The 57,671-nt window shown below is 44.2% G+C and carries 54 protein-coding genes (2 of these 54 running past the window's edge); 39 read left to right on the forward strand and 15 right to left on the reverse strand.

Annotated features, from left to right (window positions below; all coding sequences use genetic code 11):
- The 4 genes from OM416_RS00540 to nspC all read left to right on the forward strand — a co-directional run.
- Window positions 1-627: the end of a cytochrome P450 family protein gene (locus tag OM416_RS00540; RefSeq protein WP_264926130.1), read on the forward strand. The gene continues 633 nt to the left of window position 1, outside the view; the window shows 627 of its 1,260 coding nt (coding positions 634-1,260); its start codon lies off the left edge, out of view; it ends in the stop codon at window positions 625-627.
- A gap of 164 nt (window positions 628-791) precedes the next feature.
- Window positions 792-1,250: a nucleoside deaminase gene (locus tag OM416_RS00545; protein ID WP_264928747.1), complete on the forward strand. Its 459-nt coding sequence runs from the start codon at window positions 792-794 to the stop codon at window positions 1,248-1,250.
- A gap of 546 nt (window positions 1,251-1,796) precedes the next feature.
- Complete coding sequence (locus OM416_RS00550) at window positions 1,797-3,035, forward strand: saccharopine dehydrogenase family protein (RefSeq protein ID WP_017688530.1); 1,239 nt, start codon at window positions 1,797-1,799, stop codon at window positions 3,033-3,035.
- 1 nt (window position 3,036) lies between these two features.
- Window positions 3,037-4,164 carry a carboxynorspermidine decarboxylase gene (nspC, locus tag OM416_RS00555; RefSeq protein WP_062834375.1) on the forward strand — a complete coding sequence of 376 codons (1,128 nt, stop codon included), beginning with the start codon at window positions 3,037-3,039 and terminating at the stop codon, window positions 4,162-4,164.
- A 196-nt stretch (window positions 4,165-4,360) separates the two neighbouring features.
- Here nspC and OM416_RS00560 read toward each other — a convergent pair whose 3' ends face one another.
- Window positions 4,361-5,134 carry an SDR family NAD(P)-dependent oxidoreductase gene (locus tag OM416_RS00560; protein WP_264926136.1) on the reverse strand — a complete coding sequence of 258 codons (774 nt, stop codon included), beginning with the start codon at window positions 5,132-5,134 and terminating at the stop codon, window positions 4,361-4,363.
- A 111-nt stretch (window positions 5,135-5,245) separates the two neighbouring features.
- On the opposite strand from OM416_RS00560, the gene OM416_RS00565 reads away from it, so the two are divergent.
- Window positions 5,246-5,602, forward strand: a complete 357-nt coding sequence (locus OM416_RS00565; protein WP_076331123.1) for a MerR family transcriptional regulator — start codon at window positions 5,246-5,248, stop codon at window positions 5,600-5,602.
- Between the two features lie 91 nt (window positions 5,603-5,693).
- A complete protein-coding gene (locus OM416_RS00570; protein WP_221819361.1) occupies window positions 5,694-6,566 on the forward strand; it encodes a YitT family protein in 873 nt (290 codons plus the stop codon).
- Between the two features lie 108 nt (window positions 6,567-6,674).
- On the opposite strand, the gene OM416_RS00575 is transcribed toward OM416_RS00570, so the two are convergent.
- A complete protein-coding gene (locus OM416_RS00575; RefSeq protein WP_264926141.1) occupies window positions 6,675-7,349 on the reverse strand; it encodes a cyclase family protein in 675 nt (224 codons plus the stop codon).
- Window positions 7,350-7,556: 207 nt separating this feature from the next.
- On the opposite strand from OM416_RS00575, the gene OM416_RS00580 reads away from it, so the two are divergent.
- The 3 genes from OM416_RS00580 (at window position 7,557) to OM416_RS00590 (ending at window position 10,527) form a co-directional block, all read left to right on the forward strand.
- Window positions 7,557-7,751 (forward strand): hypothetical protein, encoded by a 195-nt coding sequence (locus OM416_RS00580; protein WP_017688524.1) that lies wholly within the window; start codon window positions 7,557-7,559, stop codon window positions 7,749-7,751.
- A 183-nt stretch (window positions 7,752-7,934) separates the two neighbouring features.
- Window positions 7,935-9,905, forward strand: a complete 1,971-nt coding sequence (locus OM416_RS00585; protein ID WP_264926145.1) for an AraC family transcriptional regulator — start codon at window positions 7,935-7,937, stop codon at window positions 9,903-9,905.
- A 31-nt stretch (window positions 9,906-9,936) separates the two neighbouring features.
- Window positions 9,937-10,527 (forward strand): nitroreductase, encoded by a 591-nt coding sequence (locus tag OM416_RS00590; RefSeq protein ID WP_264926147.1) that lies wholly within the window; start codon window positions 9,937-9,939, stop codon window positions 10,525-10,527.
- A gap of 106 nt (window positions 10,528-10,633) precedes the next feature.
- Here OM416_RS00590 and OM416_RS00595 read toward each other — a convergent pair whose 3' ends face one another.
- Complete coding sequence (locus OM416_RS00595) at window positions 10,634-11,041, reverse strand: MerR family transcriptional regulator (RefSeq protein ID WP_264926148.1); 408 nt, start codon at window positions 11,039-11,041, stop codon at window positions 10,634-10,636.
- 150 nt (window positions 11,042-11,191) lie between these two features.
- Between OM416_RS00595 and OM416_RS00600 the strand changes: the two genes are divergently transcribed.
- From OM416_RS00600 to OM416_RS00610, 3 genes are all read left to right on the forward strand, one after another.
- Entirely contained in the window at window positions 11,192-12,046 is an 855-nt protein-coding gene (locus OM416_RS00600; protein WP_264926149.1) for an aldo/keto reductase, read from the forward strand.
- 257 nt (window positions 12,047-12,303) lie between these two features.
- Window positions 12,304-13,437: a serine hydrolase domain-containing protein gene (locus OM416_RS00605; RefSeq protein ID WP_264926150.1), complete on the forward strand. Its 1,134-nt coding sequence runs from the start codon at window positions 12,304-12,306 to the stop codon at window positions 13,435-13,437.
- A 295-nt stretch (window positions 13,438-13,732) separates the two neighbouring features.
- Window positions 13,733-14,872 carry a DUF4309 domain-containing protein gene (locus OM416_RS00610; RefSeq protein WP_264926151.1) on the forward strand — a complete coding sequence of 380 codons (1,140 nt, stop codon included), beginning with the start codon at window positions 13,733-13,735 and terminating at the stop codon, window positions 14,870-14,872.
- A gap of 100 nt (window positions 14,873-14,972) precedes the next feature.
- Here the strand turns inward: OM416_RS00610 and OM416_RS00615 are convergent, their stop codons facing one another.
- Window positions 14,973-15,941, reverse strand: a complete 969-nt coding sequence (locus OM416_RS00615; protein ID WP_264926152.1) for a DMT family transporter — start codon at window positions 15,939-15,941, stop codon at window positions 14,973-14,975.
- A gap of 160 nt (window positions 15,942-16,101) precedes the next feature.
- Window positions 16,102-16,662 (reverse strand): TetR/AcrR family transcriptional regulator, encoded by a 561-nt coding sequence (locus OM416_RS00620; protein WP_264928749.1) that lies wholly within the window; start codon window positions 16,660-16,662, stop codon window positions 16,102-16,104.
- Window positions 16,663-16,846: 184 nt separating this feature from the next.
- Between OM416_RS00620 and OM416_RS00625 the strand changes: the two genes are divergently transcribed.
- On the forward strand, window positions 16,847-17,260 hold the full coding sequence (locus tag OM416_RS00625) for a cupin domain-containing protein (protein ID WP_145147682.1): 414 nt from the start codon (window positions 16,847-16,849) through the stop codon (window positions 17,258-17,260).
- A 170-nt stretch (window positions 17,261-17,430) separates the two neighbouring features.
- On the opposite strand, the gene OM416_RS00630 is transcribed toward OM416_RS00625, so the two are convergent.
- A complete protein-coding gene (locus OM416_RS00630; protein ID WP_264928751.1) occupies window positions 17,431-18,291 on the reverse strand; it encodes an SDR family oxidoreductase in 861 nt (286 codons plus the stop codon).
- 188 nt (window positions 18,292-18,479) lie between these two features.
- Between OM416_RS00630 and OM416_RS00635 the strand changes: the two genes are divergently transcribed.
- Window positions 18,480-19,043, forward strand: coding sequence for a TetR/AcrR family transcriptional regulator (locus tag OM416_RS00635; RefSeq protein WP_264926153.1), 564 nt, complete (start codon window positions 18,480-18,482; stop codon window positions 19,041-19,043).
- Between the two features lie 96 nt (window positions 19,044-19,139).
- Here the strand turns inward: OM416_RS00635 and OM416_RS00640 are convergent, their stop codons facing one another.
- Complete coding sequence (locus OM416_RS00640; RefSeq protein ID WP_264926155.1) at window positions 19,140-20,012, reverse strand: helix-turn-helix domain-containing protein; 873 nt, start codon at window positions 20,010-20,012, stop codon at window positions 19,140-19,142.
- A gap of 99 nt (window positions 20,013-20,111) precedes the next feature.
- On the opposite strand from OM416_RS00640, the gene OM416_RS00645 reads away from it, so the two are divergent.
- Window positions 20,112-23,294 carry a sugar-binding domain-containing protein gene (locus OM416_RS00645; RefSeq protein ID WP_264926156.1) on the forward strand — a complete coding sequence of 1,061 codons (3,183 nt, stop codon included), beginning with the start codon at window positions 20,112-20,114 and terminating at the stop codon, window positions 23,292-23,294.
- 68 nt (window positions 23,295-23,362) lie between these two features.
- On the opposite strand, the gene OM416_RS00650 is transcribed toward OM416_RS00645, so the two are convergent.
- Window positions 23,363-23,932: a TetR/AcrR family transcriptional regulator gene (locus OM416_RS00650; RefSeq protein ID WP_264926157.1), complete on the reverse strand. Its 570-nt coding sequence runs from the start codon at window positions 23,930-23,932 to the stop codon at window positions 23,363-23,365.
- A 187-nt stretch (window positions 23,933-24,119) separates the two neighbouring features.
- Here OM416_RS00650 and OM416_RS00655 point away from each other — a divergent pair, with 187 nt between their 5' ends.
- From OM416_RS00655 to OM416_RS31865, 10 genes are all read left to right on the forward strand, one after another.
- The gene (locus tag OM416_RS00655) at window positions 24,120-24,554 is read left to right on the forward strand and encodes a nuclear transport factor 2 family protein (RefSeq protein WP_264926158.1); all 435 of its coding nucleotides are present in this window, start codon (window positions 24,120-24,122) and stop codon (window positions 24,552-24,554) included.
- A 248-nt stretch (window positions 24,555-24,802) separates the two neighbouring features.
- On the forward strand, window positions 24,803-25,780 hold the full coding sequence (locus tag OM416_RS00660; RefSeq protein ID WP_264926159.1) for a LacI family DNA-binding transcriptional regulator: 978 nt from the start codon (window positions 24,803-24,805) through the stop codon (window positions 25,778-25,780).
- A 4-nt stretch (window positions 25,781-25,784) separates the two neighbouring features.
- Window positions 25,785-26,663, forward strand: a complete 879-nt coding sequence (gene rbsK, locus OM416_RS00665) for a ribokinase (RefSeq protein WP_264926160.1) — start codon at window positions 25,785-25,787, stop codon at window positions 26,661-26,663.
- On the forward strand, window positions 26,663-27,064 hold the full coding sequence (rbsD, locus tag OM416_RS00670) for a D-ribose pyranase (protein ID WP_264926161.1): 402 nt from the start codon (window positions 26,663-26,665) through the stop codon (window positions 27,062-27,064). Before rbsK ends, rbsD begins: the two co-directional genes overlap by 1 nt.
- Window positions 27,065-27,079: 15 nt before the next feature.
- Window positions 27,080-28,561 (forward strand): sugar ABC transporter ATP-binding protein, encoded by a 1,482-nt coding sequence (locus OM416_RS00675; RefSeq protein ID WP_264926162.1) that lies wholly within the window; start codon window positions 27,080-27,082, stop codon window positions 28,559-28,561.
- A gap of 10 nt (window positions 28,562-28,571) precedes the next feature.
- A complete protein-coding gene (locus OM416_RS00680; protein WP_413775758.1) occupies window positions 28,572-29,534 on the forward strand; it encodes an ABC transporter permease subunit in 963 nt (320 codons plus the stop codon).
- A 14-nt stretch (window positions 29,535-29,548) separates the two neighbouring features.
- Window positions 29,549-30,481 carry a ribose ABC transporter substrate-binding protein RbsB gene (gene rbsB / locus OM416_RS00685; RefSeq protein WP_264926163.1) on the forward strand — a complete coding sequence of 311 codons (933 nt, stop codon included), beginning with the start codon at window positions 29,549-29,551 and terminating at the stop codon, window positions 30,479-30,481.
- Window positions 30,482-30,807: 326 nt separating this feature from the next.
- Window positions 30,808-31,551 carry a YggS family pyridoxal phosphate-dependent enzyme gene (locus OM416_RS00690; protein WP_264926164.1) on the forward strand — a complete coding sequence of 248 codons (744 nt, stop codon included), beginning with the start codon at window positions 30,808-30,810 and terminating at the stop codon, window positions 31,549-31,551.
- 19 nt (window positions 31,552-31,570) lie between these two features.
- Window positions 31,571-32,776 carry a benzoate/H(+) symporter BenE family transporter gene (locus tag OM416_RS00695; protein ID WP_264926165.1) on the forward strand — a complete coding sequence of 402 codons (1,206 nt, stop codon included), beginning with the start codon at window positions 31,571-31,573 and terminating at the stop codon, window positions 32,774-32,776.
- A gap of 193 nt (window positions 32,777-32,969) precedes the next feature.
- On the forward strand, window positions 32,970-33,164 hold the full coding sequence (locus OM416_RS31865) for a hypothetical protein (protein WP_413775738.1): 195 nt from the start codon (window positions 32,970-32,972) through the stop codon (window positions 33,162-33,164).
- A gap of 136 nt (window positions 33,165-33,300) precedes the next feature.
- Here the strand turns inward: OM416_RS31865 and OM416_RS00705 are convergent, their stop codons facing one another.
- Together OM416_RS00705 and OM416_RS00710 are read right to left on the reverse strand one after the other, a co-directional pair.
- On the reverse strand, window positions 33,301-33,921 hold the full coding sequence (locus tag OM416_RS00705) for an NAD(P)-dependent oxidoreductase (RefSeq protein WP_264926166.1): 621 nt from the start codon (window positions 33,919-33,921) through the stop codon (window positions 33,301-33,303).
- A gap of 45 nt (window positions 33,922-33,966) precedes the next feature.
- Entirely contained in the window at window positions 33,967-35,397 is a 1,431-nt protein-coding gene (locus OM416_RS00710; protein WP_264926167.1) for a PLP-dependent aminotransferase family protein, read from the reverse strand.
- Window positions 35,398-35,679: 282 nt separating this feature from the next.
- Here OM416_RS00710 and OM416_RS00715 point away from each other — a divergent pair, with 282 nt between their 5' ends.
- From OM416_RS00715 to OM416_RS00730, 4 genes are all read left to right on the forward strand, one after another.
- Window positions 35,680-37,785, forward strand: a complete 2,106-nt coding sequence (locus tag OM416_RS00715; RefSeq protein ID WP_264926168.1) for a serine hydrolase domain-containing protein — start codon at window positions 35,680-35,682, stop codon at window positions 37,783-37,785.
- Window positions 37,786-38,124: 339 nt separating this feature from the next.
- Window positions 38,125-39,570: an amino acid ABC transporter substrate-binding protein/permease gene (locus OM416_RS00720; protein ID WP_264926169.1), complete on the forward strand. Its 1,446-nt coding sequence runs from the start codon at window positions 38,125-38,127 to the stop codon at window positions 39,568-39,570.
- Window positions 39,563-40,291 carry an amino acid ABC transporter ATP-binding protein gene (locus tag OM416_RS00725; RefSeq protein ID WP_264926170.1) on the forward strand — a complete coding sequence of 243 codons (729 nt, stop codon included), beginning with the start codon at window positions 39,563-39,565 and terminating at the stop codon, window positions 40,289-40,291. Before OM416_RS00720 ends, OM416_RS00725 begins: the two co-directional genes overlap by 8 nt.
- A gap of 121 nt (window positions 40,292-40,412) precedes the next feature.
- Window positions 40,413-40,787 carry a hypothetical protein gene (locus tag OM416_RS00730; protein WP_264926171.1) on the forward strand — a complete coding sequence of 125 codons (375 nt, stop codon included), beginning with the start codon at window positions 40,413-40,415 and terminating at the stop codon, window positions 40,785-40,787.
- Between the two features lie 83 nt (window positions 40,788-40,870).
- On the opposite strand, the gene OM416_RS00735 is transcribed toward OM416_RS00730, so the two are convergent.
- The 3 genes from OM416_RS00735 to OM416_RS00745 all read right to left on the reverse strand — a co-directional run bounded on the left by OM416_RS00735 (window position 40,871) and on the right by OM416_RS00745 (window position 43,780).
- The gene (locus OM416_RS00735; protein WP_264926172.1) at window positions 40,871-42,151 is read right to left on the reverse strand and encodes a glycoside hydrolase family 27 protein; all 1,281 of its coding nucleotides are present in this window, start codon (window positions 42,149-42,151) and stop codon (window positions 40,871-40,873) included.
- A gap of 108 nt (window positions 42,152-42,259) precedes the next feature.
- The gene (locus tag OM416_RS00740; RefSeq protein ID WP_264926173.1) at window positions 42,260-43,141 is read right to left on the reverse strand and encodes an AraC family transcriptional regulator; all 882 of its coding nucleotides are present in this window, start codon (window positions 43,139-43,141) and stop codon (window positions 42,260-42,262) included.
- A 27-nt stretch (window positions 43,142-43,168) separates the two neighbouring features.
- Window positions 43,169-43,780, reverse strand: coding sequence for a TetR/AcrR family transcriptional regulator (locus OM416_RS00745; RefSeq protein ID WP_264926174.1), 612 nt, complete (start codon window positions 43,778-43,780; stop codon window positions 43,169-43,171).
- A gap of 138 nt (window positions 43,781-43,918) precedes the next feature.
- Between OM416_RS00745 and OM416_RS00750 the strand changes: the two genes are divergently transcribed.
- From OM416_RS00750 to OM416_RS00765, 4 genes are all read left to right on the forward strand, one after another.
- Complete coding sequence (locus OM416_RS00750; RefSeq protein ID WP_264926175.1) at window positions 43,919-44,680, forward strand: alpha/beta hydrolase; 762 nt, start codon at window positions 43,919-43,921, stop codon at window positions 44,678-44,680.
- Between the two features lie 184 nt (window positions 44,681-44,864).
- The gene (locus tag OM416_RS00755) at window positions 44,865-45,299 is read left to right on the forward strand and encodes a ribonuclease domain-containing protein (RefSeq protein ID WP_264926176.1); all 435 of its coding nucleotides are present in this window, start codon (window positions 44,865-44,867) and stop codon (window positions 45,297-45,299) included.
- Window positions 45,300-45,313: 14 nt separating this feature from the next.
- Complete coding sequence (locus tag OM416_RS00760; RefSeq protein ID WP_062834405.1) at window positions 45,314-45,589, forward strand: barstar family protein; 276 nt, start codon at window positions 45,314-45,316, stop codon at window positions 45,587-45,589.
- A gap of 276 nt (window positions 45,590-45,865) precedes the next feature.
- On the forward strand, window positions 45,866-47,560 hold the full coding sequence (locus OM416_RS00765; protein ID WP_264926177.1) for an ABC transporter substrate-binding protein: 1,695 nt from the start codon (window positions 45,866-45,868) through the stop codon (window positions 47,558-47,560).
- 123 nt (window positions 47,561-47,683) lie between these two features.
- Here the strand turns inward: OM416_RS00765 and OM416_RS00770 are convergent, their stop codons facing one another.
- Window positions 47,684-48,556, reverse strand: a complete 873-nt coding sequence (locus OM416_RS00770) for an AraC family transcriptional regulator (RefSeq protein ID WP_264926178.1) — start codon at window positions 48,554-48,556, stop codon at window positions 47,684-47,686.
- Between the two features lie 163 nt (window positions 48,557-48,719).
- On the opposite strand from OM416_RS00770, the gene OM416_RS31790 reads away from it, so the two are divergent.
- From OM416_RS31790 to OM416_RS00795, 6 genes are all read left to right on the forward strand, one after another.
- Window positions 48,720-49,604, forward strand: coding sequence for a family 43 glycosylhydrolase (locus tag OM416_RS31790; RefSeq protein ID WP_319951878.1), 885 nt, complete (start codon window positions 48,720-48,722; stop codon window positions 49,602-49,604).
- Between the two features lie 85 nt (window positions 49,605-49,689).
- Window positions 49,690-50,250: a carbohydrate-binding protein gene (locus OM416_RS31795; RefSeq protein ID WP_319951879.1), complete on the forward strand. Its 561-nt coding sequence runs from the start codon at window positions 49,690-49,692 to the stop codon at window positions 50,248-50,250.
- A gap of 7 nt (window positions 50,251-50,257) precedes the next feature.
- Window positions 50,258-51,799: a glycoside hydrolase 43 family protein gene (locus OM416_RS00780; protein ID WP_264926179.1), complete on the forward strand. Its 1,542-nt coding sequence runs from the start codon at window positions 50,258-50,260 to the stop codon at window positions 51,797-51,799.
- A 146-nt stretch (window positions 51,800-51,945) separates the two neighbouring features.
- Window positions 51,946-53,625 carry an extracellular solute-binding protein gene (locus OM416_RS00785; protein WP_264926180.1) on the forward strand — a complete coding sequence of 560 codons (1,680 nt, stop codon included), beginning with the start codon at window positions 51,946-51,948 and terminating at the stop codon, window positions 53,623-53,625.
- Between the two features lie 63 nt (window positions 53,626-53,688).
- The gene (locus OM416_RS00790) at window positions 53,689-55,455 is read left to right on the forward strand and encodes a sensor histidine kinase (RefSeq protein ID WP_319951880.1); all 1,767 of its coding nucleotides are present in this window, start codon (window positions 53,689-53,691) and stop codon (window positions 55,453-55,455) included.
- Window positions 55,440-57,065, forward strand: a complete 1,626-nt coding sequence (locus OM416_RS00795) for a response regulator (protein WP_264926182.1) — start codon at window positions 55,440-55,442, stop codon at window positions 57,063-57,065. Before OM416_RS00790 ends, OM416_RS00795 begins: the two co-directional genes overlap by 16 nt.
- Window positions 57,066-57,195: 130 nt before the next feature.
- Here OM416_RS00795 and OM416_RS00800 read toward each other — a convergent pair whose 3' ends face one another.
- Window positions 57,196-57,671, reverse strand: the 3' portion of a protein-coding gene (locus tag OM416_RS00800; RefSeq protein ID WP_264926183.1) for a helix-turn-helix domain-containing protein. It continues 292 nt past the right edge of the window; only the last 476 of its 768 coding nucleotides appear in the window; its start codon lies off the right edge, out of view — the gene reads right to left on this strand; its stop codon occupies window positions 57,196-57,198.

The following is a 57,671-nucleotide window of genomic DNA, read 5'->3' on the forward strand; positions in this document are numbered from 1 at the left end:
TACACCTCACAGCTTGTGGCGAATAAACGAGTAGAACCTTCAGATGACCTCATTAGTCAATTAATTGCGATTGAGGAGGAGGGAGATCGACTGAATGAAGATGAATTAATATCCATGATCACGTTATTGATATTTGCTGGACATGAGACAACTTCCAATCTGATTGCAACCGGTTCTTATCTTCTTCTGACCCATCCCGAACAACTGGAACAACTGAAACAAGATCTGAATCTTGTTCCTTCTGCGGTGGAGGAGTTGCTGCGATATAACGGACCCGCCACTTCTTCAGGTCCTCGTTATGCAACGCAAGACACGGAGCTGGATGGACAATCGATTCAAAAGGGAGATGTCGTAATTCCTCTTCTGAAATCAGCGAATCGGGACGAACAGCAATTCACTGATCCGGAAGAATTGCATATTGAACGCAAAATAAAACGGCACTTGGCCTTTGGACACGGCATCCATATGTGTCTCGGTGCTCCACTTGCTCGTGTGGAAGGGGACGTGGCATTTACTACGCTTTTACGTCGGCTACCTGATCTTCAACTCAGCGTTCCTCAGGAAGAGATTCATTGGCATTCCGCATTGTCATCACAGGGCTTGGCAGCATTGCCTGTGAAATTTTAATAGATTAACTTAGTGTGATTCACTGGAGTATGACGAATTTTCGTCATACTCTTTATTTGTAATGATGATAGAATGGTATGAACAAGAAGCATTTCAATGGAGTGAACATGCTTAATGTAAAAGATAAAGTTGAGTACATAATTTTTGTTGTGGAGGTAAACCTTATGAATAAAGATGAACTTTTCATGCATAAAGCCATTGAAATTGCTCTGCAAGCTCGCAAAGAAGGAAACGAACCATTCGGAGCCATTCTGGTGAAAAACGGAGAGGTCGTCATGATTGGGGAAAATAAAATCAACACTTTTTGTGACCCTACGCATCATGCAGAAATTGGCCTTATCCGAAAGTATTGTTCCGAACATCATGTGTTTGACCTGAGCGAATACACTCTGTATACGAGTTGTGAACCGTGTGTGATGTGTTCCGGTGCGATGGTTTGGTCGAATCTGGGGAGGCTGGTGTACAGTGTATCCCATGATCAATTAGCTGAAATTGCTGGTGGCAACATCATGATCGCGTGTGAAGAAGTATTCGACAAAAGTCCTCAAAAGCCTGAAGTAACAGGGGAATTACTTAACACAGAAGGCTTAAAAGTCTTCGAAGGATATCAATTTCATGCCTAGTCCTCATCCGGACAAAAAAAATATTTTTTAATTATTGCTTGATTTTTTTTTCAACGTCTGATAGTGTAAGACCTGTGATTTTGGGAAGTTAATTTATCAATATGAATTAGAGCTTTCCAGCAGATAATTTTGACCACTTCCACCAGGAAGTTAAGGCCATACGGACAGCCGGGTCAAATGCCGATTGGCAACTTACGTTGCTTTATTGATTGAGTTCAAAGCTCAAATTTTATAAGTTGGTTACTTTACAACCAGTGCAATTGCACATCAACTTGTGAAACGGTCAATAAGAGTGGTAAAGGCGAATTATTTGCTATATAGACTCTGATCCAATATTGATATACATGAAGGAGCTTTCCGCCAAAGGAGTTCTTGTGAACTTTTTTGGTCATGGAGACTTCACGTCTTTTTTATGATGTATATCGATAAGCAAGTGTGATGATGCGCGATTGCGGGCATTTTTCACCTTGCTTTTTTTGTTGTCTTGTTGTTGTCAGCGTATTAAACCAATTAAAAAAAATACATATTGGGATAGGAGAATGTAAAATGGGAAAAGCACTAATCATCGGCGCCGGCGGCGTTGCTTCCGTGGCAGTACACAAATGCGTTCAAAACAGCGAAGTTTTTGAGGAAATCTGCATCGCGAGTCGTACAAAATCCAAATGTGATGAACTCAAAGCCAAGCTGGACGGCGGAAAAACAAAAATTACAACAGCACAAGTTGATGCTGACAATGTTGACGAACTGATCGCTCTAATCAACGAAGTTAAACCTGATATCGTTATGAACCTTGCTTTGCCGTATCAAGATCTGACCATCATGGATGCTTGCCTTGCAACTAAAACAAATTACATGGACACAGCGAACTATGAGCCACATGATACAGCGAAGTTCGAATACAGCTGGCAATGGGATTACAAAGAGCGTTTTGAACAAGCAGGCATCACTGCATTGCTCGGTAGTGGATTTGACCCAGGCGTGACTGGCGTATTCTCCGCTTATGCCCTGAAGCACTACTTTGACGAAATTGAGTACATCGACATTCTGGACTGCAATGGCGGCGACCACGGCTATCCGTTCGCAACCAACTTCAACCCTGAGATCAACATTCGCGAAGTATCAGCGAACGGAAGATACTGGGAGAATGGTGAATGGATCGAAACGAAACCGATGGAAATCAAACGTGTCTACGACTTCAAAGAAGTTGGCGAGAAAGACATGTACCTGTTGTACCATGAGGAACTGGAATCTTTGGCGAAAAACATGCCAGGTCTGAAACGTATCCGTTTCTTCATGACATTTGGTCAAAGCTACCTGACTCACTTGAAAGCTCTTGAAAATGTAGGCATGACTTCAATTGAGCCTATCGAATATGAAGGCAAACAAATTATCCCACTGCAATTCCTGAAAGCAGTACTGCCTGATCCAGCATCTCTTGGACCACGTACTGTGGGTAAAACGAACATCGGTTGTATTTTCAAAGGCAAAAAAGATGGTCAAGACAAAACATATTATGTTTACAATATCTGTGATCACCAAGAGTGCTACAAAGAAGTGGGTTCCCAAGCGATCTCGTACACAACAGGCGTTCCAGCTATGATCGGTGCAGCAATGGTCATGACAGGAAAATGGAACAAACCAGGCGTATACAATGTAGAAGAGTTCAACCCAGATCCGTTCATGGAAGAGTTGAACAAATGGGGCCTTCCATGGGTAGAAGACTTCAACCCGGTACTCGTTGATGAGCTGCCAGAAGAAGTTAAAGAATCGGAGCTTGTTCGTTAAAATGCGGTTTGAGCAATTACCGACACCATGTTTTGTTGTTGACGAGGCGCTTATCGAGAAAAACCTGAAAATCCTGAACGGTGTTATGCAGCGTACAGGTGCCAAAATCGTACTGGCTCAAAAAGCATTCTCCATGACTGCGATGTATCCGCTGATTGGAGAATACCTGAGCGGTGCAACGGCGAGCGGTTTGTATGAAGCGCGTCTGGGCCATGAGGAAATGGGCAAAGAGAATCATGTCTTTGCTCCAGCATACCGCGCAGAAGAGATCGACGAGATTCTCTCCATCTGCGACCACATTATTTTCAATTCATTTTCGCAGCTTGCAAAATTCAAGGATAAGGCGCTTCAAGCTGGCCGTAAGGTGGGCTTGCGCGTCAACCCTGAATGCTCTACCCAAGAAGGACACGAGATCTACGATCCGTGTTCTCCGGGTTCGCGTTTTGGTGCGAAACTGGAGGATTTCGATGCAGACCTGTTGGAAGGCGTCTCCGGACTGCACTTCCACACGCTGTGTCAGCAAAACTCCGACGATCTGGAGACTACGCTGAATGCAGTGGTCGAGAAATTCGGACAATGGTTGCCGCAAATGGAATGGATCAACTTCGGCGGTGGACACCATATCACACGTGAAGATTATGATATTCCAAGGTTGGAAGCTTGCATCAAGCGTATGCAGAACGATTATGGTCTGGAAGTATATCTGGAGCCGGGAGAAGCTGTTGCGCTGAATGCGGGTTATCTGGTGACTTCTGTGCTGGACTTCCATAAGAACGGTATGGACATTGCCATTCTGGATACTTCAGCTACATGCCATATGCCGGATGTGCTGGAGATGCCATATCGTCCGCCGCTGATCGGTTCGGGAGAAGTGGGCGAGAAAGCCCATCTGTATCGTCTTGGTGGACAAACCTGTCTGTCTGGTGATGTGATTGGGGATTATTCATTCGATCAACCTTTGCAAGAAGGCGACCGTCTGGTATTCGAGGACATGGCGATCTACTCCATGGTGAAAACCAACACGTTTAACGGCATGCCGCTTCCAGCGATTGCAGTTAAACGAAAAGATGGCGATTGCGAAGTTGTCCGTGAATTCGGATATCAGGATTTCAAAATGAGGCTGGCATAATTACTTCATTATATAGTAAGCATTAATATAGAATTGATTATAAACATAAAAAGAAGGGAGCCTGGAGACAGGTTCCCTTTTTAACGTCCAATAATGTTTAACGATTAGATTAGAAGATGTTTATTAGCCAGGTTAGATGATGTCTAACCGTTTCCGGGGATTCGGTTTCGAGTTCAATTTCGAGTTCAGTTTCGGATTAATTTTGTGGTTTCGAGGCTGCTCGTGCAGCGTACGGAAAAATTGGTTCTCTTAGTTCAAAGTCATATGTTAGCCCATCCACAATGCCGACCACGCTCTCGCTGTCATACAATTCAAGTAAAAATCCAGCCATTTGTTCCGCCGTATGGAACTTCGGAACTCTGCCTTCATATTCAAACTCGTCTACATTAAAGGAATGTTTCGCGAATTCCGTCTCGGTTGCAGCCGGAGCGAGCACTTTGGCCTGCATTGCTGCGTTCTTGCCTTTTAACTCTTGCGCAAGTCCTTCGGTAAAGGCACTTACATAGAACTTGGTTGCGCAGTAGGTTACAGCATCGGCCACAATCGTATATCCTCCACCAGAGGAGATATTAATGATCTGTGTGCCATCGACATCTGCATAATCACGTACATACGGGGAAGAAAGAATCGTAAGAGCTTCTATATTAAGATGTAGCATCTGTTCAATCTTGGGCAGATGTTGTTCGCCAACGGAAGCGAAATTCCCGAATCCTGCGTTGTTAATCCATGTCTCAATGGAATAAGCCTGAAGACCTTCATAGAATTCATGCACATTAGCGGCAATGGACAGATCCACTGTACGAATGACAACATCCAGATCAGGATTGATTTCAGCTACTTTTGCTTTCAATTTGTCCAATTCATCGGTTCTGCGAGCTGCCAGGATCATATTTTTGCCACGAGCTGCAAAAGCTAAAGCCGCTTCATATCCAATGCCTGAACTGGCACCGGTAATCACTGTGTATTTCATGGAAACTCCTCCTGGATCTGATTTCATTTTTTATTGTGATGTGACCACGAGTTGATTATACTGATTAGAGCTTACTCTAAGTCAAGCAGGAAAATGGAGGGGAGGTTAACCATGCATACCATTGGTGAAGTGGCAGAATTACTCCATATTAGTGCGCATACGTTGCGTTATTATGAGAAGGAACAGATTGTGATTCCTCTCCGGGATGCCAGTGGAGACAGACGATACAACGAGTCACACCTGAAATGGCTACAATTTGTGATCAAATTAAAAGAGACTCAAATGCCCATTGCGATTATTAAGAAGTATGCATCCTTGTTTCAGGAAGGGGAGCATACGGCGGCAGATCGTTTGAAGCTTCTGGAGGAGCATAAAGAGTCGATCCAAAAACAGATGCACATCCTTAACACAGCCGATGAGATGCTTGAGCATAAAATTTCGTCGTATCGAACGCTCATCGGACAATGAAGTAACACACACAAATGACGATCTATTTGCCAAAACAGTGATTTTTATTATAGACTGTTTTTTATCGGTTGTTCATCAAGGGGGAAATGGAATGCATCAAATCAGAAAACAAAAGTCAAACAAGTTAAAGATCCTCTCCAAAGTATTATTGATTATCATTGGGGGATTTATAACGGCATATGGTCTGGAAGCCATATTGATCCCGAATAATGTCTCAGATGGTGGTGTCACAGGTCTGAGTATCGTAGGATCACAGTTGTTCGGATTACCACTAGGGATGCTCATCGGAATTATTAACATTCCATTTGTGTGGCTAGGGTACAAGCAAATCGGTAAAAGCTTCGCGTTATATTCAATCATCGGTATTGCTTCACTCGCGATCAGCACCAGTCTGATGCACCATGTTCCAACCATTATTGAAGGCGATACCTTGCTCGTTACGGTTGTCGGCGGGATTATCATCGGTTTCGGTATGGGACTTGCATTGCGTAATGGCGGGGCATTGGATGGCATAGATATGCTGGCTGTACTTCTTTCGCGAAAAGTACCTTTTGGAACCAGTGATCTCATTCTGTTCCTCAACATGTTTGTCTTTATTGTCGTTTCTACCGTTTTCGGTCTGCAAGGAGCGATCTTGTCAGGACTTGCGTATTTTATTGCTTCTAAAGTGATACATATTGTTGAAGAGGGCTTGAGCGGCTCCAAAACGTTTAAAATTATTACGAATCAACCTGAGATTATGGTTGAAACCATTCGGGACCGACTAGGTCGTGGAGCAACGTATACCGAGGCTTACGGAGGCTACTCTAACGAGCAATTCAAAGAAATCACTTGCGTGATTAACCGGATGGAAGAGAGTAAAATTAAAGATATCATTCATGAAATTGACCCGACTGCCTTTGTAGTCGTATACGATGTAGCTGAAGTAAGAGGCGGCAATTTCAAAAAGAAAGATATTCACTAATCACGTATTAGTAACTATAAAAACGCGCTGAGAGGATCTCTTAGCGCGTTTTTTTGTATTAGATATATTCTTTATGAGATCCCTCAATGCTATTTCCGGCTGCTCCAGCTAACATTTTTCACTGAAAATGGTACTGAAACTGCTGTCAACTCCTTCAATAAACAAAGGCACAGCATAAACATTGCCGATGTCTGACAAATCCTGATTTAAATTCATATCCTCAATAACCAGAATATATTTTCCATCCACACGATCTTTTCCCAGGATCTTCTGATGGAAAGCGATAGCTTCATCCTCATGAAGTGAAGAGCCCGCAGAGATCATATCCATGCCAATCGCTCGTAGCGAATCAAACACCATGAGGTAACTGGCAGCAGATGCGGCAAACCCAGGGTTATGATCACTATAACGAATAGGGTCTGAGGAACGTAGCTTCCCAAAACCTGTGCGTATGAGCAGCAAATCAGAGCCGGCAATTAGGTTCTCATATGGCGTTAAATCGGCTTTAGTGATCAATTCGTCATCACTTTTGGGAATGTCGAGGATCGAAGGATGATGGAAGATAAAATCGTCAATTGGAATCTCACTCAGTTTTTTCCCTTTGGGATTAAAGTGCCAAGGCCCATCAATATGAGTGCCGCTATGGTTAAGGGATGTGATGATAAATTGATTGTACTTAGCTCCTTTTTCTATACTGGACTGCTGTTGAATCTCAACAGGCGGATTATCTTTGTAAACTGGAGTATTCACGCTAAGAGGATAGGACAAGAGCAGTCGCTTCATTTACCGTACTCTCCTTTGTAATCCACGTTCATAGTTTCTAACAAACCCATCTAACATGTAGTGGCTCTTATATATTACACGATCAGATACAGTGCTTGAGCATATAATATGTAAGGTTCCTGGTGTTAATGCATAAGCATAGCTCTCTTATGGAAAACTTCTGTAGTACGAATCATTGCATGACTTAATAAATGGGAGGTTTGCATAGTGACAAAGCAGGACCCGCAAGAGCTTTTGAAACAAAAACACGAACTGGATGAGCAAAAAAGACAGTTCACTAATTTTTCCCGAAATATTTCCGGTCATGGTGAGGTTGAAGCTGGTCAAGAGTTCAGTGTTGACCGGGTACCAGATGACCAAAACCGTATGAAATCGGTTGAGAACAGACGCGGCGAAGTTTAAAAAGGTAGAACGTAAGCCGATCCTTTTTCATGGATCGGCTTTTTCGTGCGTAGCATTTTATCGAATAGGAAGATATATGTTGTAGTTGAGAATGATTATCGATAGAATGGAGAAAAGTGAAAATATCCGCTGATTTTGCTGATTTTTTGCTAACTTAATGGGTTGTGGAAGGTGAAGGAAGAGATGCAGGTAGAAGAGCATGTGAAGTTATGGAATCTGGCCTCAATTAAAATATGGGATGTGCGTCACGTCGTCGTGCGCGCTGGCGAACCCATCCATGCCTATCGATTTCCAATTAGCGGTTTTATATATACAGTTCGCGGCAATGCAACGATTATGCTGGATGACACGATGTACGCGATCGATCAGATGCAAGTCTTACATGGAGGCAAGGGGGTATGGATGAATATCTCCCTGAACGAGGATTCATTCGAGTTTTATTTGATGTTTTATCGGGCTAATTTGTCGTTATCCAATACTCGTGAGAATCAAGCTCTGCTCAGGCAACATGTCCCTTTTCATGTGCAATATGCTTTTGCCCCAAGCTATCCCATTGACTTATATGATAAAGTCCAAAGAATAGAGCAACATTGGGAACGGACGGATGCGTTCTCGAAATTTCAGGTGAAGACGTTATTTTATCAATTTATTAATGAATTAATGAGGCAGTTAAGTGCACAAGGGATTGAGACTGCCAAACCCGATCTGGTAGCTCAAGCCGTTCGTTATCTTCAAGAGAACTACATGTTGCCCGTTATGGTCGATCCGCTTGCAGAACTTCTGGATTGCAGTGCAGGACATCTGTCGAGAAAGTTCAAGAAAGAGACAGGCAGCAGTCTGATTGCCTATTTAACTCGGTTACGGATGTACAAAGCCAAGGAGCTGCTGTTACACACAGATGCATCTCTTCAGAAGATTGCCGAGGCAATCGGCATTCCGGATGTGATCTATTTTAATCGTTTATTTAAAAAGCATGTTGGCCTTTCACCAGGTCGTTTCAAACAAAAATGTATCGCCCTGCCAACCGGTCAGAATAATGCTATCCGAGAATCAGAATTGTCCATTGTCAGTCCCCTGCATCGCGGTTATGATCCTATTGATGATGATAATTATTATCAATACAAACCCAAAGGAGAATCACTTACATCTATGAGAGCGAGAAAACCCGTTGCATTGCTTTTGATGCTAAGCCTTACATTATTAATATCAGCCTGTTCCCCTTCTCAGGGCAATTCAGCAACAAGCAGTAATGGAACAAACGGTAACAATGCTCCAACCACCGAAGTCGCGCAATCCACCGAATCAGCAGTACAGGAACGTGTTGTTAAACATCCTTGGGGAGAAACGGTCATCAAAGGTGATCCTCAGCATATTATTTCGTTGTTCCCGGCTGCAACGGACTATTTGTTAGCACTCGGTATTGTACTCCAGGCAGCATCCAGTAATGAGGAGGGAAGTGATCAGTTTCCTACCTACCTGTCCGATCAACTTCAAGGAAAAGAAAATCTGGGCTGGCAGGTTGATCCCAACTACGAAAGCATATTGGCGGCAGAGCCAGACCTGATCATCGGTCAGGATTTCATGAGTGATGCCTATGACAGCCTCAGCAAAATTGCGCCTACCTTGCTGGCAGAGAAGCTGCAGGACGAGCAAGGTATTATTCGTATGAAAACCAGCCTGTTACATATGGGAGATATGTTAGGAAAGACGGATCAGGCCAAACAAGTCATTGAAGAATACGAGAAGAAGGCTGCAGAAGCCCGCGAGGAAATCAAGCAATCCATCGGAGACGAAACCGTAATGTTCCTGCGTTTATCCGATAAAGAAGTGCGTTATTACAGTAAAAGAAACTATGAAGTTCTGTACGACGATCTCGGCCTGACACCTCCTGTATCCATACCTGACCCGACGGATTCAATGAAAGTAATCTCCATGGAGTCGTTACCATCGATTAATCCGGATCATATTTTCCTGTTGTCATCAGACGAGAATGAAACGACAGAACTGCAAAAAACAGCAGTGTGGAGGAGCCTGAATGCTGTTAAAAATAACAATGTCTACATCGTTGACTACGGCTTGTGGTTCCAAGGCCCCGGAGGACCTATCGGACAGACCAAGATTATTGACGAAGCGGTAAATTTCCTTACCCAATAAATAAGGAAACGAGACAGGGGGATTAACGCATATGGAAACGTCCGTCGTGGAGAAGCTCATTCGTGAACGAAGAACCATTCGTCAGTTCAATGGCAAAGCGCTGGCGAAAGAAACGATCATACACTTGCTCGAAGCTGCCGTGTGGGCACCCGTGCATTCCCGTAAAGAGCCTTGGCGCTTCATTTTATTTGTGGAAGAAGGTCGGAAGCAATTCGCTGATGCCGTACTGCATACGTTCTCCAAGGATGAGCGAGAGCGATGGGGAGAGAAGCTGCAAAAAGACTATTGTGTTTCCATCCAAGCTCATCTGCTTGTTGTGATCGAGGCCGATCCGAGACAACGGGTGTGGGAAGATGCTGTGGGCGCAAGTGCTGCGTTTATTCAGAATATACAACTTCTGGCATGGGAGCAGGATATCGGCGTTGTGTGGAAGACAAATGAATATAATTTCGATCCTGATTTCTACGCCAAGACCGGTGTAAGACCAGGGGAGAGAATTGTAGGCACACTTCATCTGGGGTACTTTGATCAGGATAAGATTCCCAAGCCTCGTCCTCGTACTCCAGTAGAAGAGTTATTGACCTGTGTCTCGCTGGCAGGAGAAGACGTGCAACAGCATTAGTTGTCATTAGTAGCGTAATATCAGATGTTCAAAAATTCATAGAATATTTCTCACCAAGCCGCTAAATTAGCGGCTTTTTTGACGATCTTTGGATTTTGCGTAACAGTCAGGCTTTCATTTTGTTCCAATGTCCCGGATTGGTATCATCTGGGATGATTAAGTTAATAATATCCTGATAATGATCTGCTTTATTGATCATATATTGAACTCGTTGTTGGGCTTCTTCCAACTGAGCAAGGGCGGCTTCTTTCTGCCGTAAAATGATCTCATAACGCGCTTGTATGGTTGAGTTTCCCTCAAGGCAAAGATCCACATATGCTTTAATATGTTCAACAGACATACCGCATTGTTTCAGATATTTTACGCCCGTAAGCCAGTTTACGGATTCTTCGTCAAAAAGACGGTTGTTGTTTTTGTCGCGCTGCAGATTTGGAACAAGTCCTTTATCTGTATAGAAACGAACCGTATGTTCGGACAGATCGAGCAGTTTGGCGACTTCTTTGACGTTATACATGACGAAACTCCTTATGTTTTCAAGTATGGAATAAAAAAATGATAGAAAAAGGTTGACTTCGAGTTACTCGAAGGTGATAGCCTAAGTATAGTTTAAGGTTATTAGACTGTAAATCTCAAAAAAACAATAACTAACAAGGAGTGTCAGTCGATGGAATTTGTAACGTTGAATAACGGAGTTAAGATGCCTATTTTGGGATATGGTGTGTACCAGATTGCTGATCAGGAAGAATGCGAGAAATGTGTGCTTGATGCAATCAGCGTGGGATATCGTTCTATTGATACAGCGCAAGCATACCGTAACGAAGAAGCGGTGGGCCGTGCTATTCATAAAAGCGGAGTGCCTCGAGATGAATTTTTCATCACGACCAAGGTGTGGATTTCAAATGCAGGATATGAAAAAGCCCAAGCTTCCATTGAAGAATCTCTGCGGAAACTCCAACTGGAATATCTGGATCTGGTCCTGATTCATCAACCATTTAATGATTATTATGGAACATATCGCGCAATGGAAGAGTTATATAAAACGGGGAAAATCAAAGCCATCGGAGTAAGCAATTTCTATCCGGACCGATATATCGATCTTGTTCAGTTCAGCGAAGTCGTACCGGCAATCAATCAAGTTGAAACCCATGTGTTCAATCAGCAGACAGAGGCACATGAGATCATGAAAAAATATAATACGCAGATTGAATCCTGGGGACCATTTGCGGAAGGAAAAAATGACTTATTTACGAACGCAACGTTGCAGGAAGTAGGTCAAAAATACAACAAATCGACAGCCCAAGTCGCTCTGCGCTTCTTGCTTCAAAGAGGCGTGGTTGTTATTCCGAAAACGGTCAACAAAAATAGAATGGAAGAGAACTTCAATGTGTTTGATTTTGAATTGACTTTGGAGGATATGGAAAAGCTAGCAGCTCTGGATACAGGAACAAGCTCCTTCTTCTCGCACTATGATCCTCAAACCGTAGAGTTCTTAACTGACTACGGCAAGAAAGGACTGTAATCCGACTTATTCAATATCGTGCTCATTGGAGACTAACTTGTGAAATTCCCACAAACCAGACAGATCATCTGTCTGGTTTGTTGTATTACAGGAAGAGAACCTCAGTTAACCAGCTGTTCCTGTTACGATCGTTGTAGCAATATAGGTGGTGGTCAATCGTTGTAAAAGGTCGTATATTATTAATATGTGGATTGTGGGAGTGAAGATGCACCACATCGCAAAATGATAAACGATTTTACATAGAAGGACGGGGAAATATGGATTTTAAACCACTAGCTTCATTTATTGACCGCATGACATCCTGGCGCGTACCGTGGGCGGAGGTGCTGGTGATGCATCGAAATGATACCGTTTTCCATTATCGTAATGGTTACGCTAACCTGGAGGAGAAAACGCCCATCGGCGATGGAGCGATCTTCAATCTATACTCCATGACCAAAATCATGACCTGCGTTGCAGGACTGCAACTGGTGGAAAGAGGGGAAATGCTGTTAAGCGATCCGTTGTCCGATTATCTGCCAGAGTATGCTGAGATGACGGTAAAGAAAACGATGGCGAACGGGGAGATCCGACTGGAAAAGGCGACAAGAGCCATTACAGTACGTGATTTGTTCACCATGACCGCCGGGTTCTCGTATGACGTTGGTTGTCCAAGCATTCAGGAAGACGTAAAAAGAACCGATGGTGCATTGCCGACACGCGACTTCGCGAAAGCGCTTGCGAAAGAACCATTGCTGTTTGAACCAGGGACACACTGGAACTACAGCATGTGCCATGATGTACTGGGAGCCTTGGTGGAAATTGTAAGTGGCAAACGATTTGGTACCTATCTGCGGGACGAAATCACGGGACCACTGGGTATGAACGACACAGCGTTCAATCTGAACGATGAGCAGCAGTCGCGCCTGATTCCGCAGTATGCTTACAATGATGAGCTTGAGAAGGCTGTACGTATGGATGGTAACGGGTTCCGTGTAGGTACCGAGCTGGAGAGCGGCGGTGCAGGGTTGTTATCAACCGTTAGCGATTATGCACTGTTTCTGAACGCGCTTACTGGTCGTGGTACAAGTCCAGAAGGCGTACGTATTTTGTCTCAAGCTTCAGTGGAACTGATGCGAACAGATCATCTAAACGAGATGACCCGCGGTGATTATTCCTGGGATCATATGTATGGATACGGCTATGGATTGGGTGTCCGGACACATATCTCTAAAGCAGGCAGTGGCTCACTTAGTCCCCTTGGTGAATTTGGGTGGAGCGGCGCTGCTGGTTGTATGGCCATTATTGATCCGGATTCAGAACTTACGGTCATGTATGCACAGCACCTGCTGAACAGTCAGGAACCATACGTTCAACGCCGCCTACGTAATGTGGTTTACTCCTGCTTGTAAATGATATCTTAATCGTATTTACTTAAAGAGCCGCTAATTAGCGGCTTTTTTCATGTTATATGGATCGAAAACGATTCATTAGATTGTTATTTCTTTATTAGAAAGGGTATGTTATCATTCTTAGGAAAATAGTACTAGCAGGAGGATATGCTTATCGAATATTAACCTATATTTATTTACATAGTTTGATCAAGATTACACGTTAGCAAGTACCTTTTTGAATGTTGAGATTGTACACGGTTTAAAATTAGAAAAGCCTACTAGATTTTATTCTTTACTCAAAGGAGAGTCAACGATGATACACCCTAAGCACCAATCAAAATGGGCTTCTCTGGCCTTACTTACCTTATTCGTCTATGTTCTGAGCGCATTGCTGCTACCACCCCATGCTGATGCCAAAGGAGAGCAAATCTCCGCCAAACAGCTCGAAAGCATGAGCCGGCTTTCATTTACGCTTCGTGATGCCAAGCAAACGGCTTATACTGTTTATATTTTTGCTTATGATGAACAGAAGAGTATGCTGACCGAAGAAAATGGTTGGACTAACAATAAAAAAGGCGACAAGAGTTATTCAGGAACGTATCGTGCGGCCTTGCTGAAAAAAGGTGCAGCATACGGAACAGTCCAAGCAGCAAAACTGGATCTGAATACGATTATTTTGCCTCAAACCTGGAACTTCGTTGTGAAGAGCAAAGAGGCTGGTACACCAGATATGCTGATGATCACTGACTGGGGAACTTCTAATTTCAATGAGGTGAAAACGTATATTGTTCGTTCTGGGGAATTGCGCCGTGTAACATTTGTCGATAATAAGGGTAAAAAAATCGACGATTCCTACTCTGCAAGCAGAGATGATGGAATCCGTACTCTTTCAGGTGCCCGAGTACAGTTCAAAAATTACAACAACCTTCAATTCGTCTATGGAGTTAACACGTTTAAGCTGAATGTGAACAAATTGGAATTGCGATTGGAAGATACACGTAACCTGCGTTCAAAAGCTTGGCCGAACTCGGGTGTTGGTGATCGCGCTTACCTGAAAAGCCTGAAGGAAGCCGCTTTAAAGGGTGCATTGCCAGGCCGGACGGACGTTAAGATTGGCATGACGCTTCAAAATGCGCAAAAAAAACTGGGGAAACCAACCTCTCGTTCAAACGAGGAATGGGGAGCGTTCTATTATTATTCTAAATTCGGCGTCGGGTTTGATTCATACATGCACGAGCTTACCAATAAATCACGTATTGCCGTTTTTGATTTGTACAATGAGAAGCAGAATCTTTCACCATGGAATGTGAAAATATGGATGGGGAAACCTTCCTCAGAATACTACAATGAAGTGGTTGGTGGTTATGAGATGGTATACGAGTTAGGTAATCACGCCATTGTATTCAACTATGAGGAAGAAGAGGACTTGATTGACTTTACGAGTATATATTAAGGTATAACATCGTAAGAAACGAAAGTATATCGTATTGGTATATACATGAAAAGCCGCTGATCAGCGGCTTATTTTTTATCCATGGCAGTGGTTGCGTAGTCTATTTTATTGGAGTGTTATTAGCGCTTTGCACAGAACGTACACGATTGACTAAATAAATGCCGACCGACACAAACAGCAATGCGGCCAGATTTTTCAATTCCAAAATTGTTTCCCCCAGGAATAACGCTGATAATAAGGCGCCAAACACAGGGATAAGGAAGTTGTATACAGACACTCTTCCTACTTTGTTATATTTGAGAAGCATATTCCACAAACAAAATGCGACAGATGACAGCAAGGCCAAGTAAATCAAGTTACTGGTGGATTCCAGGGTGAAATGGGTGACTCGACCGCCGAGTGATAGACCTAACAGCGTAAGTACCAGTCCGCCGACGAACAGGCTGACCCCTGTTATGATCAGAACATCGATCGTAGCGGTGAGACGTTTTGCGTAAAGGGCTGTGACGGAAAAAACAAGTGCGGCAATAATTACGAAGCCTTCGCCTGTGAATGAAAAGGAAAAAGCAAGCAGATCCGTATGGAAGTTCACGATGATCACGCCGACGAATCCGAGCAAGCAACCAACGATTTTATTTCTGCTTAATTTGTCGTTCTTATAAATGAAGTGCGCCAGAACCACGCTGAAAAAGGTCGTCGTTGCATTCATAATGGAGCCTTTGACACCCGTCGTATTGGCTACACCAACGTAGAAAAACATATATTGCAAACCCGTTTGCAATATACCTAGCATGATAAGGCTTGTCCACTGAGGCCTGGACAATTGGAGTTTCTGTTTTCTAACAATACGAGACAGGAGCAAGAGCAGCATACCCGCCAGTGTAAATCGGTATCCGGCAAATACATACTTTGAAGCAATATCTTCCGGCAGAATGTTAAATGCAATATATCCAAGTTTGATGGACGGGTACGCACTTCCCCATAACAAGCAACACAGGCTTGCCACGAGCATGACAAAAATGGGATCACTAAACTTACTTGGTTTCTCAAGGGCATTTCTCTCTATCACTTTCGATCTTCTCCTCGCATTTCATGCACATATGTATGTATGAATCTATTAATATCCTCACTGACCATATCACATAACGCCAATGTTTGTAATCATAATTAATAAACCGCTCTTCAGCTGATAAGATTATAAAGAATTAACGGTTCATGAGGAGTCTATGTTATAGATTCCTTTCTAATAAAATCCCAACTTGTTCTGCGACAATGTGAGGTTGCCGGGGTAATCCATTCGTGAAATAGGATTCCACGATACCAACAATTGCTGTACCAAAGAACGTGAGAATCACTTCTTTCGTTAGTCCTTTATTTTTTCCCTCCGTTACATTCACCTCATCTTCCAGTTCTTCGATGACGAGAGCGAGGAAGCGACTGCGGAAAAAAGGGGCTCCTTTACTCCGTATCATAGCTGAGAAGAATGAATAGTGACTTTCAAAATAATTGAACCACAGCACATTGCTTTCTATAAAATCCAGATTGGATGCTTCCCTGCACAATTTTCTTAGTTCATCGATATGTTCTTCAATTAATTTATCCAGCAAGTCGAATTTGTCCGAATAGTGATGGTATATCGTTCTACGGCCGACATTTGCATAATCAGAGATATCTTGCATTGTAATGGTATCAAAAGGTTTCTCGTTCATGAGTTTGATAAAAGCGGATTTGATCGCTTCCTGAGACTTAAGTATTCTTCGATCTGTGATAGAAACGATAGTAATCACCATTCTTTCCAGAGAGTAATTGCACAAATGTTGTCCCCTTGCGCAATAAGGCACAGATCGGGTTCATTTGATCCTTGCAGAGGCAGTGCAATTATTTTATATTATACACGAATGTGCGATATCGCACTTATGTGTTTTAAATAAAATGAACACAATTCGTTAAAATAATTCATTGGAGGTACTCGAAATGGCTAAACATGAAGAAGTTAAAGATGGAGTTATTTTCCCGGTAGGAGAAAAAAACGAAGCATATGCACAATATTTTGTAGGGCAAAGTTATCTCCAATCCTTGGTTGCTGATCCCAAAGTGAATGTGGGTGTTGGGAATGTAACGTTTGAACCGGGATGCAGAAATAACTGGCATATCCACCGTGGTGGATTTCAGCTGTTGTTAGTGACTGGTGGGGAAGGTTGGTATCAAGAAGAAGGAAAACCTGCTCAATTCCTAAAAGCCGGCGATGTTATTGTGACTCATGATGGTGTGAAACACTGGCATGGGGCCGCTAAAGATAGTTGGTTTGAACACATTGCGATCACTGCGGGCACACCGGAATGGTTGGAACCTGTGACAGATGAAGTTTATGGGAATGCTACAAAATAAATCGCAATTAATGTGATCAGGAATATGGCAAAAGGTGACTGAATGTCATCTGGTAAGCCTTCTGTAATGATAGGGAAGTCAAGAAAAGCCTTACCGAGATCGGTAGGGCTTTTCTTGCTTACTACTTATAAAAGAATGATGAGTAAGACGAGGGATAGAATTCCTAAGCGTTAACTCAATAATAGTTTTAATGTTTCCTTGACGGAAGTTGGTTTGCGACCAAGGAGCATCTCAAAATCGGAATGAGCGTTCTCCAGTCCGCCCTCGCGAATTCCCTTTTGAATCATTACCAGTAATGTGGCAGCGTCATTGGGTACATTCGCATCTTTTAACATATCACTGTAAGAAGCATCATCCACAGCTAATAGAGGAATACTTTTACCCGTAACTTCGTTAATTGCATCCACGAATTGCTGCTGGGTTAAGTTTTCGCCGGACAATTCGTAAACTTTATTATCGTGATTTTCTCCCGTGAGTATGTTTGCTGTTACTTCAGCCAGATCCGGACGGTATACCCAACCAACTTTACCTTCCCCCGCAGAAGTAACCCAAGGAGCACCATCTAAGCATTGCTGAATCGTCGCTAAATCATTCTCAACATACCAGTTATTACGGACAAATACGTACGGAATACCCGATTCTTTAATGATCTCTTCACGTACACGGTGAATACCCGCCAAGAAGAAATCACTCACATCCGCACGTGGGGCACTCGAATATACCATTTGTGTAACGCCAGTTTCTTTTGCCGCCTCAACAGCATGGGTCTGCTGACGAATAGAAGATTCAATATCGCCGAATGTTGAAACGATAAATACACGATCTATGCCTTGGAATGCTTTGACTAACGTATCTTTTTGTTCGAAGTCCGTTTCGCGAACCTCAATACCTTGTACTGCAAATGCTTGTGCTTTCTCCGATTGAGTGTCACGTACACCTGCAATAATATCTGAAGTCGGAACGCTCTCCGCTAAATATTCTACAATCTTTGATCCCAAATGACCGGATGCACCCGTTACTAAAATTTTCATCATTTTTCCTCCAATGTGGACTTGATTACCCTTGATTGTCCGTCGCTAATTTCGACTTTCGGGTATACAACACTTGTTGTATAATCAAAGTCTATATGGCTTGTTAGCATTGAACAATCATCAATAACTGCAAATGATCGTATATACGACATTTCATCACAACTGTTGAAAAAATAGGAGGGGATTACGTGGAAAAAACGTTAGACCCACGGTTCATCAGAACACGAAAACTGATTATGGATGCATTTATGGCATTGGTTATAGAGAAGGATTTCAAGGATATTACGATTAAGGATATCACGCAAAAAGCGACCATTAATCGAGCGACGTTTTACTACCATTTCTTTGATAAATATGACCTGATGGAAACCGTGTTAAGTGAAGATATATTGCGGGAAGTTTTAAAAGATGTGACTTCGCATGAAGCTTTAACACCAAAGGTCTTATATGATATATTCATTAGTTTAATCACTTTTCAAAGTGGGCTGGCTAATCAGTGTTCACGAAGTTATGATGCATTTACGCCTAAAATTGAAACGGCTGTAAAGGAAACGATGGGCAGGGCATTTAAAAAATTGCTGAAGCAACAGCATTCAACATGGCCAACGGACAAGTTAGAATTGCATAGCATTATGCTTAGTTGGAGCTTATATGGCATGTCAATGAAGTTCGTTAAGAATGGTGATCTGCCATCGGAAGATCTAATGAAAGATACGTTTAATACGCTATTGAATGTAGAACAATATGCTTGAATTTTCCTAAATCAAGAGCAATATAGGTACTGAGAATACGTTAAAAGGCTGTTGAGATTTCCTCAACAGCCTGTTTTTTTATCTGTTAATTGTACTTTATGGAATGAATTCCATATACGAAGCTTCCCTATATTTCTTCCGATAGTTCGATGGGGAGACTCCAAAGTGGCTGGAGAATTGCCTGGAGAAATAGTCGGGTGAATGGAAGCCAACTGCCAGAGCAATCTCGGTAATCGGCCGCATGGTATATTGAAGCAATGGTTCGGCTTGTTTCAAGCGATGTTTCATTAATGTTTCCATTATGGAATCTCCCACTTGTTCTTTGAACAAATGAGACAGACGGGAAGAGGATAAACACACCTTTTTGCCCAAATCTTCGATAAGAATATGATCCATGTAATCCTGAGAAATAATGTTCAGTACTTCCTGAACGCGTGAATCCAATTCCTTCTTCGATTGATTCTGACTGGCAACCAACAAGATGACCTCTTCCAGTGCATTCAATGTTAGTTCATCCCTCAACATGGAATCCTCGTATAATCTGTAGGAGATTACTCTGTTAAAAGCAGATTCAATGGCTCTCCGGGAGCTTTCCTTATCGATATGGAGTTGAAAGATCGGACCATCTGTATTGCTGGAAGGTATCCAATCCATCCAAGGTAGACGTGGAATGAAGTGAGCCCACATTTTATCCCATACATGTCCTTGCTCGGTGAAATAGTCTTGCGCGGTTCCAGGAGAGACAAGGGTCAACATTCCAGCTGTACAGCTCAGGTATCCACTGGCTCCGTTATGAATACGTCCTTTTCCCGATAAAGTATATATGATTAGCCAATCCTTGGTTCCCTGTGCACGATAACAGGAGTAACCGTAGGGCTGAATATAGTGGTCGGACACCAGAATCCCCGGAGGATGTGTGTATTGTTGTCTTGCTGCAAACATAGCAGGATCGTCTGGTTTGTTAGCCATATCCTCATTCCTTTCGCTTCACTACATATTCTAAAATAATATACGAGAATAACTCGAAATGAAAGCGTTCTATTTTAGTGAAGGTAAGAGGTGAACCGCATGTCATATCAACAACATGACAAGAGAATACTTCAACTTGCGGGGAAGTGGAAATACGTACTGGATCCCCGGGATATCGGCGAAACCGAACAATGGTACGAGTCGTTCATTTCCCAATCGAAGAGTCTGGTAACACTCCCTGGTACGCTGACTGTCAACGGCATTGGAGACGCAACAGAATGGAGCGATGAGATTGATCGGGAGTCGGTTCGTTCTCTACGGCAACGTCATTCTTATATTGGTTCAGCATGGTACGAATACGAAATCGATGTGCCTGCTGAGAGAGTTGAAAAACGGTTTGTCATCTATCTTGAGCGGATCATGTTTCAATCCACCTTATGGGTGAACGGTCAACTTGCCGGGCAGCAAGATCATTTATCCGTTGCTCATGAATATGACGTGAGTACATTCATTCAACCTGGAAAGGTCAACCGGCTCACCCTTCGGATTGATAATCGGGATGTTCAGAATCTGGGCAATCATTCGAGCGCTTATACAGAAGAGACGCAGACGATCTGGAATGGAATTATAGGCCGGATGGAGCTACATATTTCAGAGCCGTTCTGGGTCAATAATATACAGGTCTTCCCAGAGCCGGATCTGCGCTCCGTTGTAGTGAAGGGTACATGTCATAATAAAACCGATACTGAAGCTCATGCCAATTTGCAAATATCCGCACATATCAAACAGGGCGTAGCACCGCATGTGGTTCCTGAGATAGAAAAAAGCATGCATGTCTCCGCCTCATCCTCCGAGAACTTTGAATGGAAAGTAGATATGGGTGAAAATCCCTTGTTATGGGACGAGTTCAATCCCAATATCTATGAGTTGAGGATAGAAGCACAAGTAGTATTGGATGCACGCGAACCGATTCGTATCTCAGAAAATAGGACATTTGGGTTGCGATACTTTCATCGCAAGGATAGAGAATTGCAGATGAATGGAAGGCCTGTCTTTTTGCGAGGAACCTTGGAGTGTTGCATCTTTCCGCATACAGGTCATCCGCCGATGGGCATTGAATCTTGGCTCAAGTTGTTTCAGGCAGCTAAGAACTATGGATTGAACCATATCCGTTTTCACTCTTGGTGTCCACCTGAAGCTGCATTCGAAGCTGCTGATCTATTGGGGGTTTACCTGCAAGTCGAGTCTCCCATGTGGATGGATACGTGGAATATGGCAGTAGGGACGCATTCAGAGCACTACACGTACTTGCCTCAGGAGGCTCGCCGAATTGCTCATGTCTACGGGAATCATCCTTCTTTTTGTATCTACAGTAACGGCAATGAATTGAATGGAGACTTCGACCTGTTGCACCGGATGGTAGACGACTTGAAATCGTTCGATGACAGGCGTTTATACACGCTCACCACCAACTGGGATCGGCAGCTTGATCCAGCAGATGATCTGTTTATTGCCCAATCGGTTGATGGTATTGGTGTTCGCGGACAATATTTCCCGGAAGAATTAGCATTGTCCACTCAGCTAGACTTCCGAGACGCCGTAGCCAATCGACCAGTACCTGTTATTTCACATGAAGTGGGACAGTATGCTGTCTACCCGGATGTACAAGAGATGGAGAAGTATAGCGGAGCATTGCGTCCGGTTAATCTGGAGGTCATCCATTCAGATATGAAGAAAAGAGGTTTACTTGGTGATCTTCGTTCATTCGTCCACGGTTCAGGCATGTTGGCGTTGCAATTATATCGCGATGAGATAGAAGCCGCTCTGCGCACGCCAAGTCTTGGAGGATTTCAGTTGCTGGATTTGCATGATTTCCCTGGTCAGAGCACCGCAACCGTGGGTCTGCTTAATGCATTTTGGGAATCGAAGGGCTTGATCGAACCTCAACAATTCCGAGAGTTTTGCGGGCCAACGGTACTGTTGCTTCGCATGCCGAAACGGATCTATACGAATACAGAACTGTACGTGGCGGAGATCAACATTGCCCATTTTGGAGTAAAAGAACTGCCCCCGTCCTCCATCCAGTGGACAATTGCAGATGGGCAGGGCCGCACGCTCGATTCAGGTTCTCTGCTTACAGATACGATTCCTTTTGGATCAGGTCAACCGTTAGGTCGTTTGGTTTCAGACGCACCAGATCGAATACAGAAAAGCGACAGACTGACGATATCTTTGGAACTGGAGGGTAGCGAAATACGAAATGAATGGCCGTTCTGGGTATACGAATGCAGCGGGAAGGATCAGGAACTTCCTCAGGACATAATGGTAAAACATAGTCTAGACGAAGGAATGGAGCAAACCCTTGAAGAGGGAGGGACCGTTTTATTTCTGGCGAAGGAAAGTGACTTAAGAAATACGACCCCAGGGAAGTTCTATCCAGTATTTTGGAGTCCGGCACATTTTGCAACTGAAGCTCCATGTGGCATCATTGTGCATTCTGAACATCCAGCCTTGAGCGACTTCCCGACCAGGGAGTACGCGGAATATCCATGGAAGGACCTGCTGGAGCGATCCGTAACTCTTGTGGTGAACGATAATATTGCATTTAACCCGATTGTTCAGGTCATACCCAACTTTGTTCATAACCGAAAACTGATGAATCTTGCGGAATATACCGTTGGAAAAGGAAAACTGATCATCTGTGGAATCGATATCGAGAATGATATGAACAGTCGACCTGTCGCAGCGCAGCTTCGTAGAAGCTTAATCGACTATATGTCCTCAGATTCTTTTGCCCCCAAAGTATCGATGGAGTTGAATGAGCTTCGCCAATTGCTTGAGAAAAATGAGCAGCCTGCCATGACAGGAACTGCTGATCTATGCAATTCGGAACATGAGCTTGCCTGCGGGAAGTTAGCATCGAGCGATAGCATGAACGATGGCAATGATGCCACGAACGGAAACGATGGCGTCGATGAAACGTACTGGCAGGCACAAGACGATCATCCAGGCCACTGGTGGCAGGTAGATTTGTTACAGGAACGTTCCATCACAGGAAGCAAAGTAAGATTTCACGAGCAAGGTAACTTCTTATATGTGATTCAGGTTTCAAGCGATGCAATCGAATGGTGTGTGGTCGCTAACCAGACTGGGCAGACGTCACATGAACAGACACGGATGGATCAGTTTGAAGCAAAGGGCAGGTATGTAAGAATCGTATATAATGGGTTACCGAAGGGAGTTAGGGCAGGACATCGTGCATTTGAAGTGTATGGCAGCTGATCCAAGTAATATGAATTGAAGGAAAATAACGTTACCCTCAAGTGACGTTATTTTTCTTCATGCAAGCCCTAGTTAATGACTTGATTTCTTTTTAAAAGCCCCCATAATTGTTCCGCCACATCTTCCGATGACTGAGGCATATCATTCATAATCCACCATTCAATGATGCCGACAAAGGCTGATGCCATAAACTGAGTGATAAATTCTTGGTTATAGTGGCTATTGTCACCATCCATATTGATGTTAATCCTTATGTGTGTTGTCACGAGTTCCAACATCTGTTCACGAAATGCAGGAATTCCTTTGTTAGAGAGCATGGAAGCGTAAAAACGATGATGCTCTTCGAAATATCGAATTACAGGTAGAAATGAGGATTGAATGAGATCAACCGTTTCGCCATTCGCATTCGTAGTCGTGGTTGCGGATATCATTTTGTTTAAGTTTTCTTCAATGCACTTGTTCAACAGATCATACTTATCACTGTAATGAAAGTATACCGTCCCCCGATTGATGTTAGCTCGATCAGCAATCTCGTTGATTGTAATGTCCTCAAAATGTTTCTCAGCAATGAGAGAAATAAAGGACTGGAAGATCGCTTGCTTCGTTTTGACCACTCTTCGATCGATTTTAATGTGCACTTGGTAACCTCCACCCCGAGATATCTAACACTTTGTGATTGAACGTTGGATATCGAACAAAAAGCGCCAGATTAACGATTGTAGTTATTTTTGTACTCCTTATAATAATCAATAAGTCATACTTATTCAACAAATGTTGGATTAAAAAATGCTATGGCTCAGACGATACATCAAGGAGGACTAGTATATGTCACTGGAAATTTTACAAGCAAAATCCGAATTGAGAGATTTGGTGGACTCGTATGCTACATTAACCGATGCCAAAAAAATTGCAGATCAGATGCTCTTATTCACACCGGATACACGGTTCAAAGTATATTTTGGTGATCAACTGATGTCCGAAGTAACCGGAACCAAGCAGCTGGAAGAAGAGTTCAACGGTCATGTGGCGCTGGTGAAACGCTATTTCACCACGAACGCACAGCATGTAGTTAACGTGGAAGGTGATACTGCAACAGGCGTTGTATTTTCTCAGATCAAAATGGTTAGGGACGAAGATGGCAAAGAAATTCTCACGGATTATAGTGTTCAATATCATGATGTTTATGTCCGCCAGGGCGAAAAGTGGTTGATACAGGAGCGTACTTCACAATATATCATCATCGAAGCAAGACCACTGTAAGCATAATGAGATAAGTAAAATAATGGTTAAAGAAACGACGAGAGTGTTATCTGACGCTCTCGTCATTTTTTGTGTTTTACAGCATGCTATTTTGGTCGTCGAACAGGCAGTATGGCTGGAATTTGCGTATATCGCAGTGCACTTTCCAATGGACTTGGAGAAATTTCCAGAATGAAAACGCTTGTCAAACCGAAAAGAATATGATAATTTAATGTCTGTAACCGGTTACACATAGAGGAGAGCAACTTATGACAACAATTAAAGACGTAGCTCAGCTGGCTGGCGTATCTGTAGCCACCGTATCCAGGGTCATTAATGATAGAGGTTATGTACATGCGGATACACGCAAGAAAGTCGAAGATGCTGTGAAGGCGCTTAACTTTTCGCCAAATGAAGTGGCTCGCTCATTATATAAGCGCAAGTCCAAACTGATTGGCCTGTTGTTGCCGGATATTACGAACCCTTACTTCCCGCAGTTGGCCCGCGGCGTAGAGGACCGGATGCAAGAGCAGGATTACAGACTGATATTCGGAAATAGTGATGAGGATGAAAGGAAGGAGCAGGATTACATCCAGACGTTTATCCAGAACAACGTGGTCGGTGTGATCTCTTCAACGAACTACCCTCATTCTTCAATATATGAAAAACTGAAGATTCCCGTCGTGTTCCTGGACAGAACTTCACTGGATCGTCCATCCGTGTATGCGGATGGCAGGGAAGGTGGAAGACTAGCTGCAAGGGAGATCATCAACCGCGGCAGTCGCCGGATCACGGTTATGCAAGGACCGTCACAGATCAGACCTGCGCAGGATCGCTTCGAAGGAGCGATTGAAATCATCCGTGATGCAGGGCTAGACTATCACGTCATTCAAACGACCTCATTTTCGATTAACGAGGCAGGTGTATGGGCTGAAGAGTTATTCAAGAAATATGCTGACACAGACGGAGTTATTGCCAGCAATGACATCGCAGCCATGGCCGTACTGCATGAGGCATCACGAATCGGAAGAAAGGTTCCTGATGATGTACAAGTGATTGGTTTCGATGATATTCCGATGAGCAGCCTGTTGTCACCGGCATTGTCCACCATCCGCCAGCCAGCATACGAGATGGGAAGAGAAGCAGCGGGATTACTTATCCAGCTTGTGGAACAAGCTGCAGTAGAGAACAAAAACATACAGTTGCCCGTCAGCTTCATCGAACGGGGCACAACGAGAAAGGTGTGATCAGATGGCTAAAATATGCGTAATTGGAAGCAGTTCGATGGATCTGGTTGTTACTTCTGCAAGACGGCCGGGAGCGGGTGAAACCGTTCTTGGCGATAGCTTCAAAACGGTTCCTGGTGGCAAAGGAGCCAATCAGGCTGTCGCCGCTGCACGATTGGGTGCCAAGGTTGCGATGATCGGCCGGGTAGGCGACGATGCTTTTGGCAAAGATATTTTAGAGAACTTTAGAGCAAATGCTGTAAATACGCAAAATGTGAAACCGGTTACACATTTAGAAAGTGGAACGGCTCATATCATTCTGGCGGAAGGTGATAATAGTATCGTAGTGGTTGAAGCGGCGAATCGCGAAGTCACTCCTGCCTATGTCGATGAAGCAGCTGAAGTGATCCGCGATGCAGATATCGTACTCATTCAGCAGGAAATTCCGGAGGAAACGGTTGTGCATGTGAGTGCACGATGTGCTGAATACGGAACACCTTTACTACTTAATCCCGCTCCTGCAAGAACATTGCCTCAAGAAGTTATCAACAATGCTGCATATATCACGCCGAACGAGCATGAAGCTGAGATTTTGTTTCAGGGCATGAGTCCGGCACAGGCATTGCGTAAGTATCCTAACAAGTTGTTCATCACGGAGGGCAGTAAAGGCGTTCGTTATTTTGATGGAGCTGAGGAAATTCTGGTCCCAACGTACAAGGTCGAGGCTGTCGATACTACTGGGGCGGGGGATACGTTCAACGCCGCATTTGCAGTCGCTTTGGCAGAAGGCAAACCGCTGCAAGAGAGTATACGATTCGCCAATCGGGCTGCATCGTTGTCCGTCACCAAGTTCGGAGCGCAGGGCGGCATGCCGACGCGTGATGAAGTAGAGGAGAGCTTGTAATGAAAAGAAATGGCATGCTGAATAGTCACATTTCCAAGATTCTGTCTGATCTGGGTCATACGGACATGATTGCGATTGCGGATGCAGGTCTACCCGTACCAGAAGGTGTACTCAAAATCGATCTGGCCCTCAAACTGGGAACACCGAGTTTTCGGGAAGTGGTGGAAGTGATCGCAGAAGATATGGTCATTGAGAAAGTCATTGTGGCCGAAGAGATTCACGAAGGCAATCCCGTAGCCATGCAATACATCACGGAGAAATTCGGGGTAGAAGCCATCGATGCTTCCGTCAGCCACGAACAATTCAAAGCGTTAACCCGGCAGGTGAAGGCGGTCATCCGCACAGGTGAAGCCACACCTTATGCCAATTGCATTTTACAATCGGGAGTCCATTTCGGTTAAGAAGGAGGTTGCGTAATGCACATTCAGATGCAAGACATTCATAAAGCATTCGGCACCAATCAAGTACTGAGCGGAGTGGATTTTGAACTAAAAGATGGTGAAGTTCATGCCCTGATGGGGGAGAATGGAGCCGGCAAATCCACACTGATGAACATTCTGATTGGTCTTCATCAGCGTGATCAGGGGACCATCACCATAGACGGAGAAGAAAACTATTTTGCAAGTCCGAAGGAAGCAGAGAAACTGGGCATCACCTTTATACATCAGGAGCTAAACGTGTGGCCTGAAATGACGGTGCTGGATAATCTCTTCATCGGTAAGGAACTGACATCATCCTTTGGGTTGCTTAACACAAGACAAATGAAAGCGCTTGCCAAAGAACAGTTCGCCAAGCTTTCTGTACACATACCGCTGGAGCGTCCTGCGGGAGAGTGCTCCGTCGGGCAACAACAGATGATCGAGATCGCCAAAGCGCTAATGACAGATGCCAAGGTCATCATTATGGACGAACCAACAGCAGCACTCACAGAGCGCGAAATCCAGAAGCTGTTCGGCGTAATCAGCTCGCTGAAGAAGGAAGGCGTATCCATCGTGTATATTTCTCACCGAATGGAGGAGATCTTCACGATCTGTGACCGAATTACCATTATGCGTGATGGAAGAACGGTAGACACGCAGGCTATTCCGCAGACAAGCTTTGATGAAGTGGTCCGGAAAATGGTAGGTCGGGAACTTACGGAGCGTTACCCTGCCCGGAATCCTTCCTATGGTGAAGTTGTTCTCGAAGTAAGGAATGCAAGCAGTAAAGGTCTATTCGAGAATATTAACTTCACCGTGAGAGCGGGGGAAATACTCGGTTTCTCAGGACTCATGGGTTCTGGACGAACAGAGATCATGAGAACCATCTTTGGTTTGGATACGTTGGATAGTGGTGAAATCTTCATCCGCGGCAAAAAAGCGAACATTCGTAAACCGGCTGATGCCGTGAAACATGGAATTGGGTTTATTACTGAAGACCGCAAGGATGAAGGTCTGGTATTAGACTTCTCCATTCGCGAAAATATGGCGTTGCCAAATCTGTTCAGTTTCTCAAGCAAAGGCTTCATCTCAGCTTCCAAAGAACAAGAATTCGTAGATACACTGATCAAACGGCTCCAGATCAAAACGCAATCCTCCGAGACCGCAGCAAGGAATCTTTCCGGGGGTAACCAGCAGAAGGTCGTTATCGCGAAATGGGTTGGGATCGGTCCAAGTGTACTTATCCTGGATGAACCCACGCGCGGAGTGGATGTCGGAGCGAAGCGCGAAATCTATGAATTGATGAATGAACTGACTGACCGCGGCGTTGCAATCATTATGGTATCGTCGGAGCTACCTGAAGTGCTTGGCATGAGCGACCGGATCGCGGTTGTGCATGAAGGACACATCAGTGGCGAGGTTGCAAGGCAAGTAGCCACACAAGAACACATTATGACATTGGCCACAGGGGGACAGTGATATGACAACAATGCAGGAAAACAAAACGGCCAAAAGCGGATTCCGTTTCTCAAACGTGATACAAAAATTAGGACCGCTGCTCGGCTTAATCATTCTTATTCTTATCGTATCGGTGTTGAATCCAAGTTTCTTGGAACCGCTTAATATTTTGAATTTATTGCGTCAAGTCTCGATTAATGCGCTGATTGCTTTCGGTATGACGTTTGTTATCCTGACGGGCGGAATCGATCTGTCGGTCGGCTCGATCCTGGCTTTATCCAGTGCTTTTGTCGCGAATATGATGTTGTCTGGCTTGGACCCGATCTTGTCGATCATTATCGGTGTAGCGCTCGGTGGTGTCATGGGTATGGTGAATGGACTCATGATTACCAAAGGCAGAATGGCGCCATTTATTGCTACATTGGCAACCATGACGATATTCAGAGGACTGACATTGGTGTACACGAATGGTAATCCAATTACAGGACTCGGGGATAACCTGTTGTTCCAATTGTTCGGGCGCGGTTACCTGCTAGGCATTCCGGTACCTGCAATTACGATGCTGATTACTTTCATGATTCTGTGGATTGTTTTGCATAAAACGGCTTTTGGTCGCAAAACGTACGCTATTGGTGGTAATGAGAAAGCCTCCATTATCTCGGGGATTAAAGTCAATCGCGTAAAAATTATGATCTATTCACTGACAGGTATGCTCGCTGCTTTGGCAGGTGCAATTTTGACATCGCGCTTGAACTCAGCACAACCAACCGCAGGTACATCCTATGAGCTGGATGCAATCGCAGCCGTTGTATTGGGTGGTACAAGCCTCGCTGGAGGACGCGGACGTATCGTAGGTACACTGATCGGTGTTTTGATTATCGGCGTGTTGAATAATGGATTGAACTTGCTGGAAGTAAACTCATTTTACCAAATGGTTGTAAAAGGCATCGTCATTGCCATTGCCGTCCTGCTGGACCGCAAGAAAACAGCATAAGGGGAGAAGCGAATATGAAAAAGTGGACGATAACACTCGTAAGTATGCTGATGATCATTGTTCTAGCCGGGTGCTCTCTGGAGCCACCGGAATGGGCCAAACCTAATCCAAACAAAAGTAACGGACAGAAGAAAATAGGTTTGTCGATATCTACACTGAACAATCCATTCTTTGTATCACTGAAGGACGGGGTCATGGCTGAAGCCAAAAAACAGGGAATACAGGTGATCGTGGTTGATGCGCAAAACGATTCGGCTAAACAAACCAATGATGTGGATGATCTCATTCAGCAAGGCGTTAGTGCACTGTTGATCAACCCCGCGGACTCTGCAGCGATTTCCACAGCGGTACAATCCGCTAATAGTGTGGGCATTCCCGTGATCACGTTGGATCGCTCCGCAGATAAAGGTGAAGTGGCGGCATTAGTGGCATCGGACAACGTAAAAGGCGGACGTATGGCAGCTGAATACTTCGTAAAACAACTCGGTGAAGGAGCCAAAGTCATTGAACTTGAGGGTGTGCCTGGCGCTTCCGCAACAAGAGAGCGGGGTAAAGGCTTCCACGAAGTGGCTGACAAGCAACTCGATGTAGTTTCCAAGCAATCTGCTGATTTCGATCGGTCCAAAGGATTGAATGTCATGGAGAACCTGCTTCAGGGTAATCCTGATGTGCAGGCGGTATTTGCCCATAATGATGAGATGGCACTTGGTGCAATTGAAGCCATCCAAAGCTCGGGTAAAGACATTCCGGTTATCGGATTCGACGGCAATGATGATGCAATCAAATCCATTCAGGATGGAAAATTGACGGCAACGGTTGCTCAGCAACCTATACTGATTGGCCAACTGGCGCTGCAAGCAGCTCTGGATGTGCTCAGTGGCAAGCAGGTGGAGTCATCGATTCCCGCTGAATTGAAGCTGGTAACCAAGGAAAATGTGAATGAGTAAATCATCATAAAACATGTATCTTCGTTTTGGACATCAACATAGGACTAAACCCAGCCGCTAAATTAGCGGCTTTTTTCATTTCAGAAGAAGCGTGCGGACATCACATCAATCAGATTATTGACTTTTTAAAAGCATATTAAAGATGCCCTAATTGAATTGTAATCCATTTTGTAGTTTTGGATTGCTCTAAAAGAGTATTTTGGATATGTATAACCAATCCATCTGTTGATACACTAGCATGACGTTCTACACAGTCTTGACAATACATAAGGAGGAGCTAATCTCAATTATCCATTCCTGTGCGGAATAGAAAGAAGGTGGCTGACATGAAACATCTAGTAGAAGAAAATCTTCAAGCTGTAAGACAGCAAATGGCACTGGCCTGCCAGGCTTCCGGTCGCAACATAGAGGAAATTCAGTTGTTGCTCGCGACCAAAACGGTACCGCTTGAGAAACTAGAGGTAGCGATTCAAGCAGGTGAGGTTCTATTCGGAGAAAACAAAGCTCAAGAACTCCGAGACAAATTCCCACTCATGCAGCAACACGAACAGGTGGAATGGCATTTTATCGGACATCTGCAAACGAATAAAGTGAAGGACGTTGTTAAATATGTTACGCTCATCCATTCCGTAGATCGTTTGAAACTGGGTCAAGCGTTACATAACCAGCTTCTCAAAGAGAATAAGACCTTAGACATTCTTGTGCAAATTAATACGTCCTACGAAGAAAGTAAATTTGGTGCCTCTCCAGAAACAGCATTGGAACTGGTAGAGCAGTTGTCTCAATTCGAAACGTTGAACGTGAAAGGGTTGATGACCATTGGAAAACTGAATGCAACGAACGAAGAAACACGGCATTGTTTTCGACTGTTAAACCGTATTCGCACTCAGATTAAAGAGAAAAACATTCCGCGTGTAGAAATGGATATTCTATCGATGGGCATGTCCGGTGACTTTCAGGTCGCTATTGAAGAAGGAGCCACAATGATCCGTGTAGGAACAAGCGTATTTGGCCCACGGTATTTACCGGACGAATATTACTGGAATGAAAACACACGCATCGATGATTAAGTGAGAGGTAGTGTTAAATATGAAGACAGCATCCCCTTCGTTACGTGGCCGTGATTTGATATCGCCGGTGATCGCCGCTTTAATATCCGTAATTGTTAATTACGGGGGTACGTTTATCCTTGTTTTTCAAGCTGCAAAAGTGGCTGGTTTAAGCCCGGAAATGACCGCGTCCTGGATTTGGTCCATCTCGATTGGGGTAGGAGTAACAGGAATTTGGCTCAGTTATCGATATAAGGAACCGATTATTACAGCCTGGTCTACACCAGGTGTGGCGTTTCTAGTTTCGGCATTAGCGGTAACCCCTTATCCGGAAGCAATTGGCGCTTACATGATTTCAGCAGTTGGATTTATTATTTTAGGTTGGTTAGGCATGTTTGAACGTTTCGTTCGACTTATTCCCCCAGGCATCGCTTCCGGATTGTTAGCTGGTATTTTACTACAGTTTGGTATTTCGGCCTTTGGAGGGGCGAAGGTAGATCCTTTGCTTGTGATTGTACTGTTTGCAGGCTATATCGTGCTAAGAAGGTTTACTTCCCGTTACGCCATTGTTGGCATATTGGCAATTGGTTTGATTTATTTGATATGCATGGGGAAAACAGACTTCAGTACGATCCAATTGGCGGTAGCATCGCCTGTATTTGTTGTTCCAACATTTTCGTTAAATGCTTTACTTGGCGTTGCGCTACCGCTGTTCATTATTACCTTGACAGGGCAGTATATGCCCGGAATGCTTGTTCTGCGTAATGATGGATTCAAGACAAGTGCCAATCCCATTTTGGCCGTAACAGGTTTGGGTTCGCTTCTTGCTGCCCCATTCGGATCACATGCTTTTAATGTGGCAGCTATTACAGCAGCGATTTGTACAGGGAAAGATGCACATGAGGATCCTACAAAGCGGTATATTGCAGGAATTGCTTGTGGTGTTTTTTATATTTTTGTCGGCATTTTTGGCGTAACATTGGCTGCTCTGTTTTTAATTCTTCCTGCTACCTTTATTGCAACATTAGCGGGATTGGCCTTACTTGGAACCATTGGTGGCAGTCTTGCCAATGCATTAACGGACCTTAAGGGACGTGAAACTGCATTGATTACGTTTTTGGCGACAGCAGCGAATGTGACTTTGCTTGGTGTTGGTGGTGCATTTTGGGGACTGTTTGCAGGAATGATGGCACATCTACTGATGTATAGTAAATTTCCCAAAAAACAATTTGGATCGAATAGATAACCCTAAGGTTGGGAGGAAGCCCAAGGTGATTATCTAACACACGGAAGTCTCGTTAATTTTTCATTGAAGGTGTTCTGAGTAACGCCAACGCATTGGCAGAAACTTTAATGAATGAAGGACTCACCCTTGTATCGGGAGGAACAGATAATCATAAGCGAATAAAAATGCAATCCCTCACGATACAGCAAGTCCTTTGGTTACAAGCGTTATTCGTTTTGGAACTCCGGCTATGACTTCAAGAGGGCTTGGAGCCAGGGAACTGAAAGAAATTGCTCAGCTGATAGGGCTTGCTTTTAAAAATCCAAAGAACTCGGATGTAAAAAATCAAATATTAGGTAGTGTCCGTGAAATCACTTCGCAATTCCCTTTATATGAAGACCTCAAATAGCTCAACAGCAGACACAAATAGAGCCTGCAATTGTTCCTAATGGATAACAATCGCAAGCTCTTATTTTGCTTGCGTATCTTAAAGCTTACTTTTTTGAACAGAAGAGATGTACCATAAGTGAGATTTAAGACACGCCTTAGTAAGCTATACCTACACGAGACTGTACATACTCATCAGACATTAATTGCTGATAAGCAAACTCCGCAGTATCGATTACAGATATAGAAGTTCCGCCGTCAGGCAAGTAGTCGCGCTCAACCCGGTATTTACCAAGAGATTCTCCATCATATAAGTAGGTAGGGCACACAATGGTCCATTCTAACTTTGAAGCTTTGAGAATGTTGTACATCTCCAGATGCTCCTCAGCTGCCCGCGTGGACTTGCGTCTGGACTCAGGCGATTGAAAACGAAGCAAGCCAGGACCCGTTCGACTTTCCAATATGCCAGCTGTACCAATGGTAATGATTCTTTTGATACGCTCCTGAGCCATAGCCTCAACAATATGTCCCATGGATTGCGATAATGTAGTCGTTCCATCGGTACTTAAGGAACTAACAACGAGATCCACACCCTGTATGGCGTGATGAATATCCTCTTTGACTAAAGCGTTTCCTTGATGCAGAACGAAATTGTCATCGTTGATTTGTACCTTTTCCGGGCTTCTAACCAGTGCGGTTACATGATGATTGGAACGTAGCGCATAAGGGACGAAATGACTTCCAACCCGTCCGGTGGCTCCCAACACTAAAATTTTCATCACAAAAAACATCCTTTCGAATCCGATTGGAGAGCTTGTTCTCCATCATAATACAATCTTTGCAAGCCGATGAATGCCTTCCTCAATCTGATCCTCATCCACTTTCGCAAAACCTAATATCCATCCTTTACGATGACTTTCCAGGCAATATTTGCTAAGCGGATATACGCGCACGCCTTGATCAAGGGCAGCATTCGTCATCGCTTCTTCGTCAAATGACGTTTCAGATTCAAGGAGCATATGCAATCCTGTTTCCACACCACTTAAAGTAAATCGTGAGCTTAGTCCTGAAGCAACAATGGCTTTGGTCATGACTTCGTGTCTGCGTCGATATATGTTCCGAACTCTTCTCATATGACGCATAAAATGACCACGCTCGATAAAATGAGTTAGCGTTAATTGTTCCATAATCGGCAGATGACGATAGGTTAATTCATGAACTTGTGTAAGGCGATCAATGGCTTTTTTGGGTCCGATGATAGCGGATAGTCGAATGCCAGGTGCAACCATTTTGGAAAAACTCATCATATAAAGCGTATTCTGAGGTTGTTGACTGAATATCGTCGGAAGTGGATCTCCACGGTACCTAAATTCGCTATCGTAGTCATCCTCAACAATCCAATATCGATGATGAGCTGCCAAGTGCATCAATTGTTGCCTGCGTGGCTCCGACATAATAACGCCAACGGCGCATTGATGAGAAGGCGTGACAAAGACGAGTTTAGTCTGTGGGTGAATATGATCTACACATAATCCATACTCATCAACTGGAACGGGATCGACTTGCATCCGGCGGTATTTCATCGCCATCCAAGCAGCCGGGAAGCCGGGATCCTCTACCGAAACTCTGTCTCCCTCACTTAAAAGTGCCTGAGCAATTAAATCAATGCTATGTTGTGCACCTGAGGTTAACAAGATTTGATCAACATCGATATGAATGCCTCGTTCAAGTGACAAATAACGTTGAATCTGCTCTCTTAACGCCAGTAACCCTCTGGCATCACCATAAGCCCATATATCCAGATTGGGTTCAGTAGAAGCTTGTAAAAAAGATTGCCTCCAGGATTTTGTGAAATTTTCATCTAGATAAGGCTCGTGGGGATTAAAATCAATTTCTACTTTGCGATCGTCTCTATTACCGAACCAACTATGCAGATTACCAATCGAATCGTTTAGTATCGGTAGTTCGGGCTGGATAGGCCCTTTCATTGTGACCTCTTCTGATGAACGAGGTGCATATGTCCAATCACTAACTCTTGTCCCGGCCCGTCGGGAGGTTACCGTATATCCGCGGCTAAATAATTCCTCGTAGACAATCTGTATGGTTGACCGTGAAACACCAATTAATTGAGCAAGTTCGCGTGAGGGGAGTAGCAATTCACCAGGTTGCCATTTCCCGGTTGTAATATTATGAATCGCTTGATCCAGAAGTTGCTGCCAGATCGGGCGATGGTCATTCCGATTTACTTTTAGCATTGATTCAACTCCAGTGTTCATACTGAATTATGGATTGCATTGACTTATGTAATTATGGATATTTGGCACTCCAATGATTGATATATTATTATAGCAAAAGTTTAATTTGCAAACAAAACAAAGCTAGACTAAAGTGATGTTTCCCGTGAGTCCAACCTATGTGGTTGGTTCTGCCTAGTTCATACTCGATTCATATTCAAGCCACAGATAGTTCATCTTCTTCGGTTACACTACTGGAGTACGACCACAGAGATTCCTAATCCATAGACTAGACAGGAGAAGATGAGATTGACACGAAAGAAACGAACTTCGATCGCGGCCATTACATTGGTGCTCGCGATGATGTCCCCAATGTCGGCCATGGCCACACCCGCTACCAGTAACGGTAGTAGCCCTACGTATGATCTAACTAAAAAGGCAGTAGGCGCGAAGGCCAAGGTACTTACTGAATCATACGCTACGACAAGTGTGCAGTACGCACTGATGGATGAGGGCCAGATTGTGATCTCCGGTCAGGCAGGCAAAAATGACCTGAAAAACAACATCCCGCTTTCCTCTAATACAATGTATGGCATTGGTTCAACCAGTAAAATGGTGCTCGCAACCGCTGTAATGCAGCTAGTGGACCAAGGCAAGATTGATCTTGATGAGCCTGTCGTGAAGTATATTCCGGACTTTAAAATGAAAGACAAGCGGTACCAACAGATCACACCACGCATGCTGCTGAATCATTCATCCGGACTTCTCGGAACGTCAAGCAACAGTGCAATACTGTTTGGAGATAATGATACCCACGCACATGATACGTTATTGGATCAATTAGCGACGCAACATCTGAAGGCCGATCCTGGCGCATACTCCGTGTATAGTAATGATGGTTTCACATTAGCTGAGATTCTGGTTGAGCGGGTCAGCGGATTGAGTTTTACCAGTTTCATGCACCGGTACATAACCGAACCCCTGGGTATGGAGCATACCAAAACGCCCCAGGATGTAGTGGAACTTACCCAAATGGCAGCAACATATTCCCCGTCATATGAGGGACAGCTTCCATTAGAGACCACAAACATGATTGCTTCTGGAGGCCTATATTCGACTGCTGAAGACCTCGTTCAATTCTCGAAAATCTTTACAGGTGAGGTTGAAGGTGTTCTTTCAGAGGAATCTGTAGAGGCCATGGAGCAAGAAGAATACAATAGAGGCATGTGGCCGGAAGAAGGCGATTCGTCCATTGGCTATGGTCTGGGTTGGGACAGCGTGAACCTGTTTCCTTTTAATGATTATGGCATCCAGGCAGTAACCAAAGGCGGCAATACGATAACCTATCATTCCTCGTTGATTGTGCTTCCGGAATACAATATGGCTGCTGCCGTAACCTCTTCGGGTGGTCATAGCTCAACGGATCAATTGCTGGCAACTGAACTTTTGCTGGGCGCACTTGAGGAGAAAAATATCATTTCAGAACGCAAGCCGGAGAAGTCATATGATGCACCTGTGAAAGCAACCATGCCAACAGAACTTTCACAGCACACAGGCATGTACGCTGGTGGGGCCAACATGTTAATGAAGCTAAACGTAAAAGATGATGGGCAATTAACGCTATCTAATCTGTCGTCTCCTAACAGTCCTGCCCAGACATATACGTACACCGCTGATGGCTCATTTGTTAATGATGCAGGTACGGAAAAGCTGAAATTCGTTCAAGAAGTCAACGGAAACACGTACTTGTGGTCTCGGTCGTATCAGTCTGTGCCTGGGCTTGGGCAAGTTGCTTCCTCGGAATATAAGGCAGAAAAGCTTGAAACCAATGAATTGTCGGAAGAAGTAAAGGCCGCATGGCAGAAGCGGGAAGGAAAAGCGTATGTGTTAGTCAATGAAAAATACACATCAACACTGTACAACACAGCGATGCCGATGATTCCCATTCATACGTTTAATGAGCTACCCGGTTATGTCTACACGAATAAAATCATTGGAGCTAACCAAGCCGTGAACCAATTGCAAATTCCTGGATTGGCAGGTCGTGACACGATGGAATTCAATTTCTATGAGGAAAACGGCGTGGAATACGTTACAGCTGGAGGCAACGTGTATGCTGCTCAAGACATCATAAAACCGATCTATTCGGGAAAACAATCGAAGACAACCATTCAAGCGAATGGTCATGCCACATGGTACTCGATTCCAGCATCAGCTGCAGGTAAAGAAATGACCGTCAAGATGTCTGCAAACAGCGCATTTGCTGTATACAACCAAGCGGGCGTAGGCATTAATCATACAGTGGTCAGTGGACAAAACGAAATTGTATTGCCTGAGAACGGAACCATTGTGTTCGCGGGTGAAGCTGGTTCGAAGTTCGATATTGTATTGACAACCAGAGCAAATTAATAGATGATAAAAAAACTGTACAACAAAAAGTCGCGTAAATCGCGGCTTTTTTTAGTTTAAATTTTAAATACATGGTTTAAAGGTAAATGTCACTTTTTATGATTTACCATGTAATTTGGGTTTCGCAAAGCTCACCTGGAGGGTAAGTATAAGAGGACATTTACTGGATGGAAAAAAACTTACGGAGGAAAATGTTGCAAGTGGCAAGGCAGAGCATTGATTGTTAATATACAGTAAATAATAACAATCTGATGTGCAAAAGTTCGACATAAGGACTACAGAAATACTTATGAAAAGAAAATAATGAATATTCGGACAACACCGAGACGGGGAGGACATATGAAAACAACGAAGATCTCATTTTTTATACTTTCACTGATGCTGCTCCTGGTGAGCGGTCTAACAGGATGGGTGGGCAACGCCACCGCAGCATCCGATTCCGGTAAGACTTATGTTATCGGAACTGATGTCACATTTGCTCCATTCGAATATGAAGATGAGAATGGTGATTTTGTTGGTATCGATATGGATTTGCTGGATGCTATCGCCAAAGACCAAAATTTTAATTATCAAATCAAAGCTCTAGGATTTAACGCAGCTGTACAGGCACTTGAGGCCAATCAGGTCGATGGTGTGATCGCAGGGATGAGTATTACGGATGAGAGAAAAGCAAAATTTGATTTCTCAGAGCCGTATTATGATTCAGGCGTTGTTATGGGAATTAGTGCCAATAATGATACCATAAAAAGTTACGAAGATCTTCGTGGTAAAAAGGTCGCTGTAAAAACGGGAACAGAAGGGTACAGCTTTGCTGAGTCCATCGCCTCAAAATATGGCTTTACCGTTGTCCCATTCGATGAATCATATCAAATGTATGATGATGTAAAGACCGGTAATTCGGTGGCCTGTTTTGAAGATGAACCCGTTCTAAGGTATGGGGTAAAGCAGAATAATGGTTTGAAAATCGTTACCGCCAAAGAAGACGGGGCTTCCTACGGATTTGCGGTAAGTAAGGGTAAAAATCAGGAACTTCTGGAGATGTTCAATGCTGGTCTTGTGAATATCAAAGCTAACGGTGAGTACAAGCGCATTATCGAAGAATATGTTGGAGAGAATGCCCAAGTCGCAAATCTGGGGCGTTGGGAGTTAATACAGAAATCTCTTCCTGCCCTGTTTAAAGGTCTGGGAAAAACACTTTTATACACGATTGTGTCCCTGTTCTTCGCGTTTATCATCGGTCTGATTTTCGGATTTATGAAGGTGGGACAGAACAAATTCCTTCGTGGTGTTGCCACCGTATTTGTTGATATCTTCCGGGGTATTCCGCTGATTGTCCTGGCATTCTTTATCTATTTCGGGATTCCACAGGCGATGGGCTTCACGATGCCATTGTTCCTGGCAGCCATTCTGACGCTCAGTCTGAATGCAGGGGCGTACGTAACCGAGATTATTCGAGGCGGGATTCAATCGATTGATCGTGGTCAGATGGAAGCAGCCCGTTCATTGGGCCTTCCTTATCGCAAAGCGATGATAAAGATCGTCATTCCGCAGGCAGTGCGGGTTATGATTCCGTCCTTCATTAACCAGATGGTTATCACGTTGAAGGATACGTCAATCTTATCTGTCATTGGTCTCGTAGAGTTGACACAGTCGGGTAAAATCGTTATTGCAAGAACGTTCTCCTCGTTTGACATTTGGTTAACGGTTGCTATTATGTACCTAATTGTTATCATCACATTGACCAAAATTGCTGATTATCTGGAGGTGAAGGTTCGTCGTGGCTAAAATTAAAGTTGAAGGTTTGAAGAAAAGTTTCGGCACGAATCAGGTTCTCAAGGGGATTGATGTGGCGGTCAACGAAGGAGAAGTCGTCTGTGTCATCGGGCCTTCCGGTTCAGGGAAAAGTACTTTCTTGCGCTGCATCAACCAATTAGATGATATTACGGCAGGCCGAGTTATCGTGGATGATCAGGATCTGAATGACCCTAAAACGAACCTGAACAAGGCTCGTGAAAATATTGGAATGGTATTTCAACATTTTAACTTGTTTCCTCATTTTAGCGTCTTAAAAAATATAATGTTCGCGCCAAGAGAACTCGGGGTTTTAAACGCAGAAGAGGCTCGAAAAACAGGCCTTAGCCTCCTGGATCGTGTCGGATTGTCTGATAAAGCGGATAGTTTCCCCAGTCAACTCTCCGGTGGACAAAAGCAACGTGTAGCGATCGCTCGTGCACTTGCCATGAATCCGGACGTCATGTTATTTGATGAACCGACTTCGGCGCTGGACCCTGAGATGGTAGGAGAAGTTCTTGGTGTTATGAAGGACCTCGCGAGCGAAGGTATGACGATGATGATCGTTACCCATGAGATGGGTTTTGCCCGTGAAGTAGCTGATCGTGTGATCTTCATGGACGGTGGTTATATTGTCGAGCAGGGCACTCCTGAAGAGATATTTGGAAATCCGAAGAATGAACGGACGATCAGCTTTTTGGAGAAGGTACTCTAGCACTGAATCGAGAATGAACACATTGAAAGTCGCTATTTTAGCGGCTTTTTTTGTTATAATTATGAGGTGATTTAATAGAAAGACCGATCAAACTAAGCCAAGAAAGTGAGGTCTATACTCCATGGAAAACGTGTCACAAGAAGATCAACTGCAATCCATAAAAGCCTTTCAATCAACGATCCGCAAATCGGAAAATGCCTTAGTGAATATGACTCAGAAAAGGAATAATACAACATTGTTACAGAAACGTCTCCAAGCTTTATACATCGGCCTAGCACTGCTGGAAAAGGTATGGCATCAGAAATCTCATTCCTACACTGAGGAAGATATCGCAGAAGCCCGCATTGTCTTGATTGGATTGTTTCCTTCCCTTGAGAACATGTATGCCAAGTCCAAAGAAGGTAGCCCGCAAAAGACTCTTCTGGAAAGAAGAATTAAAGCATTTCATCTGGCCGTTCAAGCCATGGATACATATCTTTTATCGAGTGGTGACTGAATGCAGTGCATCTTAACGATGAACTTGAAATGAGAGAGAGGTCTGTCTAATGAACGACAGACCTCTCTTTTTCTTTTGCATGCTTAGGAGAACCGATAGAGACGTACACCATGCGCTGGCACAGTCGTAGCTAAGGAATTCTCGCTAAATTCAGCTGCTTCTCCGCTCCACATTTCGGTACCTTTCGTAATGCCGGAGAGGCCGATTTCCTCAATAAACAAATCCGCAGGGAGAGTATTCTCACCTATGTTGAATACAGCGACGTAAGAGGAGCCATCCGCATGCTGGGCAGTCCACACAATAAGATCTTCTTTGCGTAAGGCTTCTCTGGCTCCGTAACTCTCGCGATGCATTCGCAGAACCTCACGATTGGTTAACAGGGATAATGTCCAGTCATCGTTATCTCGCAACTCACCACCGAAGATGAGAGGGGAACGGAAGATGCTCCACAGCGACATCATCGTCAACTGCTCGTCAGGCGTGAACCGAGTCCAGCGATCCGCTCCACCACCATCTACAGAACGGATACCGATATGACCCAAAGGCAACATATCACAGTCTGGCCAGCAGCCTGCTTGGGGAACGCCCTGCCATGTTCGGCAGCGGTCAAACATATCCAATAACAGCGGCCAAAGGTCCCAGAAATCGTCCGTGACCCGCCACATATTGGCATGCTCGGCTAAGAATTCGGAGTATTCTACCGGAGCAGGGCCGGGAGAGAGACTTAGTACCATTGGCCGACCAGAGCGCTCAATCGCTTTGGATATCATTTCGATCTCAGGCTGATGGGTGTCATAGAGCCTTGAAGCAGCAATATCGTCTACTTTAACCAAGTCAACGCCCCATTGTGCATACAGTTCAAAAAGCGAATCGTAATAGGCCTGTGCGCCTTCTTTTGAGCTATCGACACCATACATATCCGTATTCCAGGGACAGATGGAGTTCGGATGAGCGATATCGCGCGCAGTCGCGGTTGTACCCAGAATCGGAGTAGCCGCATGTGCAGCCTGACGTGGAATACCACGCATGATGTGAATGCCAAATTGCAGACCAAGACTATGAATGTAATCGGCTAATGGCTTAAATCCCTGTCCATTTGCAGCGGAAGGAAAGCGATTCTCAGCAGGCATAAGCCGTGAATATTCATCCATAATTAGTGGAACGAACGGACGATATTGCGAAGAATTGGCCAAAGGCTCGTACCACTGAATATCGACCGTAATATAGCTCCAGCCGAAGTCTTTAAGATGTTCTGCCATGTACTCGGCGTTGCCACGGATTTCGTCTTCCGTAACGGCTGCACCGTAACAATCCCAGCTGTTCCAGCCAAGCGGTGGAGTTGATGCTGCAAGTGTATGATTCATGTTAATGCTCCTTTATGGATTAATTATTGCTCTCGCTAAATTCATCATAATAAAGGATTTTATTAATATCTACAGTAATGTTGAGTGTGAAATAGCAAAATATTGCGGTTAGTCAAAGAACAATTTACGGTACACAAGGCTTTCTCCGCCACTACGAAATTCGCCTGGCGTAACTCCCGTTATGCTACGAAAGGCTTTGATAAAATAACTTCCACTGGAATAGCCGACTTGTTCGGCGATGACTTCAACACTAAGGGTAGTTCCGCGCAGCAGTTCCATCGCTTTCTCAGTGCGTACACGGGTCAGATAAGCACCTGGCGTCAAGCCTGTACTGGAGGAAAAGCGACGTATAAAGTGATATTTGGAAAGGGAAACCTGCTCGGCAAGGTGATCGATACTGATCATCTTGGAGTAATTGTTTTCTATGTATTCAACGGCTATTCGAATGTTCTCAGACCAAATCTCCCTGTTGTGCAATGTTGTTTTCTGTAGTCGGGTCAATTCTGTCATGAACTGATACACGCTGGATGATGCGATCAGAGGATCAGTAATTCGGCCTGCAGCCGCATCAGTCACGATCATCCGCAACAGTCGGATCGGTGTACAATCAGCGGGAAGATAGGGAACTTCTCCCGCTTCACGAAGAAATTTTCGCCAATGGGGCAGAATAAGAGTGGGCCTGAAAAGCAGGAACAGAAACTCCCAAGGTTCTTTTGATGCTGGATGGTAGTAATAGCGATGTGGCCCTGGAATTTCTGCTAAAAAAGCTTGTCCTGCGGTAACATGATGAATACGATTATTCGACTCAAATACACCTTCACCCGAAATTGTATATTGGAACAACAGGAGAGGCCCGTCCGAACGCTCGAGTCCATCCCAATGATAAGAAGGATCGGTTATTGAATCACAACCAGCCGCAAACAGTACACACAGTTGGAGCTCCTTGTCTTCGGCGAATCGAAACCCATAGGTTCCTCTGGGGATATTCATATCAGTTCTCCTTGTTGCCCTGAATTTTTACTGCGCTCCGCGAATGAATATATCTACTAGCTTTTGGGCCAATGAAAAATTCGAACCATATTTGTGCAGGTTATCTTCCCGATTACCCATAAGCATCAAAGTCGAGAAGGTTTCTGCCAGGAAAAACGGATCGTCCGTCCGCAGTCTATTTTCATCCATTGCCCGTTGGAAATGGGCGGCTAACACTTCGTGAATCTGATGCTCCGCGTTGCGTATATCCTGAATTTGAGCATGGTCGAGAAAAGGCTCAGCTTTTCTGAGCATAGTTTCAATCTCCGCATGTGGATTGCCCAATCTGGCCTCAGCCAGACGAACAAGCCCCGACTCCAAATTCTCGGCCTGATCAAGCATTTGCGAGGTTAATTGACTCACATTGTGTAGCATCGTTGTAAAGGCAACCTTAAAAAGCTCTGGTTTGCTGGTGAAATGATAATAAATGGTTGGCTTTGACACGCTACATGTTTTGCCAATTTGCTGAAGCGTGACCGTTTCGTAGCCATACTCCATGAATAGCTTTGAAGCCGTTTGAATAATAGTTTGCTGAATAGAGATATCTTCGTCGCCATGTTTAGGTCTTCCAGGCAAACGTTTGGGTGATTTTTTTGTCATTGGACTTCCCTCCATGAATATTTTATGACAAATAACGATAGTAAGCAAAATCACTTGTAATTATACTTACCGGTAAGTATAATTTATAAAGAGTTAAAAAAGGCAACACATTATTCTCATGACAAGGTGGTTTTAGGGTTGAAGACAGCACAACGTACAAACAAATGGAAAAAGATAATTATGTGGACAATCTTGTCCATCGTTATCATCGTGGCCGGAGTTTTCGTATATCTCAATTCAGTTACGTATAGTCCTTCTGAACGAGCTGAAACGGCGATGACAAGCGATGCTCAGGTTAATGTCACCAAGATTAAGGACGGTTACCGGTTTGAACCCTTGGGTACAGAGGTAACCGAACCGAATATTATTTTTTATCCGGGCGGTCTAGTTAAACCTGAAAGTTATTCTCCACTTGCCAGAGAAATGGCAGAGCAGGGTCACCGTGTATACATCGCGAACATGCCGATAAACTTGGCGATTTTCGGTCAAAACAAGGCTGATTCCTTTATCGAGGAACATCCTAACGAAGCGTTTGTTATTGGCGGCCATTCATTGGGAGGGTCATTCGCAGCACGGTATGCTGCGGAGCACAAGGAGAAATTGGAAGGCGTCTTTTTCTTGGCCTCTTATGCAGACGAAGGGGGTAGCTTGAAGAATACGGACTTGTCTATCTTGCAGATTACAGGCTCGGATGACGGAGTGCTTAACTGGGAAGACTGGGAGAACTCCAAAGCAAATCTTCCGGAAGATACGACATATGTGAGTATTGAGGGTGGAAATCACGGTCAATTTGGCTCATACGGTATGCAAAAAGGAGATAATCAACCTGCTATTACGGAAGAAAAGCAGTTGGAAGAGGTTGCCGTAGCACTGGAGAACTGGATGGATACATTAAATTAAACTATTATATTAATGTATTGAATGGATAATTATCGTGGTACAATTGAAGTCGCTATTTTAGCGGCTTTTTTTGTTGAAAGAATTGCTTTAATTACTACAAATCGTTAACATTAAAAGCATTGTCATCGAAGTAACAGCAAAACGAAGGGCAGCAAGAGCAAGAACATCAAAAGGAGAAAAGATTATGTTTTTCAGAAAATTCGCTTACACATTATTGATCATCATCGCCGCATTATTGTTCTCGGGTTGTACTTCACAGTCACTGCTTGATCTCGGGTCACCTCAAGCTTCGGAGGATATGGGATTTGATGAGGTTGCCGACTATATCTCGGAGCACAATGAACTCCCACCAAATTACATTACCAAGAAAGAGGCCAGGGATCTGGGATGGGAACCAAGTGAAGGGAACCTGCATGAAGTGGCACCAGGTAAAAGCATCGGCGGCGACGTGTTCGGAAACCGGGAAGGACTACTTCCCAAGAAAAAAGACCGCATATGGTATGAAGCCGATATAAATTACGCAGGAGGTCGGCGCGGAAGCGATCGAATTCTATACTCGAATGATGGTCTAATCTATCAGACGACAGATCATTATAAGTCATTTGAACAGTTAAAATAAACGGAGGGAATGCTATGAGCATCATTCAGATTAACGGAAACGATTTTCACAGCAAGGAAGAGCTTCATCAAAGTCTTCAAAACCAGCTTGAGTTAGATGAGAGCTATGGAGGCAATTTGGACGCACTATGGGATGTCTTGACTGGGGCTGTAAGCATGCCACTTACTTTTCAATGGATCGGCTTTGAGAAAAGCAAAGAGATTCTTGGAGATTACGCTGACCAAGTCATGGAATTGTTGCGGGAAGTTGAAGCAGAGATCCAAGGATTCACGTTGGAACTATATTATTGAAAAGTATTATTGGGATTATGAGGCGATGGGCAACCATCGCTTTTTTGGTTTTCCATAGTTTGACTGAGACTCATGTCTAGATCATGCTATTTTCATGGCTTAATAATCAAGGTTGGGGTTAATAGACTTCCTTATACTTTAAGGATGGAATAGGATAGGCAGGATTTTAATCGTTTGTTAACGCTCGGATATGTAAGCGTATACTATTCCGAAGTGAAGCATCGTATTGTCTGCATTAGTTAACACGAATAACAACATCTAGGGGGCAGAGAAATAATGAGAGCCGTATCAAAAGTGCTAGGAGCTTGTCTCGTAACAAGTGTTGTGCTAGTTTCCGCTGGTTGCGGAAATGCTGCAGAGAATTCCGAATCGAATACCAGTGATCCCAACAGTCCGATTACATTTAGCTTTTTCGGCGCAGATGCAAGTCCCAACTGGAATAAAATGCAAGATGCGGCAGGAAAGAAAATTACGGAAGAAACCGGTGTAAGCATTGATGCAGAATTCGATATCTCGAGCGGAGGCGGCAACGACCGTATCTCCCTGATGGCTGCCAGCGGTGATTATCCCGACCTGATCTTCCCCAAAGGCAACTTAACCAGACTCGTTGATGCTGGTGCAATGGTTGATTTGACGGATCTGATCGAAGAACATGCCCCCAATTTGAAAAAAATCTACGGTGAGCACTTCAATCGGTTGAAATACAGTAATGATGATCCTTCAATCTATTGGATTCCAACGAACGGTGCAATCGATCAAGTTAGCTTCGACGCCACGAACGGTGCGGCTATTCAACATCGTGTAGTCAAGGAACTCGGGTATCCTGAGATCAAAACCTTAAACGATTTCGAAAATGTGCTACGTGACTTTTACGAGAAGAATCCGACAACAGAAGATGGCCAACCTACAATTCCACTGACGCTTAGTGCAGATGGATGGCGGCGAATGATCACCGTTACCGATCCAGCTGCCATGTCTACGGGTGGCCTCGGAGATGGCGAGTATTTCATCGATCCGGACACTTACGAGGCTGTTCTCCATTACAAGCGGCCAGAGGAAAAGGAATATTTCCGGTGGTTGAACAAGATGTACAATGAAGGGTTGCTGGACAAAGACAGTTTTGTTCAAAAAGATGACCAGTATAAGTCGAAAATCGCCAGCGGACGCGTGCTTTCTTTGCTTGATCCGAACTGGGGATTCAGTGATGCGGAAAATGCGCTGAAAAGTGCAGGGAAAGACGACATGACCTACGGATTCTATCCGGTAACACTGGATGACAGTTTTCAGCGCAAAGACTTCCAAAATATTGGTTTTGACGGTTATGGCATTGGCATAACCGTCGATTGTGAAGATCCTGTTCGGGCCATCAAATTTTTGGATTGGATGTCTTCTGAAGAAGGGCAAGTATTGAGAAACTGGGGCGTTGAAGGGGAGCAATATAACGTGGAAGACGGTGTTCGCACCATCCCGGCAGATGTACAGGAACGTAAAAACAAAGACAATAACACATTTACCAAAGAAACCGGCGTAGGTTTGTACTACATTTTTGGTGCCCATTACGGAGATGGTGTTAAAGATTCAACGGATAACTACTATACAACCAATTATCCCGAACAGATTCAGCAAAGTTATTCTGATGAGGAAAAAGAAGCGCTGAAAGGCTATGACATCACCACATGGAAGGACTTGTTCCCTTCCGAAGAGGAATTCCCGGTAAAAGAGTGGGGCGCGGCTTACAATATGCCGATTCCATCCGATAGCGGGGATTATAATGTGGTTTACCAGAAAACGCAGGATATTATTCAGAAACGGATCGCCGAAGCGATCACATCCTCACCGAGTGCCTTTGAAGGCATATATGACAATATGATTGCTGAACTTGATAATGCAGGTGCAGTAGGCATGGAACAGCAGTATACAGAGTGGATTAAAGATCGCGTTAGACTGTGGACGGGAAAAGAGATCAATTAACTAGCGGATACGATCACAATAATTAATTGTTTGCAGATCTGAAGTATATCAAGAACTAAAAAACATCGAGCCATGCAGGATGGCTCGATGTTTTCATTTTACATTTTACATTGAATAAGCTGGTCATGATCTTGGTAATGCCTCCATCACATCACGCCGTCGTTTGATATATCTACCCGGGGAAATGCCGACCATTTTGGTAAAACTGCGAATAAAATTGGCGTAGTCACTGAATCCTGACTGAAAGCACGCATCCGTAATGCTCATTCCTTCAGACAGGTGGAATTTGGCACGTTCAATACGGCGACCCAAAATGTAGGACCGGATCGTCAATCCGGTATGCTTCTTAAATTGGCGGCTAATGTAGGTGCTGTTCATATAGAACACTTCGGCAAGTTTGCGAAGTGTAATGTCTTGATGTAGATGTATTTCAATATAATCCATGGTTTCACGAACCAGTTCAGGCATAATGTCATGGGGAACAAAGGAATTGTTATGAAACCAGACGTTAATCATCAGCAATAATTGGGCTACGGCTGCATTTATTTTGATGTCGGTGCCATAAGCATCTGATGCCAGCAATCCTTCGAGTTCATTCGTCCATTGCAGCATCTGCTTCAAGCTATAATCGTCTAAATGTACGATGTTGCCTGATCCTTTGGGGCGATGATCAAAACATGCCAATAGATTGGTTGAGGCTGTAGACAACTGATATAAATATGTTTTTTTTAGATTGATGGTTACTCGTTCATACTCAGATTCATCCAAAATATAGGCTCGGTGCATCTCCTCAGGTGACATTACAAGTAAATCCCCAGGCTGCACATGATAGCATCGATTATCTACATAGAAATGAACATTGCCACGAAGAAACAGGTAGATCTCATATGCATTATGGCGATGGTAAATGGTATCCAGCTTATACGTAGTAACGCGGTGCAGATATAGGAATTCAGGCTGGATAGGGTCATAGAAACACTCAGAGGATCCACTCATGAAGCACCTCCTGTCATTTCACGCAATAAATAGAGCGGTTTACGCAATGAAATTGTATTCAGCTTACCTTAAAATGTAATCATCCTATCATGATACCTTTTGTATTGCAAACGCTTTCGAAGCAATGAGACAACTAATAACGTTTACAGGGGGAATTCTTTCGATGAATCATAATTCTACATCACATGCTGGTGAACAAAAGCAAGTCCTGCCTGCCAATCTGGAGAGTATAAACGGGGAGATTGGAAAGCTTCGTCCCAACGGTAACCCTCTGATGGCCCACAAATTCGGAGCCGATCCCTATGCTTTGGTATTTAACAATCGAGTCTACTTATATATGACTAGCGATAAGCTGGAATATGATCAGGAGGGTCTCCCTCAGAAAAACAGCTATAGTTCAATCAACCGGATCACGGTAATTTCTTCAGATGATTTGGTCAATTGGACGGATCATGGCGAGATCAGAGTGGCCGGACCTCAAGGCGCAGCGACATGGGCTTCACAATCCTGGGCCCCGGCAGCTGCTCATCGAATTATTGAAGGAAAAGACTGTTTCTTTCTTTATTTCGCAAATAATGCCAGTGGAATCGGTGTATTGTCCGCACCAACACCTGTAGGTCCATGGGTAGATCCTATAGGAAAAGCACTCATTACAAGAGAGACTTCGGGAGTAGAAGAAGTGACCTGGTTATTCGATCCTGCTGTGTGCGTAGATGACGATCACCAAGCCTACATATACTTCGGTGGTGGTATTCCAGAGGGGAAGGCCGAGAGACCGGACACGGCAAGAGTGATGCGATTGGGAGATGATATGATCAGCGTTGTTGGCAAAGCAAAGGTCATCCCGGCGCCATATATGTTTGAGGATTCAGGAATACATAAATATAATAATATGTACTACTATACGTATTGCTCCAATTTTGACGAGGGTGATCGGCCAGAGGGAGATCCACCACCCGGTGAAATCGCATATATGACTAGCGTTCAGCCAATGGGACCATGGACATATCAGGGAACGTTGCTTCAGAATCCGGGTCACTTTTTTTGATGTTGGCGGCAACAACCATCATGCTATATTCCAACTGGCGGATCAGTGGTACATTGCCTACCATGCCCAGACGTTGTGCCAAGCCATGAATATACCGGAAGGTTACCGCTCAACGCATCTCAATCGAGTGGAACATGACGAAACCTCTGGTCGGATCAAGAAGGTGCAAGCAGATTATCAGGGCGTAGATCAGATCAAGTGGTTCGATCCCTATCAACAGGTGACTGGTTCGACGATTGGTTGGAGTAGCGGCGTATCAACAGAGCAATGTCTTAACTCGAATGAGACGTCTGCTGAGATGGCAGCATCAGATTCGAATGTGATTTCTGCTAAGTTGCAAAGTGACAGTTGGATCGCTATATCGAACGTCGACTTTGGTAGTGAGGGACCTACAATCTTCAAAGCCCTTATTTTGAATCAAGCAACCGAAGGTGTGTTAGAGCTTCGGCTTGATCGTTCAGACGGACCGTTAATTGGAGAGCTGATTATCCCTTCCGCGACCGGATCACTTCACTGGGTGGAGCTAACAACTGAAGTTACGGGTGCGCAAGGTGAGCATGACTTGTATATTATGTTTAATGGTTCAACAGATAGCTCGACCATCCTATTACGAGAATGGAAGTTTAATAGACAAAATGAGGTGTAATTGAAGCATGTATCCGAATCCAATTATTTGGGCCGATTACCCGGATCTTGACGTCATTCGTGTAGATGACACATATTATATGGTCAGTACAACTATGCACATGATGCCGGGATGTGTCATTCTGCGTTCATATGATCTCATTCATTGGGAAGTAGCCACCTATGTATATGATAGGCTTGACGACACACCAGCCCAGCGGCTGGAGAATGGTCAGCACATTTATAGCAAAGGCATGTGGGCTGCATCCCTTCGTTATCATCAAGGTAAATTCTATGTGATCTTTGTCGCGAATGATACCCGAAAAACATACTTATACACATCCACCTCCATCTTGGGAGTATGGAAAAAGCAGATCATAGAAGGTTTCTACCATGATTGCTCCTTATTTTTCGACGATGATGAACGGATATATCTCGTGTACGGTAATACCGAGATCTATCTGACCGAATTAACCTCTGATCTGTCTGGGCCAAAACCTGGTGGATTGCATCGCTTGATCGTAAAAGACGAGCAGCCGTACCACCTGGGTTATGAAGGAGCACATTTCTACAAGATCAATGGTAAGTATATGGTGTTTCTGATTCATATCACGAAAGCTTCCGGGCGAAGAACACAGGCATTTTACATGGCTGACTCACTTGAAGGTGTCTTCACGGGTGGAGAAGTATTCAATGATGATATGGGTTATTTCAATTCAGGTGTTGCTCAGGGCGGTATCGTGGATACACCGGATGGAGACTGGTATGCCATGCTGTTTCAGGATCATGGGGCCGTTGGCCGCATTCCTGTATTGGTTCCGCTACATTTTGATCAAGATATTCCGGTATTTGCAAGCAAAGCTCCGAAACAGATTGATATCCCAAGCACCAGACCTGAGCACCGTTATAACCCGTTGGTAGGTAGCGACCTTTTCAATTATACAGCCGAAGAAGATGGAAGTGTACGCCTCCGCGATTTTTGGCAATGGAATCATACACCTCATGACGAACTCTGGTCCCTTACAGAGAAACCGGGAGTTTATCGTGTTCGAACCGGACAGATCAGTCCGAATTTGACTTTCGCCGTAAACACGCTTACCCAGCGTTCCATGGGACCCGCTTGCGAAACAACAGTGACGCTCGATGGTAGTAGTCTGAATGACGGGGATTATGCAGGGTTATGCTTCCTGATCGGTTCATACGGTATGATCGCTCTTACGAAACAGGAAGGTAAGTTTTACTTGGTCATGCATGCTAGAGATAGTGAGGATTCAACGATATTTGGTAATCTGATTGATCAGGAGCCTGCTACTGAACATGCACGTATTCCAGTATCAGAGCCAGTAGTTAAACTGAAAGCATCCGGAAATTTTGAGAACAATCTGGATGAGTGCTCTTTTGCCTACTTCGATGGGACTGAATGGGTAGAGATAGGGATTGTCCATAAAATGATATATAAACTGGATCATTTTATGGGTTGCCGGATAGGGTTGTTCCTATATTCAACTGAAATGGTTGGAGGAACAGCTGATTTTTCGAGTTTCGAATATCGCGTGATTCATTCTGATTGAGCACAATGATGAGAACAGTAAGAATCTGTAAAAGCCGCCCAACAGCGGCTTTTCGTATTCAATGGGTATAAGTTGTTGTACAATGATATGGATTCAAATCGACAGAGAGAAGAGAGTTGTTCAAACCGAACTGGGGGCATGTCATCATGTATAAGAGATGTCTGGACATAACAAGATGGACCTTCATTCTGTTTCTTGCTGTGTCCATACCAGCAGGTCATACCGAAGGGAACTCCAAACAATATCATCCGCAGCCAGATGGGCAGCAGATTCAACTTCCCTCTACCATTGAGAGGTATTCCCCTCCCATAGAGGTCTCTTTTGTCAGGGAAACTGGAGATGACCTTGAGCGAATGATTAACCAGTTGCCTGGTGAGACGATGCTGGATAATCGTTGGACTCGTTTGTACGAGAAAGAACTAGGTATTCAAATTCATTATGACTGGATTGCGAACGGGGATGTGTACAGTCAGAAGCTGGGTGTATCCCTCGCTGCAGGACGTTTCCCGGATGTGGTCAAAGTGAATCCATATCAACTTAGACAACTAAGCAATGCTGGAATGATCGAAGATTTAACCGATGTGTACCAAGAGTATGCTTCCCCACTAACAAAGCGTATTTTGGAGGCGGAGGGAAGAGGAGCATTCGACGCAGCAACCATTGACAGCAAACTTATGGCGATTCCCGAATCATCTTCCTCCATTGAGACTGCGCAGTACCTCTGGATTAGAACAGATTGGTTGGAGCATTTGGGGCTACGGCCGCCTGAAACGATGGAAGATGTGCTTCAAATATCGAAAGCGTTTACAAAAAGAGATCCCGACGGTAACGGAAAGCAGGATACGTATGGTCTCGCACTAACAAACCATCTATGGGATCCCGTCATGGGAGCCGCAGGATTTCTGTCTGGTTACGGGGCCTTCCCTAATATCTGGGTCAAAGATGCAGACGACAACCTCACTTATGGAGGCATACAACCTGAAGTTCGCGAGGCTCTGCAAGTACTGCAAACGATGTATTTTGACGGCCAATTTGATCCGGATTTTGGTTATAAAAATGGCAGCAAGGCTTTTCGTTTGGTTCAGGATGGGAGAATAGGAATGCTATACGGCGAACAGTGGACATCTTTTATGCTTCAGACTACACGGGCTACAGATACAGATGTAGAATGGCAGGCATATCCCATTGCGGCGAAGTCAGGCAGAGAACTGAAGGTACCTCTCCGTTCTAACACAGGGCAATACTTTGCTGTAAAAAAAGGGTTCTCGAACCCGGAAGTTGTCGTGAAGCTCATGAATCTGCATCTCGAAACGAACTGGGGGGATCAGGCAGAGTACGAAACCTACTACAACGATGATTCCCGAGCGGTGTGGATGCTTTCACCGGTTACGCCCTTTCCCGGCAATAAAAATATAGATGCATACAAACAAATCCGTGATGCCAGAAGCACAGGAGACTTCTCTGTTCTCCAGAATGAAGCTCTAGCCATTCACAAACGGATTGCAGCCTATGAATCGGAAGGTATGGATAGCGGCTGGGGCTGGAAACAAACCTACGGACCTTCAGGCGCTTTTAGTATTGCAGATTCTTACGAGAAAAATGGCCAACTTCTCTATGATCAGTTCACGGGCGGTATTACGGACACGATGGTTGATCGACAGATTATTCTTCGGGATCTTCAGCTTGAAGCTTATATGAACATTATTCTCGGTAAGCCAATAGATGAGTTTGATCGATTTGTAGAGAACTGGCGCAAGCTGGGCGGAGATCAGATTACATCTGAAGTTAACGCGTGGTATAAAACCAACAAGCCAAAGGAGCGCTAACGTTCTCACTCCATTTACTCATATAAGGAACTAATCCTACTAATCCTTCCTTTGGCATTGGAGGTGGATGCATTGATCAAGATCCCTGCTAAATCGTGGACTAACAGTATATTTGCTCGATTAATAATTACTTATCTCGTATTCGTGCTTCCCCTTATTCTTCTTGGTGTGTATCTATATCATTGGAGTTATGACAATGCCAGCCAGGAAATATCCTTGTCAACGGAGAGACGGCTGAACCAATATGTCGTGGAATTAAACAGGGAAATGGAATGGATGGAGTTACAGCAGTTTGATATTGTGGAGGATCGAAAACTGAATCGTCTGGCCATTCTCTGGGACATGATGGATCAGGTTGAGCGACGTGATACATTGAATTATTTATCGGAACGGCTCGCTACGTTCAAAAACAGCACGGCTTACATCAAGAACGTTCATGTACATATCCCTAAAGTCGGCAAAAGCATTTCTGCGACACAAGGTATCGATGATTTCGATGAGAGTTCATATATGTACTTCAGTTCAGGGATGCAAGGCAAAGGTACACGCTTCACTGTGAAAGACGAAACCTTGAATTTGAGTGCCGTCAGGCTGACAGGAACGAGAGGAGAAGCTCCGCTATTTGTTATTCAAGTGGAGCTGGATACCGAGCATTTTCAAAATGAACTAACCAGGCTTAATTTGTACCCGGAGAGTGCAACTTTTCTGATTGAAGACAAAACGGGGCATGCCATCACAGATAAGCAACAAAGTACTGATATTCTCGCGAATTACCGTACGCACAGCGTAAAAGGTACACTTGATGGGTTTCGGATGAAGGTGGGAGACACCATGTATCATGTGAGTCAGTTGCATATGGACTCCCTGGGCTTGTCTGTAGCGACATATTTGCCCGAAGAAATTGTAACGAAGCCACTTAGCAAGTTCTATCATTGGGCTTGGCTGTTCGCCATTACATCATTTGTTGCTATCACGGCGTATCTTTATTCAAGCTACAAGCTAATTCACATTCCATTGTTATTGTTGGTGAAAAGATTCAAAAAAATGGAGGGCGGCGTGCTGGATGTCCCCATCGTGCACAATCGGAAGGATGAGTTTGGGTTCCTTTACACCCGTTTCAATCAAATGATTGAAAATCTTCAATCCTTGATCGATCGAGATTTCAAAAAAACAATGATGATGCAGCGGGCCGAGTTGAAACAGCTTCAATCGCAAATCAATCCTCATTTTCTGTACAATAGCTTCTTTATTCTGAATTCGCTCGCAAGAATAGGGGAAACAGAACGTATTGAACAATTCACCAACATGCTGGGTGAGTACTTCAGGTTCATTACCCGAAATGAAACAGATCATGTCCAGTTGAAAGAGGAAGTTGAGCATTCGCGAAACTATACGGAGATCCAGCAGTTGCGATTCTCCAGACGAATCAAAGTCGATTTTGGGTCACTTCCTGCTAATATGGAACATATTCACGTTCCCAGGCTCATTATTCAACCAATTATTGAGAACGCGTATGAACACAGTTTAGAAAAAAATACGGCCTCCGGACTTCTACTTATCCGGTTTAATATTGAAGGTTCGTATGCTGAAATCACGGTGGAAGACAACGGCAATGAGTTAGATGTGAGACACATCCATGCCCTTCAACAGCGCATGCACAAGGACGGAGGCGCTGAAGAAATGACGGGATTAATGAATATTCACCGACGTCTGGCTCTGACGTATGGAGAAGGAAGTGGCCTATTCCTATCCAGAAGTGAACTACAGGGATTAAAAGTTACAATTCGAATCCAGTTGAAGGAAGGGGAAAGCGAATGTATCGACTTTTAATTGTAGATGATGAAGAGATCATTACGGACAGTCTCTATGAAACGTTTGCGAGACATATGCCTGATCGGCTTGATGTATGCAAGGCTTATTCCGCGACGGAAGCTTTGTCTTGGATGCGCAGATCAAGAATCGACATCGTCCTAACGGACATCCGTATGCCGGGTATAAGTGGTCTTGAACTGACGGAGCAGATTCAAGCCAGTTGGCCCAATTGTCGTGTCATTTTTCTCACAGGACATAGCGATTTTGATTATGCCTATCGAGCTTTTCAGATGTCCAATGTGCGTTATTTACTCAAAACGGAAGGCTATGACAAGGTGATGTCTGTTGTCGAAAATGTGATGGAAGAGATCCGGCAGAGTCACAGTATGCTTAAATTATTGGAACGATCTCGTGAAGTCAACTCCCAGCTTGCAGTAATTCAGCAAGAGGAGTATTTGCGTAAGCTACTTCAGGATTGTACGGTAATGATCTCTTCTCCGTTAGAACTGCAAAATGAATTAACTAAACGAGACATTCCCTTGCAGGTGAACTCGCCAGTGTATCTCATACTGGGTCGGTTTAACACCCCACCAGAAACAGGATCGGAGCTCACACAACTCCAGGAATCTGTGCGCATTATCGGCTCTTCGCTAATGCATGAGCGTACAGTGTACGTCAGTGTAACGGATCATCATGGGGATACGATCTGGCTGCTTCAGCCGAAGCAGGAGCAAGAGATGGCGAATGATAAGCTTGTACGATTCCTAGAGGGTACATTGGAACTGATACAGGAAGCTTGCATGGTATCCCTTGGCGTATCCATTGCATTTTCATTAAGTGGGCGAAGCTGCAGTTGGTCCGAGTTAACCAAACAATATGAACGTCTGAGATTAATTCAGTGGATGAAAATTGGAGACGGTGTATCCATGGTACTCACGGATCTTCGCAATGATCTTTCGGCTGGTGTACCCAAAGAATCCATACGTCTCTCAAGTCGAATCGAGATTATGTCGGGCTATTTGGAAACGGGACGAATCCAGCCATTTTACGATAGTTTTGAGGAGCTTGCGGGCGAACTGTTACAACAGGATATTACGATGGAACGTGCGATGGAGACATACTACCATCTGGCATTGTTGTTGCATTCGACGATCAATCGATGGGGGCTCCAGGATAAAATACCGGATCAACGAAGTTTGCTTCATTTGGGGGAGTATACATGCATGAAGGATGCTGTACAATATCTCTACCTTGTTGCCGACGAACTAGTCCGTTTTAAGAGATCGAATGAACAAGAACGCGCCAACATCGTAATTCATTCCTTGTGCAGTTACGTTAAGGAGAATCTTGAGAAAGATCTCTCGCTGGTAAGATTGGCTGAACTTCATCATTTTAACCCATCATATCTGTCGCGATTCTTCAAGCAGGAAATGGGAATCAACGTGTCAGAGTTCATTGATGACTGCCGAATAAGGAGAGCCAAAGAATTGCTTCAGAACACGAATCTCATGGTGCGTGAGGTTGCACTTCAAGTGGGGTACGAGGCTGCGCATTCATTTACTAGACTTTTCAAGAAACTAACGGGAATGACCCCGCAGGAATACCGAGAATCTCTTCTGGTACGCTAGATATGAATCATGCCGAAAGGGCATAAACCACAGTCAATTCAGACAATGCAAAAACCGCAGGGAGAACAAATCCTGCGGTTTTTTGTGGTTGATATTCAATGGATGAACATACAAATTCGGAGATTCGCTCTTAAGCGGAGTGGATTTTTTGACGTCTATAGGCATTTGGACTTGAGCCAGCATACGTTTTGAACTTTTTATAAAACCAATCGATGTCTTTATAACCTACTTCAACAGCAATCTCGTATATTCGCAGATTGGTGGATGACAGAAGCTGCTGGGCTTTTTCCATACGTTGCTCGAGCATGTAATCATTGAAAGACATCTTTTCTTCCAGCTTGAACTTCTGTCCAAGGTACGCGCAGTTAAAATGAAGCATGTCAGAGATCTTCTTCAGCGTGATTTCATCACCCAGATGCTCCCGAACATAGTCTTTGACAATACGAATGACATGGCTTGAATGCATGGGCTTACCGTTCATTTGAACGGGTGTTTTGAAGAACGACGACGTTTTGTGTGCCGGGTCGGTTTCAAGGTGAGATCTAAGTGCATGCAGACTGTTAAGTAAAGAAGAAGGACTAACAGGATACGGGAGATAATCATTTA

The sequence above is a fragment of the Paenibacillus sp. LS1 genome, assembly GCF_026013365.1.
Classification (GTDB): Bacteria; Bacillota; Bacilli; order Paenibacillales; family Paenibacillaceae; genus Paenibacillus.

Coding starts and splice junctions, on each gene's coding strand:
- OM416_RS00545 (WP_264928747.1), top strand. CDS start 792: ATGAATAAAGATGAACTTTTCATGCATAAAGCCATTGAAATTGCTCTG.
- OM416_RS00550 (WP_017688530.1), top strand. CDS start 1,797: ATGGGAAAAGCACTAATCATCGGCGCCGGCGGCGTTGCTTCCGTGGCA.
- nspC (WP_062834375.1), top strand. CDS start 3,037: ATGCGGTTTGAGCAATTACCGACACCATGTTTTGTTGTTGACGAGGCG.
- OM416_RS00560 (WP_264926136.1), bottom strand. CDS start 5,134: ATGAAATACACAGTGATTACCGGTGCCAGTTCAGGCATTGGATATGAA.
- OM416_RS00565 (WP_076331123.1), top strand. CDS start 5,246: ATGCATACCATTGGTGAAGTGGCAGAATTACTCCATATTAGTGCGCAT.
- OM416_RS00570 (WP_221819361.1), top strand. CDS start 5,694: ATGCATCAAATCAGAAAACAAAAGTCAAACAAGTTAAAGATCCTCTCC.
- OM416_RS00575 (WP_264926141.1), bottom strand. CDS start 7,349: ATGAAGCGACTGCTCTTGTCCTATCCTCTTAGCGTGAATACTCCAGTT.
- OM416_RS00585 (WP_264926145.1), top strand. CDS start 7,935: ATGCAGGTAGAAGAGCATGTGAAGTTATGGAATCTGGCCTCAATTAAA.
- OM416_RS00590 (WP_264926147.1), top strand. CDS start 9,937: ATGGAAACGTCCGTCGTGGAGAAGCTCATTCGTGAACGAAGAACCATT.
- OM416_RS00595 (WP_264926148.1), bottom strand. CDS start 11,041: ATGTATAACGTCAAAGAAGTCGCCAAACTGCTCGATCTGTCCGAACAT.
- OM416_RS00600 (WP_264926149.1), top strand. CDS start 11,192: ATGGAATTTGTAACGTTGAATAACGGAGTTAAGATGCCTATTTTGGGA.
- OM416_RS00605 (WP_264926150.1), top strand. CDS start 12,304: ATGGATTTTAAACCACTAGCTTCATTTATTGACCGCATGACATCCTGG.
- OM416_RS00610 (WP_264926151.1), top strand. CDS start 13,733: ATGATACACCCTAAGCACCAATCAAAATGGGCTTCTCTGGCCTTACTT.
- OM416_RS00620 (WP_264928749.1), bottom strand. CDS start 16,662: ATGGTGATTACTATCGTTTCTATCACAGATCGAAGAATACTTAAGTCT.
- OM416_RS00625 (WP_145147682.1), top strand. CDS start 16,847: ATGGCTAAACATGAAGAAGTTAAAGATGGAGTTATTTTCCCGGTAGGA.
- OM416_RS00630 (WP_264928751.1), bottom strand. CDS start 18,291: ATGAAAATTTTAGTAACGGGTGCATCCGGTCATTTGGGATCAAAGATT.
- OM416_RS00640 (WP_264926155.1), bottom strand. CDS start 20,012: ATGGCTAACAAACCAGACGATCCTGCTATGTTTGCAGCAAGACAACAA.
- OM416_RS00645 (WP_264926156.1), top strand. CDS start 20,112: ATGTCATATCAACAACATGACAAGAGAATACTTCAACTTGCGGGGAAG.
- OM416_RS00655 (WP_264926158.1), top strand. CDS start 24,120: ATGTCACTGGAAATTTTACAAGCAAAATCCGAATTGAGAGATTTGGTG.
- OM416_RS00660 (WP_264926159.1), top strand. CDS start 24,803: ATGACAACAATTAAAGACGTAGCTCAGCTGGCTGGCGTATCTGTAGCC.
- rbsK (WP_264926160.1), top strand. CDS start 25,785: ATGGCTAAAATATGCGTAATTGGAAGCAGTTCGATGGATCTGGTTGTT.
- rbsD (WP_264926161.1), top strand. CDS start 26,663: ATGAAAAGAAATGGCATGCTGAATAGTCACATTTCCAAGATTCTGTCT.
- OM416_RS00675 (WP_264926162.1), top strand. CDS start 27,080: ATGCACATTCAGATGCAAGACATTCATAAAGCATTCGGCACCAATCAA.
- OM416_RS00680 (WP_413775758.1), top strand. CDS start 28,572: ATGCAGGAAAACAAAACGGCCAAAAGCGGATTCCGTTTCTCAAACGTG.
- rbsB (WP_264926163.1), top strand. CDS start 29,549: ATGAAAAAGTGGACGATAACACTCGTAAGTATGCTGATGATCATTGTT.
- OM416_RS00690 (WP_264926164.1), top strand. CDS start 30,808: ATGAAACATCTAGTAGAAGAAAATCTTCAAGCTGTAAGACAGCAAATG.
- OM416_RS00695 (WP_264926165.1), top strand. CDS start 31,571: ATGAAGACAGCATCCCCTTCGTTACGTGGCCGTGATTTGATATCGCCG.
- OM416_RS00705 (WP_264926166.1), bottom strand. CDS start 33,921: ATGAAAATTTTAGTGTTGGGAGCCACCGGACGGGTTGGAAGTCATTTC.
- OM416_RS00710 (WP_264926167.1), bottom strand. CDS start 35,397: ATGCTAAAAGTAAATCGGAATGACCATCGCCCGATCTGGCAGCAACTT.
- OM416_RS00715 (WP_264926168.1), top strand. CDS start 35,680: ATGAGATTGACACGAAAGAAACGAACTTCGATCGCGGCCATTACATTG.
- OM416_RS00720 (WP_264926169.1), top strand. CDS start 38,125: ATGAAAACAACGAAGATCTCATTTTTTATACTTTCACTGATGCTGCTC.
- OM416_RS00730 (WP_264926171.1), top strand. CDS start 40,413: ATGGAAAACGTGTCACAAGAAGATCAACTGCAATCCATAAAAGCCTTT.
- OM416_RS00735 (WP_264926172.1), bottom strand. CDS start 42,151: ATGAATCATACACTTGCAGCATCAACTCCACCGCTTGGCTGGAACAGC.
- OM416_RS00740 (WP_264926173.1), bottom strand. CDS start 43,141: ATGAATATCCCCAGAGGAACCTATGGGTTTCGATTCGCCGAAGACAAG.
- OM416_RS00745 (WP_264926174.1), bottom strand. CDS start 43,780: ATGACAAAAAAATCACCCAAACGTTTGCCTGGAAGACCTAAACATGGC.
- OM416_RS00755 (WP_264926176.1), top strand. CDS start 44,865: ATGTTTTTCAGAAAATTCGCTTACACATTATTGATCATCATCGCCGCA.
- OM416_RS00760 (WP_062834405.1), top strand. CDS start 45,314: ATGAGCATCATTCAGATTAACGGAAACGATTTTCACAGCAAGGAAGAG.
- OM416_RS00765 (WP_264926177.1), top strand. CDS start 45,866: ATGAGAGCCGTATCAAAAGTGCTAGGAGCTTGTCTCGTAACAAGTGTT.
- OM416_RS00770 (WP_264926178.1), bottom strand. CDS start 48,556: ATGAGTGGATCCTCTGAGTGTTTCTATGACCCTATCCAGCCTGAATTC.
- OM416_RS31790 (WP_319951878.1), top strand. CDS start 48,720: ATGAATCATAATTCTACATCACATGCTGGTGAACAAAAGCAAGTCCTG.
- OM416_RS31795 (WP_319951879.1), top strand. CDS start 49,690: ATGAATATACCGGAAGGTTACCGCTCAACGCATCTCAATCGAGTGGAA.
- OM416_RS00780 (WP_264926179.1), top strand. CDS start 50,258: ATGTATCCGAATCCAATTATTTGGGCCGATTACCCGGATCTTGACGTC.
- OM416_RS00785 (WP_264926180.1), top strand. CDS start 51,946: ATGTATAAGAGATGTCTGGACATAACAAGATGGACCTTCATTCTGTTT.
- OM416_RS00795 (WP_264926182.1), top strand. CDS start 55,440: ATGTATCGACTTTTAATTGTAGATGATGAAGAGATCATTACGGACAGT.